Below are 55,734 nucleotides of genomic sequence, written 5' to 3' on the forward strand. Positions count from 1 at the left end.
GGCGACCCCGGCTCGCGGTCCGGGGCCGGGCGACGGGCCGGCGCCCGCCGCGGGGGGGGCGCCGCCCGTTTCGGGTGTCCGGGGGTCAGCAGCCCGGGTCGGCGGAGAGGACGGCCTGGGTCTTGGGACCGTAGAAGCCGTTCTCGCCCTTGATCCGGTTCTCGCGCTGGTAGCTGCTGAGCACCGATTTGGTCCAGTCGTCGAAGGTGCCGGAGATGATCGACTTGTCGACGAATCCGCATTCGGCGACGTAGAGGCGCTGCTGCATGTCCCGGACGTCGGGCCCGACCATCCCGACCTGCAGCACCCGCGGGGTGGGCGTGGGGGTCGGGGTGGGGGTCGGCGTCGGGGTGGGGGTCGGCGTGGGGGTCGGGGTGGGCGTCGGCGTCGGGGTGGGGGTCGGCGTCGGAGTGGCCGTCTTCGTCGGCGTCGGCTTGCGGCTGGGCGTCGCCGACGGGCTCGGCGCCTCACTGGTCGGCGCCGGCGTGGTCGCGGTGGGGACCGCCGAGGGAGCCGGGTCCACCGGCGCGGGCGCCAGGGTGGTGGTCGGCAGCGGCTTCGCCTGCTTGGCGTCCGGCTCGGAGGAGGGCGTCACGGCGTACGCGACGCCGATGGTGAGCGCCACCAGCGTGGCGCCGACGCCGACGAGCAGCCCCTTGCGCTCGGTCAGCGGGTTCCGGGCGGCCTGGTCGGCCGCCCGGCGTGCGGCCCGTCCGCCGGTGTCCGGCGCGTCGGGCCCGGCGGGGGCGTTGTCGAAGGGGAACAGGCCGATCTCTTGCCCGGCCCCGTACTCGGCCTCGTGTCCGGCCCCGTACCCGTTGCCGCCGTACCCGTTTTCGTACCCGTTGCCGTGCCCGCCGGCGTGCTGTCCGGGGGCCTGCGGCGGCCCGGCCGCGTACGCGCCCGGCCCGGGGGCCGGCACCGGGGGCAGCACCGTGGTCGCGTAGGCGTCGGCGTCCGGGCGGAGCGGGGGCTGCCCGGCGTGGACCGGCGGCAGCACCGTGGTCGCGTAGGCGTCCGCGTCCGGCCCGAGCGGCGCGGTGACCAGCCTGCCCGGAGCGAACGGCTGCCCCGGTGCGGTGGGCGGCAGCACGGTGGTCGCGAACGGGTCCACGGTCGGGGCGTGCGCCGGGGCCTCCTCGGCCACCTGGTCGGCGGTCTGCGGGACGTACGGGCGGACCAGCGGCGGGCCCTCGATGTGGGGGAGGACGGCGGTCTCGGTGAGGCTCGGGTCCGGGACACAGCCGCACCCGGCTGAGCGTGCGGTGCCGCACGTCGGGCAGTGCTGGTCCGGCATCGGCCGGTCCTCCTCGGTTTCGGGTCGTACTCGTGTGCGGTTCCGGTGGCGTCCGGGCGGGGCCCGGGCGCACGATCGCGCCTGATTATGCAGGACTGCCCGGAGGGTGGACAGGGGCGTCCGACCCGCCGCGGGGGTGTTGTGCCGGTTGGTGCCGGTTGGCCCCTCCGAGAACGTCCCGAGACCGCTCCGACACCGCCCCGAGACCGCCCCGGAGAGCGCCTCCGGGGAACGCCCCGGGCGCCGTGGACGTCCCCGGTGCTTACGTTCGGCTCAATCCGGAGGAGCAAAACGGGGCGAATCTGCCAGCATGGTGAGCTGGGAGTGATCATCCGCACGGGCTGCCAGCCGGGGCCCGCGACCCCACGGAGACGCCATGCCCACGGAGACGCCATGACGGATCCGCCCGCCGCGTCCGACCGGAGCCCGGTGGGCGAGCCCGGCCCGCCGACGGCCGCCGTCCCCAACCTCTGGGTGCCGATCGGCGCGCTGCTGCTGGCGATGCTCCTCGCCGCCCTCGACCAGACCATCGTCTCCACGGCGCTGCCCACCATCGTCAGCGACCTCGGCGGCCTCGACCACCTCTCCTGGGTGGTCACCGCCTACATGCTGGCCGCCACCGCCGCGACCCCGCTCTGGGGCAAGCTCGGCGACATGTACGGCCGGAAGCGCTTCTTCCAGGCCTCCATCGTGATCTTCCTGCTCGGTTCGGTCCTGTGCGGGATCGCGCAGGACATGGGCGAGCTGATCGCCTTCCGGGCGCTGCAGGGGCTGGGCGGCGGCGGGCTGATGGTGCTCTCCCAGGCGATCGTCGGCGACCTCGTCCCACCCCGGGACCGCGGCCGCTACCAGGGCCTGTTCGGTGCCGTGTTCGGCGTCACCAGCGTGCTCGGGCCGCTGCTCGGCGGACTGTTCGTCGACCACCTCAGCTGGCGCTGGGTCTTCTACGTCAATCTGCCGATCGGCGTCGTCGCCCTGGTGGTGATCGCCGCGGTGCTGCACGGGCGGGAGGTGCGGCGCGAGCACCGGATCGACTACCTCGGCACCGCCCTGATCGCCGCCGTCGCCACCTGCCTGGTGCTGATGACCTCGCTCGGCGGCACCACCTGGGCCTGGAGCTCCTGGCGGATCGTCGGCCTCGGCGTGCTCGGGCTGGTGCTGCTGGTCGCTTTCGTCGAGGTCGAGCGGACGGCGGTGGAACCGGTCCTGCCGCTGCGGCTGTTCCGCTCGTGGACCTTCAGCCTGGTCGCGGTGATCTCCTTCGTGGTCGGCTTCGCGATGTTCGGCGCGCTCACCTACCTGCCGACGTACCTGCAGGTGGTCATGCAGGTCTCGCCCACCATGTCCGGCATCCACATGCTGCCGATGGTCCTGGGCATGCTGGTCACCTCGATCGGCTCCGGCCAGGTCGTCGCCCGCACCGGCCACTACCGGGCGTTCCCGATCGCCGGAACTGCCGTCACGACCGTCGGGCTGCTGCTGCTCTCCCGGCTCGACGAGCACAGCAGCACCGCCGAGACGAGCTTCTACTTCCTGGTCTTCGGCCTCGGGCTGGGCCTGGTGATGCAGGTCCTGGTGCTGATCGTGCAGAACTCGGTCGGCTACGAGGACCTCGGCGTGGCCACCGCGGGCGCGACCTTCTTCCGCTCCATCGGGGCCTCCTTCGGCGTCTCCGTCTTCGGGACGGTCTTCGCCAGCGGGCTGCGGGACCGCCTCGCCGACGCCCTGGCGGGGGTGCCGCTGCCACCCGGCTTCCGGCCCGAGGCGGTCACCACCGACCCCAGGGTCATCCCCCGGCTGCCCGCCGACGCCCAGGCGGCGGTCTACCACGCGTACGCCGAGTCGATCACCCGCGTCTTCCTGTACGCGGTGCCCGTCGCGGCGGTCGCCTTCGTGCTGTCGCTCTTCCTGCGCGAGCAGAAGCTGCGGTCCACCGTCACCGCACCGGACCTGAGCGAGTCCATCGGGCTGAACCCGGTGGAGCGCAGCTCCCTGGACGAGATCGCCCGCGCGCTGTCCGTGCTGAGCACCCGCGAGGCCCGGCGCGACCTCTTCCGGCGGATCACCGCCACCGCCGGGCTGGACCTGCTGCCCGCCTCCAGCTGGCTGCTCCTGCAGATGCACCAGCACGGCTCGGTCGAGCCGGCCGAACTGGCCGAGCGGCGGATCGTGCCGATCGCCGTCGTCGAGGCGGCCGTCCGGGAGGTGGAGGGCCGGGGGCTGGCCGCGCGGTCCGGCGGACTGCCGCTGCGGCTCACCGAGTCGGGCGAGGAGGTCGCGCTGCGGCTGGTCGCCGCCCGGCGCACCCAACTCGCCGACCTGCTGGAGGACTGGGACGAACAGCAGTACGCCGACCTCGCCGAGCTGCTGACCAGGCTCAGCTCCGCCCTCTGTGCCGACCTGCGGGACCGGCCCGATCCGGTCGGGCCGCAGCCGCCGTACCAGGGCGAGGGGCGGTCGTTCTGACCGCGGCCGGGCGGGGGCGCGTCCCGGGCCCGCTGTCCAGGTGGACGGTGCGCATCCGGATCCGGCGCTTCCGCAGGCTCACGGCGAGCCGAACCAGCGCGGGGTGTCGAGGCGGAACGGGTCGCCGGGCGCGAGTCGGCGCAGGCCGTCCTCCAGGCGCCGGAGCTCCTCCTCGCCGAGGGTGGCGGACCACTCGGCGCGCAGCTCGTCGAAGATCCGGGCCGAGCGGGCGAGGCAGTCCACACCCCGGTCGGTGAGCCGGATCACCTTGCGGCGGGCGTCGGCCGGGTCGCTGCCGCGCTCGACGTAGCCGAGCTGTTCCAGGTTCTCGACGGTCTTGCCCGCCGCCTGCTTGGAGACGCCGAGGCGGCGGCCGAGTTCGACGGCGGTGGTGCCGTGTGGGCCGATCGCCTGGAAGACGAAGCCGTGCATCGGGCGGAGGTCCGGATGTCCCTCGCGGGCGATCCGCTCGTGCAGCTCGTCGATGATCGTCCGGAAGGCGAGGAGCAGGCGCAGCGGCAGCTCGAAGCCGGGCGGGGCGGGTTCACTTGACACGATAGACAACCTCATTGACCATATAGACAACTTCGTTGTCCATATTAGGGGGTTCCTTCGCCATGCCCGTCATCCGCCTCTCCGACGCCCGCCGCTCCGAGACCCCGAACGCCGTCATGACCACCTTCGCCTCGCCCACCCAGGGCTCGACGTCGCTGGCGCTGTGGCGGGTCGAGATGCGACCCGGCACCCAGGGTCCGCTGCACGCCATGGACGCCGAGCAGATCTGGACCTTCCTCTCCGGGGCCGCCACGGTGGAACTCGCGGGCGAAACCGGCGTGTTGGCCGCCGGTGACACCCTCGTCCTCCCCGCCGACGAGGCCCGCCGGATCACCACCGACGAGGGCTTCACCGCCGTCGTCGCCTCCACCTCGCCCTCCCGCGCCTACAACCCCGACGCCGTCACCCCCGACGGCGCCTGCGCCATGGCCCCGCGCGACGCCGAGCGCGTCCTCCCGGCATGGATCGCCTGAGCGGCGGGAGGCGGGCCCGCCCGGTGTGAGGTGTAGGAGACTGCTGGCAGTGACCGAGCCGGCGGCCGCACGCGGGGCCCCGGCGGACCAGTAAGGAGCGGCATGTCCGTCGTCAAGATCAACGTGCTGACGGTGCCGGCCGAGCAGCGCGAGGTGCTGGAGCAGCGCTTCGCCTCGCGGGCCGGCGCGGTGGAGAACTCGGACGGCTTCGAGTGGTTCGAGCTGCTCCGCCCGGTCGAGGGCACCGAGCAGTACCTGGTCTACACCCGCTGGCGCAGCGAGGAGGACTTCAAGGCGTGGATGGAGGGCCCGATGAAGTCGGCCCACCAGGGCGGCGGTGAGGGCGAGGCCCCGAAGCGGCCGGCCGCCTCCGGCTCCACGCTGTGGTCCTTCGAGGTCGTCCAGTCGGCCGGGCCCAAGGGGGCCTGAGTCGGTACCTGCCGGCGGTGGTCGGTAGTCGGTAGTTCGTCCTTCGGGCCCTTCCCCTGGTGGGGGAGGGCCCGAAGTGCTTTCCGACTGCCCGCGGTGGTGGCGGGGTGGGCGGTTGCCGGCTGCCGGGGCCCCGATTCGCCGTAGTGCGGGAAGGGTCGGGGCTGGGGTCACTTGATCTGGGTGGCGGCCCATTCGGCCCAGTCGCGGCGCATGGCGTTGAAGCGCAGGCCGTACTCCAGGGCGATCCGGCCGTGGACGGAGAGGCCGTCCTCGCCCCAGTCGATGGTGTCGGCCAGGGCGGCGAGGTCGGCGTGTTCGCGGGCGGAGAGGTCGGCCAGGCCGGTGAGGTAGTCGCGGGCCTGGCCGGGGGTGAGGACGCCGAGGAAGAAGACCCTGAGCAGGATGTCGCTGCGGGTGTTGCGCTGGGGCGTGGTCTCGGTGAGCCAGTGCCGCAGTTCGGCGAGGCCCTCCGGGGCGAGCGTGTACTCCTTCCGGCCGCGCGGGCCCTCCGCCGCGACGCTGATGAGTCCGGCGTCGGCGAGCTTGGACAGCTCCGTGTAGATCTGGCTCTGGGTGGCGGGCCAGACGGTTGCCAGGGACGTGTCGAAGGTCTTGAGCAGGTCGTATCCACTGGCCTGGCGGTCGGACAGCAGGCCGAGGAGGGCGTGTCGGAGGCTCATGTCGACCATCCTACATTCCACTGTTGACATGTTGGGTGTGGAACTTCTACTTTTGACATGTCGAAACTGGAACGTCGAGGGGGACCTTCGCAATGTCGTACGTACGCTCGTTCCTTCCGTGGATCGTGTTCGCCGTCCTGCCGTCCGCGCAGTGGCAGTGGGCCGCACTGGCCGGCCTGGCGGTGGCGGTTGCGCTCATCGCCCAGCAGCGCAAGGGCGGGGCGGGCTTCGACGCGCTGATCATCGAACTCGGCTCGGCCGCCTACTTCGCCGCCCTGGCGGCGGTCGCCTTCGCGGACCACGACTCCGCCGTCCACGACTACTCCGCGGCGCTCTCCTCGGGCACCCTGGCGCTGATCGCCGCCGTCTCGCTGCTCATCGGCAAGCCCTTCACCCTGGGCATCGCCAAGCGGACCACGCCCCGTGAGGTGTGGGGCCTCAAGCCCTTCGTCCGCACCAACACCGTGATCGCCACCGTGTGGGCCGCGGCCTTCGTGGCCACCGCCGCCGTCCTCGCGGTCATGGCCCACGCCGGCCAGGGCCACTCGACGGCCGCCACGGTCGTCCAGGTCGCCGGGTTCGCCCTCCCGATGGTGTTCACCACCCGCTACGTCGCCGCGGTTCAGGCCAAGGCCGGTGCCCGGTGAGCACCGCGAGCCTCCCCGGGGCCACGAGCACCCCGCGCCACCTCGCGGGCAACTACGCGCCGGTCACCGAGGAACTGACGGCGTACGACCTGGACGTCACCGGGAGCGTCCCGCCCGAGCTGTCCGGCTGGTACCTGCGCAACGGCCCCAACCCGGCCGACGCCGCCTCCGGTCACTGGTTCTTCGGAGACGGCATGGTCCACGGCGTCCGCCTGGAGGACGGGCGGGCCGTCTCGTACCGCAACCGCTGGGTCCGCACCACCAGCCTCACCGAGGGCGCCCGCCCCTACGACGAGTCCGGCCGCCGCGACCTCACCGCCGGACCGGCCAACACCCACGTCGTCCGGCACGCCGGCCGCACCCTCGCCCTCGTCGAGACGGCCCTGCCCTACGAACTGACCGGGGGCCTGGACACCGTCGGCCCGTACGACTTCGGCGGACGGCTGCGCACCGCGATGACCGCCCACCCCAAGGCCTGCCCCGACACCGGCGAGCTGCACTTCTTCGGCTGCGCCGCCGTCGAGGAGCCCTACCTCACCTACCACCGGGCCGACGCCGACGGCGAGTTGGTGATCAGCCGGCCGATCGAGGTGCCCGGGCCGACGATGATGCACGACTTCGCCCTCACCACCGGGCACGTCGTCCTGCTGGACCTGCCGGTGGTCTTCGACCTCGGCCTGGTCGGCCGCACCATGCCCTACCGCTGGGACGACGGCTACGGCGCCCGGCTCGGCCTGCTGCGCCGGGACGACCCGTACGAGCCGGTGCGCTGGTTCGACCTCGACCCCTGCTACGTGTTCCACGTCCTCAACGCCCACGACGCGCCCGACGGGACGGTGGTGGTGCACGCCATGCGCTACCCCGAGCTGTGGCGGCGGACCGCGGACGGCGCGGTGGACGGCGCCCGGCAGGCCGTCCTGTGGAAGTGGACGGTCGACCCGCGCACCGGCACGGTCACCGAGGAGCAGTGCGACGACCGCCCCGGGGAGTTCCCCCGGATCGACGACCGGCTCGTCGGCCACCGCGCCGACTTCGGCCACGTGACCTGCGGCGACGCACTGGTCCGCTACGACCTGCGCACCGGCGCCTCGACCGCGCACGAGTTCGGCCCCGGCCGCACCCCGGGCGAGGCCGTGTTCGTCCCGGCGGGGACGGGAACGCCGGTCGGCCCGGGCGCCGGTTCAGCCGGTTCACCCGGATGGCTCATGACGTACGTTCATGACGCCCGCACCGACCGCAGTGACCTCGTCGTCCTGGACGCCGACGACCTCGCCGCCCCGCCGGTCGCCACCGTGCACCTCCCGGCCCGGGTGCCGTTCGGTTTCCACGGCAACTGGCTCGCCGACGCCCCGGCCTGAGGGAGGGGACGGCTCAGGCTGAGGGCGCGATCAGGGCGGGCAGGCTCATGACGCGGGCTCATGGCGACGCGGGCTCATGAGGCAGACTCATGGCGACGCGGGCCCATGACACAGGCTCATGGCGACGCGGGCTCATGACGCAGATTCATGGCGTTGCGCGCCCATGAGGCGGGCTCATGGCGCCGCGGGCTCATGCCGAGACTGCGTACAGGACCTCGCGCAGGCCGGGTACGGTCTCGCGGTCGGCCCGCCAGACGAGGCGCAGGTGCAGCGGCGGGGGATCGAGCGGGAGGCGCACCAGGGTGCCGGCGGCGAGCTGGTCGTGAACGGCGAACTCGGGCAGCAGCGCGATGCCGAGGCCCTGTTCGGCGCAGGCACGGGTGACGGCGACGCCGCCGGTGCGGACGCGGTCGAGGTCCTGGCCGAGCAGTCGCTCGCCGGCCAGGTGGAAGGAGCAGGCGGGGGTGTTGACCAGGAGGCGCCGGCCGCGCAGGCTCTCGCGGGTGAGGGCGGTGGCGTCGGCGAGCGGGTCGGTGGGGGCGGCGACCAGGGCCAGCGGGACGTCCTGCAGGTCGACGTGGTCGAGCGGTGCCGGCGGCAGGTAGAAGCCGAGTTCGCCGAGCGGCCCGGCGGTGTCCAGGATCAGTGCCGCCTCCAGCGCCCCGGCCGCGACCCCGCCGAGCAGGCCGTCCCGGGCGGTGTCGGTGTGCAGGGATATCTCCAGGTCGGGCCGGCGCTCGGCGAGCCGGGCCAGGACGGCGGGCACGTGGGTGGCCGCGATGGTCTCCAGCGCGCCGAGCCGCAGCCGGGCGCGAGCGGCGACCACCTCCCGCCGCGCCTGTTCGGCCTGGTCCAGCAGCCTCCGGGACCACGGCAGCAGCCGCTCCCCGGCCGACGTGAGGGTCATGCCGCGCGGTGCCCGTTCGAACAACTCGGTGTCCAGACTCCGCTCCAGCGTGCGGATCTGCTCCGAGACGGAGGACGGGGCGAGCCCGAGCGCGACGGCCGCGCCGGTGACGGTGCGGTGGGCGACGACGGCCTCGAAGACGCGCAACTGACGTAGTTCCACTGGTTTCCCCTGGACTCCCCGGCTTCCGGACGCCTTGCTCCCGGTGCTGCGGGACAGCGTACGGGTGGGTGTGCGGAGTTGTACCGCGGCGTGCGCGGAGTCGCACCGGGGCGTTCGGGAAATCCGAACGCCGCATGCGGTTCCGGCGGTCGAACGGACGGGGGTGGCGCGGCCAGGGTGGGGGCGCTTCCGCTCGTCGATCAGGAGAACCCCGATGACCTCCCCCGTCCCTCCCGTCGCCCCTGCGACACCGGCCGCGCTTGCGACACCGGCCGTGCCCGCGACGCCGGCCACGGCGGCCCGCTCGCGCGCCCTGCTCGGCATCGCCCTCGGCTACTTCATGGTGCTGCTCGACACCACCGTGCTCTCCGTCGCAGAACCCGATCTGGCTGCCTCGCTGGGCAGTTCGACCGCCGGACTGCAGTGGGCCGTCACCGGCTACAGCGTCGCCTTCGGGGCGCTGCTGCTGTCGGCCGGGGCGGCCGCCGACCGCTACGGCGCCCACCGGGCCTTCCGCTTCGGCATCGCCGCCTTCGGTGCGGGCTCGCTGCTCAGCGCCTGCGCGCCGGACATCCCGACGCTGGTGCTGCTGCGCGCCCTGCTGGGCGTCGCGGCGGCGGCCTGCGTCCCGGCGAGCATGGCGCTGATCACCCGTCTCCACCCGGAGCCGGCGGAGCGGGCGCGCGCCGTCGCCGTGTGGGCGGCGGTCAGCGGCTGCGCGATGGCCTTCGGGCCGATGGTCGGCGGTGCGCTGGTCGACCTCGCCGGGTGGCGGGCGGTGTTCCTGGTGAACGTCCCGCTGGCGGTGCTGGTGCTGGCCCTGGTGGCCGGACGGGCCGTGCACTGCCCGCGCGGCGAACGGCGCATCGACTGGCCGGCCCAGCTGGCCGCCTGCGCGACGCTCGCGCTGTTCACGGACGCGCTGATCGCGCTCGGCGACTCCGGGTGGTCGCACGCGGCGTGGTCCGGGGCGGCTGCGGCAGTGGCCCTGGTGGCCTTCGTACGGCGCGAGCGGCGCAGCCCGGCGCCCGTCCTCCCGACGGACGTGCTGCGGGCCCAAGGCACGGGGGCGGTGCTGCTGGCGGGCGGCGTGGTCAACTTCGCCCTGCTGGGCGTGCTGTTCGTACTGCCGCTGCTGCTGCAGCAGGAGCTGCGGCTGTCCCCGACGCTGGCCGGGGTGGCGTTCCTGCCGATGACGCTGCCCCCGGGCTTCAACCCGCTGCTCACCGGGCGGATCGTCGCCAGGGTCGGCCCGTGGCGGCCGGTGCTGGGCGGGCTGGCACTGCTGACGGCGGGCTGCGCGGTCCTCGCGTTGGCGGTGTCGCTCGGCACGCCGTACCCGCTGCTGGCCGTGGGGCTGCTGCTGGCGGGCTTCGGGGTCTCCTTCGCGCTGCCCGCGCTGGTCACCGCCGTCGTCACGACCGCGCCGGAGGGCCGTGCGGGTGCGGCGGGCGGCCTGCTCAACGCCGTCCGGCAGGTCGGTGCGACGCTGGGCGTGGCGGTGACGGGCGCGTTCGTCGGCGGGGGCGCCGCCGTCGGCGGGGGTGGCGCGGTCGCGGTGGCGATGCTGCTTCCGGCGCTGGCGTGCGGGGCGGCGGCGCTCGCGGTGCTGCGCAGCCGCGCCCGGTGAGTCGGTGGCCCGGGGGCCCGCAGGGCCGGAGTCCCCGAGCCCCCGAGAATCAGAGGCTCACCGCCGTTTCCCGTTCCATGTGCGTCAGCTTCTCCGGGTTCCGCACCGCGTAGATGCCGGTGATCCGCCCCTCGTCGAGCCGCATGGCCACCACCAGGTCGATCTCCCCGTCGACCCGCAGGATCAGCGCCGGGTGCCCGTTGACCTGGGTCGACTCGGCCGTCGCCACCGGGCCCCACAGCGCCACGCCCCTGGCGAGCAGCCGGGCCACCTGCTCGGCCCCGACGGTGGGCCGCGGCATGGCCGTCTTGATGCCGCCGCCGTCGCTCATGTGGACGACGTCCGGTGCGAGGAGGTCGAGGAGGTTCTGGAGGTCGCCCGTCTCGACCGCCCGCTGGAAGGCCGCGATCGCGGCCCGTGCCTGGTCCGCCGAGACGTTGCCGCGCGGACGGCGTGCTGCCACGTGCGCCCGCGCCCGGTGGGCGATCTGGCGGACCGTGGCCGGCGTCTTTCCGACGGCCTCCGAGATCTCGTCGTAGCCGAGGGCGAACACCTCGCGCAGCACGAACACCGCCCGCTCGGTCGGTGTCAGCGTCTCCAGGACCATCATCATCGCCATCGAGATGCTGTCGGCCAGTTCGACCTGGTCGGCCACGTCGGGCGAGGTGAGCAGCGGCTCGGGCAGCCACGGGCCGACGTACGACTCCTTGCGCCGGCCGAGCGTGCGCAGCCGTCCGAGCGCCTGCCGGGTGGTGATCCGGACCAGGTACGCGCGGTGGTCGCGGACGGTGTCGAGGTCGACGCCCGCCCAGCGCAGCCAGGTCTCCTGCAGGACGTCCTCCGCGTCCACCGCCGAGCCGAGCATCTCGTAGGCGACGGTGAACAGCAGGTTGCGGTGGGCGACGAACGCCTCGGTGGCCGGATCGGGACGGCGGCCGTCCTCGCTGTTCATGGTCTCTCCCTCTGGTGCCTCGGTGCCGCGGGTGCCTCTGGTTCGGCTGCGCCTCCCACAGGACGCCGGACCCCGCCGGTCCGTGACACGGCACGCCGTGTGACCTGCGCCACGCCGGCCAGGTGTCACGGCTCCCGGCCCGTCGGCATCTCCATGCCGACGAGCACACGGCAGGAGGCCGAGATGAGGACGATTCCCGAGATGAAGGTCGTCGTGGTGGGCGCCGGGTACGCGGGGATGCTCGCGGCCAACCGGGTCGCCAGGAAGGTGAAAGAAGCCGCCGAGGTGACGGTGGTCAACCCCCGCCCCGACTTCGTGGAACGCGTACGGCTGCACCAGCAGGTCGCCGGGACGGCCGTCGCCGCGACGCCCATCGCGTCGATGCTGCGCAACGGGGCCGTGCTGAAGGTCGGCGCCGTCGACCGGATCGGCGACGGCTGCGTCGTCCTCGACGGCGGCACGCGCCTCGACTTCGACTGGGCGTTCCTCGCCGTCGGCAGCACGGTGCGGCCGCTGCCGGGCACCGTCCCGGTGGGTACCTGGGAGGGCGCGGAGCGGGCCCGTGTCGCGCTCGCCGCGCTGGCGGCCGGCCGCACGGTGACGGTGGTCGGCGGTGGTGCCACGGGGATCGAGACGGCCGCCGAGGTGGCCTGGGCGAGGCCGGACCTGAAGGTGCGGATCGTCGGGCCGGCGGTCGGCGACACCTTCACCGACCGGGCGAACGAGAAGGTCCGGGCCGGGCTGGAGCGGCTGCGGGTCGAGATCGTGGACGACAGTGCGACGGAGGTCGGCGACGGTGCCGTGCACCTGCGGTCGGGCCTGTCGCTGCTCTCCGACCTCACCCTGTGGGCGATCGTGTCCGGCGTCCCCGACCTCGCGACCCGCAGCGGCCTCACCGTCGACGGGGACGGGCGCGCGGTCGTGGAGGCGTCGCTGCGCAGTGTCGACGACGAACGGATCTTCGCCGTCGGCGACTGCGCCGCCGTCCCCGGCGCCCGCTTCGCCTGCGCCCTCGCCGGCCCGCAGGCCGCCCACGCCGTCGACAACGTGGCGCGCCTGATCGCCGGCCGCGCCCCCGTGCCGTACACCCCGCGCTACATCGCCCGCGCCGTCACCCTCGGCCGCGACAACGCCGTCGGCCAGTTCACCCGTCGCGACGACACCCTCCGGCGGGCGCACGTCAGCGGCCGCACCGGGGTCGTGATCAAGGAGCTCGCCTCCCGCGGCGGCAAGTACGGCGCCCGCACGGGGACGGGTGGCTGACTCCTTGCCCCGCCGGCTCAGGCCGACGGCGTGAGGAGGATCCACACGTGCCCGAACGGGTCGCGGAGCATCGACTGCCGGGCGCCGTACGGCATGTCGGCCGGCGGGGAGAGGAGTTCGGCGCCCGCGGCCACCGCCTGCTCCGTCAGCGCGTCCACGTCGGGGACGTACACGTGCAGGATGACGGACGGCACGCCGGTGCCGGGCGGCGCGAACGGCGCCTCGGCGTCCCCGAGCATGAGCGTCGCGCCGTGCACCTGGATCTCGGCGTGCACGATCCGGCCGCCCTCGCCGTCGAGCCGGAACAGCTCGGAGGCGTCGAACGCGGCACCGTAGAAGTCGATGGCGGCGGCGGCGCCGTCGACGACGATGTGCGGGATGACGGCCTGCCTGTGGTGCTCGGGAATCTCCATGCCGAGCACGGTAGGCCGGTGACGGTCGGTCGGGCATCGGGCGCAGGGCCCTCCGGTCCTGCGCTTCGAGGCGGAGGACCGGAGGACCGGAGGGCCTGAGACCTGAAGGCCTGCGGGTTCTACAGGCGTCGGGAGCCGTACAGGGCGGACGGCGCTCCCGTGGCCAGTGCCCAGTAGCGGTCCCCGTACGACCAGTGCCACCACTCGGTGGGGTAGTTGACCAGCCCGGCGCCGGTCAGGACCGCGCTGAGCAGGCGCCGGTTGGCCCGGGCCTGCGGGTCGATGCCGTCGGCGTCGGTGTAGCAGGCCCCGGCGCTCTCCTCCGGGCTGGCGTTGACCCTGGTGCCGAGGTCGAGTTCGTGGCCGTCGGCGTCGACGAGGGTGAGGTCGACGGCGGCGCCCGCGCTGTGCGGTGCTATCTCCGGCGGCGACACGTAGCGGCTGGCCGCCGACCTGACCCGGGCGTCCGGCCAGCCGGGGTTCGCGGCCCGCAACTCGGTGGCGTACTCGTCGAAGTAGCGGCTCTGGAGCTCCGGCGGCCGGTAGCCCTCCACGAACAGCAGCCGCAGTCCGTCCGGCAACCGCGACTGGGCGTCGAGCAGCCGGTCGAGGACGGCGGCCCGCAGGTGCGTGAACGCGCCGGTGCCGTCCTGCTTGCGCTCGTCGACGAGCAGGCCGCTGCCGCCCCGCACGTCCAGGAGTCGTTCGCCGCACTCCCGGACCGCGACGGCGGACACCTTCGGGTCGGACATGAGGACGATCTCGCTCAACTGTGCCTCCCTGACTGACGATCGGGGTGATTCCCGCCGTTCGGCCGGACCTCCCGTGGATCACTACCAATAACATGATCATTCGACACCATTGGAGATTCACATGCCCGTTGTCATCGCCACGATCAGGACCAAGCCCGGACGACGCGACGAAGTCCTCGCCGCGTTCGAGAAGCACACCCCCGCCGTCCACGCCGAGGACGGCTGCGAGCTCTACGCCGTCCACGCCGGCCCCGACCGCGTCACCGTGGTCGAGAAGTGGGCCGACCAGGCCGCCCTGGACGCCCACAGCGCGGGCGACACCCTGGTCGCCATCGCCGCCGCCATCACCGACGCGCTCGCCGAGCCCCTCGACGTCGCGGTCATGGACCCCTACCCCGCCGGCGACGAGGCCAAGGGCCGGCTCTGACCCTCGCAACGTCCTGTTGCCGGTCGATGATGGCCTTCGCGCAGTTGCCCCCGCCCGGGGAGGGAATGACCGGGTGCAAGCGGGTCGGGTGTGGTTGGACCGGCCGGACCGCGTGGTCGGCTGACGGGGTACTCCGGGAGCGCGCCCCGGGCTCGCAGGCCCGGGGCGCGCTGAAGGGCGTGCTCTTGTGCCACCCGAATCGGTGACTTCGGACATTCGGAAACGCGGCATTCAGTGGGTTATGAAGGAGTCGTTCCGCAGACGTAATACGGTGCGGCACTCGGGTACCACGCCGAGGCGCCCGCAGCGTTGTACGCGCGAACCCGGAAGCACTTGTACGTAGCCGGAGTCACGTGCCAGTTGTCCGCTGTCGCGTTTGCGCCGGCAAGGCGGAACGAGATTCCGTCGGTGATCTCGAATCCGGTTTCGTTATTCGAATTGTCCTGCCATGTGAGGAGAAACGTGTTGTTTGCCGTCGGAGTAACCCTGAGGTTCGACGGCGCCGCCGGGACTGACTGTGCCGATGCCGATCCGGCGGAGATCGTGGCAGTCGCAATCGTCACTGCTGCTGCCAGCATGAGATAGATTCTTCCACTGTTCTTCGGACGCATGGCCCTAATCCCTCAGGTGTCTGCCCATGCTGTCGGCTCCATCACGCACAGTGCGTAACGCTCGCCCGGTTCAAGGATTCTGACTCCATGGAGTCACCATGGCTGTGCGTCGGAACTGTTTTGTGTCGAGCCAGGATCTCGGATCTTCCAGAGCCATATTCGACTACTTTCAGGACACCACAGAATTGCGGTTTTGGGCAGGGCCTTGCCCGGACGCCCCGCCGACTCTGAGGCGGCAGCCGCTCGGATGCCCCTTCAGGGCGCCCGGAGTCCTTCGGGGCCTCTCTGGAGCGAAGATGCCGTTCGGCGTGCTGCATGACGCCCCGCTGCCCGTCGAGGCTTCCGGAACTCAGTGTGCCGCAGCCACCTGGGCGTCGTGTTCGGAGGGTGAGCGGGGTGGTGCGCGCGGGGTGGGGTGAGCGTGCGCCCCCCGAATGGGTGATGGGAGTCAAGGTTTGACGTCGCGTCAGGCCGCTAGGGTGAACACTGCGCAATGAGAAAGCCCCGGCGGTGCGCCAACACCCCGGGGAATGGCACCAGGAGCCAGGAGCCTCCCTAATGCAGATTCATCGTATCCCCCGGCATGCCCCCGGGTACACGATCCTCGACAACGGCCACGTCATCCGCAAGCACTCGCTGAGTTGGGCGGCGCGCGGCCTCCTGGGCTACCTGCTCAGCCTGCCGGACGGCGCCCGCGAAGACGTCCGCACCCTCGCGGCGAAGAGTGTGGAGGGTCGGACGACGGTGGCGCGGGCGCTGCGCGAGTTGGAGGCGGCGGGGCACTACGTGCGGCGGACGCACCGCGATCCGGTGACGGGGCAGGTCCGGACGGTGGTGTCCGTTCATGAGGAGCCGGTGGTGGGGAAGGCGGTTCACACGATTCCGCCGCCGCTTCCCGCACCTCCGGCCGCCGGGGTGCCCGGAACCGGGGCGGTGGGCGGCGGGAAGGCGGGAAGCCCGTCCAAGGAAGCCAAGGTCAAGGAAGCAGAACGACCTTCCGTCCGTCCCCCCGAGAAGGTGACGGCCGGGATGTCGCTGCTGCTCGACCTCGGGCGCCGGGAGCCCCGGATGGCGCTGGCGGGGAAGCCGCTGTCCGATCAGGCCGCGCGGGTGGAGGGGTTGCTCGCGGGTGGCTGGACGCACGAGGCGTTGACCGGGATCCTGTCCGCCCCTTTGCCGGAACGGGTCACCCGCAGCGTGGGGGCGATCCTCGCGGCACGGATCGCGGCGGTGCCGACCGTTCCGGCAGCACGTGTCGCGGCGATGCCGACCGTTCCGGCGCCACGCGTGGCAGCCGACGGGCCGCGCCGGCACGAGTGCCCCGGGCGGGACGGGATGTGCGGGCGGCCGGTCGGGTTCGCGGGGCAGCGGTGCGGCCGGTGCTCACCAGGTGAGGAAGTCGGGCAACTCGTCGGTGGGTGGCAGCGGCGCGTCTGCGGGTAGCGGGCGGATCTGGACGTAGGCGTGCTCGAACTGCGAGTACGAGAAGCCGTCGAGCCCCGGCGCGACGACCAGGACGTTGCCTCCCCGGCGCCAGATCCGGTACCGCCAGCGGTGCCCCTCGTGCGTGACGTCGTGGTCGGGCGGGCCGAGCAGTTCCGTGAAGTGGCCGGCCACGGCGTCCAGTCGGGCGTCGAAGGCCCCGGCCGGCGGGTCGACGACGCTCCGCCAGCCGGGCTGCTCCGCCCAGAAGTCCTCCGTCCACGCCCCGTCGGGGTGGATCCAGTACTCGTACGCGAACGGCATGGCGAGGCGGTCGTCCCCGTACACCAGGTGCCCGGCGGGCGTGTACGCCTTCTCGTTGAGGTCGCCGAGGTAGTCGCCGGTGGAGCGCCAGCCGGCGTCCACCATGGCCTTCTCGGTGATCTCCGGGTCCTCCCAGTCGAGCTCCGCCATCCCGGCGATCCGGGCGGCCAGTTCGGGCGTGACCGGGCACGCCGCGACGATCCAGGGCGACTCGTCCTCGTGCTCGCCCTCGTCCTCGTGCTCGTCGGACACTCGGGGACTCCGTTCTGCTGCGGTGTACGGGGACGTTCACCCTACAAACGGACGGCCTCAGAGCGTGTCGCGGACCTCGATGAAGCCGCGGTCCACCACGAACCGCTGGTTGGGGTTGGTGGCGCCGCAGCCGTAGAGGAACACGGTGTCGCCGTTGGTGCGGTACGAGCCGACGTCCACGCACATCTCCTCGCCGCTGCCGGCGGTCCGCTGCAGGACGAGCGCGCCGCGGCGCAGCAGCCAGGTCTGGTTGGCGCGTGCGGCCTGGGAGTTCTCGCAGGCCCAGATGCGGACGACGTCGCCGTTGGTGCCGGTGTAGTCGGCGTCGAGGCACATCTCCTGCGCCGTGCCGACGGTGTCGGCGACCTTCACCCTCCCGTCGTCCAGGACGAAGCGCTGGTTGGTGTTCTCCAGGCAGTCCCAGACCCGGACGTTGTCGGCGTTGAAGCGGGTGCCGCCGACGTCCAGGCACTTGGCGGTCGACGTCCGGGGCGGGGTGGCGACGTTGAGGGTGCCGTCCGTGATGGTGTACTCGGTGCTGCTCCCCGGGTTGGTGTAGCGGAACGAGCCGTTGCCGCGCGGGAGGGTGGTGCCGGCCGGGGCGTACGGGTCGACGGTGACCTGCGGGGAGAAGCGGAAGTAGCCGTTGGCCGGCCAGCCGCTGTTGCCGCCGTTGCGGCCGTAGCCCTCGCAGGTGAGGGTCCGGTTGCCGTTGCCGAGGGCGCATCCCCGCAGGCCGACGTTGTTGGGGCCCCAGGTCGTGCCGTCGCTGCTGTACTCGGTCGGGACGGTGGACTGCGCGGGGAAGGTGGTGTTGCCCGGGGCGGTGAAGACGGCGGTCATGCCGGAGGGCGGGAGCAGGCCGGCGCCGCCGGTGTTCTGGTACGTCCACGGGACGGCGCCCGTGCGGCCGGGCGCGATGGTGGCGGTGGTGGGGACGTCGCGGCCGATGAAGGTGACGGCGGCGGCGGGGGAGGCGAGGGCCGTGGCGAGGGTGAGGGAGAGTGCGGCCACGGTCGCCGTGCGGGTGAGGGTTCGGATCACGGTGGTGATGATCGTGGACGAACCGGTGCGGCGGAGGTGTACGGCGCGCGCGGGGAAAGGCGGTTCACCCTTCCGGCGGCCGGAAGGCGACGGGTGCGTCGAAGGCGGCCCGGCGGGTGGCGCGGCGCATGGCGCGCAGCACGGGCGTGCCGAGGGTGAGGCACAGGACGACGGTCAGCGCGGCCCGCGGGAGGTCCCAACCCAGCGACGTGGTCAGGCAGTAGGCGGCGAAGCGGACCAGGTTGGCGCTCACCGGGTCGCCCGGGACGAAGGAGATGGAGCCCGCCAGCCCGCCGATGTACGGCCAGCCCTGCAGGTTCATGACGGTGCCGTACGCCACGGCCGACACCGCGCCGTACCCCGCCAGCAGCAGGAGTTCGCGGCGCCCGCGCAACCGGGAGGCCCCCGGCAGCAGCCCGGCGCCGAGGCAGACCCAGCCCATCGCCAGCATCTGGAACGGCAGCCAGGGGCCGACCCCGCCGGTGAGCAGGGCGGAGGCGAACATCGACAACGAGCCGAGGACGAAGCCGAATCCGGGCCCGAGCACCCGTCCGGACAGCACCATCAGGAAGAACATCGGTTCCAGGCCCGCCGTGCCCGCGCCGAGCGGGCGCAGCGCCGCGCCCGTCGCGGCGAGGACGCCCAGCAGTGCCACGGACTTGGCGTCCAGCCCGGGGGCGCCGCCGCCCGCCGACCGGCCTTCGGAGATCTGTGCGACGACGACGGCGAGCAGGAGCGGGAGGAGGAGGGCGAACAGCCAGGGCGCGTCGGTGGAGTGGCCGACCAGCGCGGACTTGGTGGAGGCGAGCAGCGGCCAGCCGAAGGCGGCGACGCCGACCAGCGAGGTCAGGGCGAGGACCGCGACCGACCGGCGACCGAGGGGGACGGGACGGTTCATGCGCCGAGCGCCTCCGCGACCTGCCGCACGGTGAGCCACGGCCCCGGCGCGAGCACCTTGGCGACCTGCGGGGCGAAGGCGGGGGAGGAGACCACGACCTCCGCCGTCGGCCCGTCCGCGACGATCTCGCCCTCGGCGAGGATCACCGTGCGGTGCGCGAGTTCGGCGGCCAGCTCGACGTCGTGCGTGGCCAGCAGCACGGCGTGCCCCTCGGTGGCGAGGTCGCGCAGGATCTCCACCAGCCGGGCCTTGGCGGCGTAGTCCAGGCCGCGGGTCGGCTCGTCGAGCAGCAGCAGCGGGGGCCGGGCGGTGAGCACGACGGCGAGTGCGAGGGTGAGCCGCTGGCCTTCGGAGAGGTCGCGCGGGTGGGCGGTGTCGGCGATGCCGGGCAGGAGGCGCTCCACCAGGGCGCGGCAGGTGCCCGTGGCGGCGCCGGCGTCGGTGTCCGCCGCCGCGCACTCGGCGGCGACCGACTCGCCGTACAGCAGGTCGCGCGGGTCCTGCGGGACGAGGCCGACCTTGCGGATCAGTTCGGCGGGGCGGGTGCGGTGCGGGGCGCGGCCGCCGACCTCGACCTTGCCGGAGGCGGGGGCGTGCAGGCCGACCAGGCTGCCCAGCAGGGTGGACTTGCCGGCGCCGTTGCGGCCCATCAGGGCGGTGATCTCGCCGGGCCGCAGGGCCAGGTCGACCCCGCGCAGCGCCTGGACGGGGCCGCGCCGGACGGCGAGGCGGTCGGCGACGGCGACGGGCCCGGCGACGGCGACGGGCTCACCGGCGGGGGTGGGCAGGCCGACGGCGACGGGCTCGCCGGCGGGGCCCGGCACGCCGGCGGGTGCGCGGCCGTCCAGCTCGGCGCGCAGCGCCGCCGCCTTGCGCCGCGCGTCGCGCACCGACAGCGGCAGCGGCCGCCAGCCCGCGAGCCGGCCGAGGCCGACGACGGGCGGGTGCACCGGCGAGTGCGCCATCACCTCGGCCGGTTCGCCCAGCACCGGGGGCGCGCCCGGGGTCAGCAGCAGCACCTGGTCGGCGTACTGGACGACCCGCTCCAGCCGGTGCTCGGCCATCAGCACGGTGGTGCCGAGGTCGTGCACCAGCCGCTGCAGGACGGCCAGCACCTCCTCGGCCGCGCCGGGGTCGAGCGCCGAGGTCGGCTCGTCCAGGACCAGCACCCGGGGGTGCACGGTGAGCACCGAGCCGATCGCGACGCGCTGCTGCTGGCCGCCGGAGAGGGAGCCGAGCGCGCGGTCGCGCAGGTCGGCGAGGCCGAGCAGGTCGAGGGTCTCCTCGACCCGGCGGCGCATCACGTCGGCGGGCAGGCCCAGCGACTCCATGCCGTAGGCGAGTTCGTCCTCCACGGTGTCGGCGACGAAGTGCGCCGCAGGGTCCTGCCCCACCGTGCCGACGAGGTCGGCGAGTTCGCGCGGCCGGTGCTCGCGGGTGTCCCGGCCGCCGACGGTGACCCGGCCGTGCAGCACACCGCCGGTGAAGTGCGGGACCAGGCCGCTGACCGTCCCCAGCAGGGTCGACTTGCCGGAGCCCGACGGGCCCACCAGCAGGCAGAGTTCGCCCTCGGGGACGGTGAGGTCGACGCCTTCCAGGACGGCGGCGGCGGACTCCTCGTACCGGACGGAGACCTGCTCGAAGGTGATCACGATGCCCTCCGGGGCGGGGTCGGGGCGGCGAACGCCGGTACCAGGCCGAGCAGCACGGTCAGGACGGCGGCCAGCGGCAGCGCGGGGACGGTCGGCGGGACGACGGTGGGGGCGAAGGCGGCCGGGTCCCGGGTGGCCAGGTAGGCGGTGAGGGCCGCGACGGCGGCGCCGGAGCCGGCGGTCAGCCACTCGGGCAGCGCCCAGGGGTCGGGCCGGTAGCGGGTTCTGACGGACCGTCGGCTGCCGAGCAGCAGTCCGGCGAAGGCGGCGGCGGTGCCGAGCGCCAGCACGGGCAGCGCCCAGCCGGCGCCGCCGGCGGTCAGCAGCCCGTACGCGGCCAGGCAGACGCCGAGCAGTCCGGTCAGGGTGAGCGCCGCCGTCGCCCGGGCGAGCCGGCGCGGGACGTCGGCGGTGCGGCCGAAGCCCCGGGTGTCCATCGCGGCGGCCAGGGCGACGGACCGCTCCAACGCGCCCTCCAGCACGGGCAGTCCGACGCTGAGCACGGCGGCGACGCCCTTGTCCGTACGGCCGCGCAGCCGTCGTGCGGCGCGCAGCCGGCGGACGTCCGCGACCAGGTTCGGCGCGAAGGTCATCGCCACCACCACCGCCACGCCCGCCTCGTACAGCGCGCCGGGCAGGGTGCGCAGCAGCCGGGCCGGGCTGGCCAGGGAGTTGGCGGCGCCCACGCAGACCAGCAGGGTGGCCAGGCGCAGCCCGTCGTACAGCGCGGCGAGCAGGCCCTCGACGGTCACCCGGCCGCCGATCCGCACGCCCTGCGCCCAGACGGGCAGCGGCACTTCGGGCAGCGTGAACAGCACGTGGGTGCCGGGGATCGGCGAGCCCAGGAAGACGGCGAACACCAGCCGGATGCCGAGCACCAGCAGGCCCAGCCGCAGGAACGCCCCGTACGACCGTGACCAGGGCGCGTCGCCGCGCCGGGCCGCCACCACGTACCCGGCGACGGCGCAGAGCAGCAGCAGGATCGCCGGGTTGGTGGTGCGGGTGGCCGCCGCGCCCAGCCCGAGTGCCCACAACCACCAGGCGCCGGGGTGCAGTTGGCGGGGGCCGGTGGGCGGCCGGGTGCTGCGGGCGGTGCTGCTCACGGAGACGTTCCTGGATCGGGTGCGGCCTGGGCGGGGTTCACGGGTTGCGGCGGCGGCGGGCCTGCAGGACGGCGCCGCCGGCGAGGACGGCGACCAGTGCGCCACCGGCGATCAGCCCGATGTCCGGGCCGCCGCCGTGGGCGGGGGAGGTGCCGCCGGCGGCCGGTGCGGCCGCGCCCGCGGCGCCGACCTGGTCGGCGCAGCCCGCCGTCGGGTACCCGGCGATGGCGCACAGCAGCCCGTTGGTGTCGTACCGCAGCGGCGGCGCGACGGCGGCCAGCACCTCGGCCGAGGTGGCGCGCGGGGCGACGACGGCGCACGCCGTCCGCGGCTCGGGCACCGCCCCGGCGGCCGGTCCGGCGTCGTCGGCGGTCCCGAAGTCCAGGACGACGGCCACCCGCTTGCGGCCGTCCTGCGCGGGGGTCTGCGCACAGATGTCCGCGAAGCTCCCGGCCGTCCGCGGCCTGGCGGCGTCCTGCCCGCCGTCCGGACTCACCGCGAACCGCCACCCGTCCACGGCTCCGTCGGGCGGCACCGCGATCGCCGGGCCCTGCTGCTGGTAGGCCCACCCGCCGTCGGCGCCGCGCCAGAACGACCAGTACCGGTACCCGGCCGCCTCGGCGGGCGCCGCGCCGGCGAGCACCAGGAGCGCCCCGAGCAGCGGCAGGAGCAGCACGGCGAGGCGCCCGCGCGCCCGCCCGCGACGCGGGGTGGCGCCGCCGGTGGCGGCCGCTCCGGGCCGGGCGGGCCGGGGGTGGCGGGTCGGGGGCATCAGAGGTTCGGGTTGCGCTTGCGCTGGAGGCTGAGCAGGAGGCCGCCGCCGATGCCGACGAGGAGGCCGATGCCGATGAGCCAGTACTGGCCGATGCCGTCGTTCTCCTTCTTCGCCGGGGTGGCCTCGTCCGTGGCGGGGGCGGTGGCCTTGGGGGCGGGGCCGAGCGCGGTCAGCTTGCCGGTGAGGTCGGCGGTGGGGCGGTGGTCGGCCTGGGCGACCAGCAGGAGGGTGGCGGTGGCGGCGGCGTCGGTGCCGTTCTTGGTCCAGGTGGCCTCCTGCGCGTCGAGCCAGTCGGCGGCGTCGGTGGCCTGGTCGGGGTGGCCGCTCTGGATGAGGGAGAGGGTGGCCCAGGCGGTGGCGGTGTAGTCGGGGCTCGGGGCGGCGCCCGGGGTGGTGAGGGTGAGGTGGTTGCCGCCGCTCGTGAGCTGGGCGGCGAGGTAGGCGCCGACGGCCTCGCCCGCTTCGGCGTGCGGGACGGTGGTGGGTGCGGAGCCGTCGGCGCAGGCGAGGGGCTTCGGCTCGGCGTCGGCGCGGACCGAGTTGGCGACCGGCAGGTGTCCGCCCGCGGCGGCGAGCGCGGCCTGGCCGCCGGCCAGGGCGTTGGGGGCGAGGGCGCCGGTGGCGGGGTCCGGCTGGTAGGCGAAGGCCCCGCGCTGGTCGGCGGGGGCGGAGCAGCCGAGCTGGAAGCGGGCGAGGCCGTCGAAGGCGTTCTTGCCGGCACCGCCGGGCCCGGCCTTGGCGACGCTCGCCGGGTCGGTCCGGGCGGCGAACAGCGCGTTGACGGCGAGCCCGGTGGAGTTGGCGTCGCCCGGGCTGCCCGGGTTGTAGGCCCAGCTGCCGTCGGCGTTCTGGTTGGCCTTGAGCCAGGCGACGCCCTTGTCGACGGCCGGCTGGTGCCCGCCGAGGGCGACCAGGGCCTGGATGGCGACGGCGGTGGCGTTGCTGTCCTCGGTCTTGGGGTCGCAGGCCGTGCCGGCCGCCCGGTAGGAGGGCCAGCCGCCGTCCTCGCACTGCTGGCCGGTGAGCCAGCCGACCGCCGAGTCGGCGGGGGTGACCTTGGCCGCGGAGAGCGCGGTGAGCGCCAGCGACTGCCGCCACACGCCGTCGTACGTCGGGTCGCTCTTCCCGTACAGGCCGTCGGGGGCGGCGGCCGGGGTCGGCGAGGGGCTGTCGGCCAGGGCCGGTCCGGCGGCGACGCCGGCGAGCAGCGCGGCGGACAGGGCGGCGGCGCCCAGGCGGGCGGCGGTCAGCATGGTGCGGTGGTGCCTTTCGGTGAGCGGTGGTGGCCCGGGCGGGCCGTTCCGTAGTCCTCGACGGTTCCGGGCGCGTGCGTCCGGACCGGCCGCTCGCCCCGCCCCGGGTGCTCCGACTCGTCCGGCAACCAGAAGGGCCGGGCTCACGGTTGCGGGGTCAGTGCCGGATTCCCACCGGCTTCCCCCGGGGGAGGAGCGGGATGGAGTTGTGGTGCCCGTCGACTCTAACCGCCGGAGCGGGCGGACCACCGCGCCGCAGCAGGAACAGGTTCCAGTGGGAGGGCTCTCCGGCGTCGCCGGGGCGACGGTCCGCGGTGCCCCGCCGCGGTCACGGCAGGGTGAGCAGCCGCGCCGCCGTGCGCAGGTCGGCCCGGACCTCGGCGATCGAGGCGCGCCCGGAGAGCCAGGCGACGAGCGCCGAGTGCCAGGTGTGCTCGATCACCCGCACCGCGGCGCGCTGGCTCTCGCTGGGCGGGCCGGACTGGCCGATCGCGTCCAGGATGAGCTGCCCGGTGGCCACGCTGACCTGGTCCACCTCGGCGCCGACCGAGCGGTCCGCGAAGGACAGCGCCCGGACCATCGCCTCGGCCAGCAGCGGCTCGCGCTGCAGCGCGTGGAAGGCCCGGGTGAGGGTGTCGGCGACCCGCAGGGCCGGTTCCGCGTCGGTCGGCGGGTGGCGCCGGATGTGTTCGTGCAGGCCCTGCAGCTGTTCCAGCATCACCGCGACCAGCAGGTGGACCTTGGACGGGAAGTACCGGTACAGCGTGCCGAGCGCGACCTGGGCGCTCTCCGCGACCTCCCGCATCTGCACCGCCTCGTACCCGCCCCGGGCGGCCAGCGCGGTGGCGGCCCGCAGGATCCGACGCCGGCGCTCGGCCTGCCGCGTGGTCAGCGGCGGCTCGCCGGGCCGGGGCGTGACGGGGGTCGGGGTCAGGGGCTCGGTCGACGGCGGCAAAGGTGCTCCCGGGCAGGCGAGAGTGGCGGTGTGCTCACATGGTCGGCAGGGTCGGCGTGGCGGGAATCACCAGCCCTGACACCTGAGGAAAAGCTACGGGCCGGTATCTTCGAGGTCTCTCATTGTTCACGTGGTCGATGACGAGTTCCACATCCACTGAAACCTGATCTACTTTAGCGACCGGCAGCACAGATAGCAGCTAGAGATGAGGGCCCAGGATGACCGCGCAGCCGCTGCGGATTGCCCTGCTGTCGTACCGCGGGGACCCCTTCTGCGGCGGTCAGGGCGTGTACGTACGGCACCTCTCCCGTGAGCTGGCCAGGCTCGGCCACCACGTGGACGTGATCGGCGCCCAGCCCTACCCGGTGCTGGACGAGGTCGAGGGCCCCGGTTCGGTGCGCCTGGTCGAGCTGCCCAGCCTGGACCTCTACCGGGCCGACGACCCCTTCCGCACCCCGGCCCGCGGCGAGTTCCGCGGCCCGGTGGACGCGCTGGAGTTCGCCACCATGCGCACCGGCGGCTTCCCCGAGCCGCTGACCTTCTCGCTGCGCGCCCGCCGCCACCTGGCCGCCCACAAGGGCCGCTACGACGTGGTGCACGACAACCAGACCCTCGGCTACGGCCTGCTGGGCCTGGCCCGGCACGGCTTCCCGCTGGTCACCACGATCCACCACCCGATCACCGTGGACCGGCAGTTGGAGCTGGACGCGGCCACCACCCGGCTCAAGCGCCTCTCGCTGCGCCGCTGGTACGCCTTCACCCGGATGCAGCGTCGGGTCGCCGCCCGCCTGGACCACGTGATCACCGTCTCCGGCACCTCGCAGCGCGAGATCGCCGAGCACCTGGGCGCCGCGCCCGGCGCGATCTCGGTGGTGCCGATCGGCGCCGACACCCGGCTCTGGTCGCCCTCGGACGCGGTCGAGCGGGTGCCCGGACGGATCGTCACCACCTCCAGCGCCGACGTCCCGCTGAAGGGCCTGGTCTTCCTGGTCGAGGCGCTGGCCAAGGTCCGTACCGAGCGGGACGCCCACCTGGTGGTGGTCGGCAAGCCGCAGAAGGAGGACGGGCCGGTGGCCGAGGCGGTGCGCCGCTTCGGGCTGGCCGGGCACATCGAGTTCCGCAGCGGCCTGACCGACCAGGAACTGGTCGACCTGTACCGCTCGGCCGAGGTGGCCTGCGTCCCGTCGCTGTACGAGGGCTTCTCGCTGCCGGCCGCCGAGGCGATGGCCACCGGCACCCCGCTGGTCGCCACCACCGGCGGGGCGATCCCCGAGGTCGCCGGACCGGACGGGGAGACCTGCCTGGCCGTGCCGCCGGGCGAGGCGGACGCGCTGGCCGCGGCGCTCGGCCGGCTGCTGGACGACCCGCAGCTGCGCGCCGCGCTCGGCGCGGCGGGCCGGGAGCGGGTGCTGGCCCGGTTCACCTGGGAGCGGGCCGCCGAGCTGACCGCCGAGGCCTACCGCGCGGCGATCGCCACCGGCGTCGGCGCCCGGGCCCGTTCCGGGCCGGGCTGGCGGTACGTGGCCTAGCCGCCGGGGTCGGGTCAGCAGCCCGGCCGGGTGTGCCGACGCGGAGCGCCGCCCCGGGGCGCGCGCCGCCCGACGAAGCGTGACGAAGCGTCAAGGACGCTTGGTAGCAATAGGAATGGGAGTCCTGCAGTGCTGACCGTCGATTTCTCGCGCTTCCCGCTCGCCCCCGGCGACCGGGTGCTCGACCTGGGCTGCGGCGGGGGCCGGCACGCGTTCGAGTGCTACCGCCGCGGCGCCAACGTGATCGCCCTCGACCAGAACACCGAGGAGATCGCCGAGGTCAAGAAGTGGTTCGCGGCGATGGAGCAGGCCGGTGAGGCCCCCGAGGGCGCGTCGGCGGTCGCGATGGAGGGCAACGCGCTGGCCCTGCCGTTCGAGGACGAGTACTTCGACAAGATCATCATCTCCGAGGTGATGGAGCACATCCCCGACGACAAGGGCGTGCTCAACGAGATGTTCCGCGTCCTCAAGCCGGGCGGCCTGCTCGCCGTCACCGTGCCGCGCTGGCTGCCCGAGAAGATCTGCTGGGCGCTGTCCGACGAGTACCACGAGGTCGAGGGCGGCCACATCCGGATCTACCGGGGCGACGAGCTGCTCGACAAGCTCAAGGACGCCGGCCTGGAACCGTACGGCACCCACCACGCGCACGCGCTGCACTCGCCGTACTGGTGGATCAAGTGCGCGGTCGGCGTGAACAACGACAAGGCGCTACCGGTCAAGGCCTACCACCAGCTGCTGGTCTGGGACATCGTCGGCACCCCGGTGATCAGCACCCTCACCAAGGCCGCCGAGCGGGCGCTCAACCCGGTCATCGGCAAGAGCTTCGTCGCGTACGCCTCCAAGCCGAACCGCGCCCCGGGCGGCGCGGCGTGACCGCCGCGGTCCCCGAGGTGCTGCTCCTCGACGGCGTGCTCGACGCCGAGCAGGCCGCCGACACCGTGCGGAGCATCCTCGCCGAGCAGCGCCCCGACGGCGCCATACCCTGGTTCGCCGGCCACCACCTGGACCCCTGGGACCACACCGAGGCCGCGATGGCCCTCGACACCGCCGGCGAGCACGCCGCCGCCGAGGCCGCCTACCGCTGGCTCGCGGCCAACCAGAACCCGGACGGCTCCTGGTACGCCGCCTACACCGACGGCGTCGTCACCGACCGGGCCAAGGAGAGCAACTTCTGCGCCTACGTGGCGGTCGGGGTCTGGCACCACCACCTCAGCACCGGCGACGACGCCTTCCTGGAGTGGATCTGGCCCGTCGTCCGGCGCGCCCTGGACTTCATCGTCTCGCTGCGGCTGCCCGGCGGCCCGATCGCCTGGCGGGTCGCCGAGGACGGCGCCGCCACCGAGGAGGCGCTGCTCACCGGCTCGTCCAGCATCCTGCACGCGCTGCGCTGCGGCCTGGCCGTCGCCGACTACCTGGAGGAGCCGCAGCCCGACTGGGAGCTCGCGGCCGGCCGGCTGCGGCACGCCATCGCCCACCACCCCGAGCGGTTCCTGGACAAGGACCGCTACTCGATGGACTGGTACTACCCGGTGCTCGGCACCGGCCTGCGCGGCGACGCGGCGGTGGCCCGGATCGAGCGGGACTGGGAGCGCTTCGTCGTCCCCGGCCTCGGCGTGCGCTGCGTCAGCGACCGCCCGTGGGTGACCGGCGGCGAGAGCGCCGAGCTGGCCCTGGCGCTCTGGGCGATCGGACAGTCCGACCGCGCGGTGGACATCCTGCGCTGGATCCAGAAGCACCTGCGGCACGAGGACGGCTCGTACTGGACCGGGTACGTGTTCGAGGACGACGCGATCTGGCCCGAGGAGCGCACCACCTGGACGGCCGGAGCGCTGCTGCTCGCGGTCGCCGCCCTCGGCGGGGACCCGGCGACGGTCGCGGTCTTCGGCGGGGACCAGCTGCCCGCCGGGCTGGTGGTCCAGGACTGCTGCTGAGCGCCCGCCCGTCCGGATGGGCGCCCGCCCGTCCGGAACGGGTGCGGCCCGGGCGCGGGAACCGGGAAGCGCGGGTACGAGGAAGCGCGGATACGAGGAAGCGCGGATACGAGGAAGCGCGGATACGAGGAAGGGGCGGGACCGGAGAACCGGTCCCGCCCCTTCGCCGTGTGTCCGGGACGTCAGCCGCGCTGGATGCCCGTGGTGTCGGTCAGCACGCCCTGGGTGCCGTCCGCCAGCTGCGCGACCAGCGCGGTGCCGCGCTGCTCGACGGCCAGGTACCAGGTGCCGGGCACGACCTCGCCGATCGGGGCGCCGGCCGGGTTGTCCTTCGGGGCCAGCTGGCGCGGGGCCGGGACGGCGAACCAGTACGGCTGGAAGTCCGCAGCAGCCGGGGCGGCCTGCTGCGCGACCGGGGACGGCTGCGGGGCCGGGACGCCGGCGTCCTGCGGCTGGCCGGGCTGCGGCTGGCCGGCGGCCGGGAAGCCGTAGCCGCCCTGGGTGCCGAACGCCGGGTCGTGGCCCTGGGCCGGGTAGCCGTACTGCTGGCCGGGCTGGCCGGGCGCACCCGGGTGGCCGGGCTGACCGGGGACCGGGTAGCCGCCCTGGTAGGGGACGGCCGGGCGGTCGGAGGTCAGCGGGGCCTTCAGCGCGGGCACCAGCGGGCCGGCCGCGGCCGCACCGGCGAGCACGATCAGCGAGATGAAGCCGAGCCAGGCGCCGAAGCCGTGGCTGACGCCGTTGCCCGACACGCCGCCGCCCAGCGCCCAGATCGAGGTCCACAGCGCGGCGACGGAGAAGGCGATGCCCCACTGGTCCAGGCGCAGACCGAGCACCTGGCGGTTGGCTGCGTTCTGACCCTGGAACCGCTGCGCCAGGATCAGCCCCGCGGCAGCGATGCCCAGCAGGTAGATCGAGGGCAGGATGGGGAACAGCTGGGTGCTCCACGCGTTCTGCGAGGCGTCGGGCGGGCAGTACCGGCCGCTGCAGTCCAGGGTCCAGTAGGGCAGGAAGGAGGCGATGAAGAGCAGGACGGCCGCGCCCGCGACGGCGGCGTCTCCCCTGGTGAGAGCGCGCAGATTCACTAACGTTCCCCTCGTTGACGTGTCGTGGACGGTGCTTCGTGCGGTCGGGCTGACCGGCCGAAACTCCCGAACGGACCAGAAGCCTAGGCCCAACCGTCCTGTCGGCGCACGGCGGGACCGGGAATGGGGCGAAGTCGTTGCAAACCGCGCGGGCCGAACGGAACCCCGTCCACCGCGCTGCGCGGCTCAACTTCCGCCACTGGGCCTTCGGATCTTCTATTGAGTCGTCAGGAACGCGGTGAGCGCGTCGGCGATCCCCTGGGCCGCCTGCTGGCGCCACTGAGGGTCCGTCATCCGCTTCGCGTCCGTCGAGTTGCGCATGTTACCGCACTCGATGAACACCTTGGGGACACCGGACAGGTTGAGCCCGCCCAGGTCGGACCGGGTGTCCAGGCCCTGGTTCGCGATGTAGTCCGCGTACGGCTCGCCGGTCGCGGCGTGGAAGTGGTCGCGCAGCAGCAGGCCGAGCCGGTGCGAGGGTTCGACGATCGCGGAGTTGTCCGCCTTCCCGGCCACCACCTTCGCGGGCATGATCACGTGGAACCCGCTGCCGCTCGCCGGGCCGCCGTCCCCGTGCACCGAGACCGCGACGTCGGCGTGCGCGTCGGCGCCGGCCCGGGCGCGCTCGTCGATGCACGGGCCCCAGGGGCGGTCGCCGTCCTGCACCAGCACCACCGTGGCGCCCCGGGCGGCCAGGAGGGCGCGGGCCCGGCGGGAGACGTCCAGGGTGTACTCGGCCTCGGTGTAACCGGCGTTGGTCTCGGTCCCGGTGGTGTCGCACTCCTTGCGGGCGTTGCCGATGTCCACCTGACGGTTGATCTCGGCGGAGTGCGCGCCGTTGCCGGGGTTGTGACCGGGGTCGAGGAGGACGGTCCTCCCGGCGAGGCCGCCGGCCGTAGCGGCGGCGCTCTGCGCCGGTGCGGTCGGGGCCGGTGCGGCCGGGGTCGGCAGCTGGCTCGGGGCCGCGGTGGGCGCCTCGGCCGCCGGGGCACCGGAGGTCGGCGCCGGTGCGACGGGCGGGGTGAGCGGCGCCGTGCCGTCGGCGGCGTCCGACGGCGCGCCTGCGGCCTGCGCCGTGTCCGGGGCGGCGGGAGCGGAGGCGGCGGACGTGGCGCCCGCGGGGCCGGAGTGGTCGAGGGCCTGCCAGCCGAACCACCCCGCCGTGCAGAGCGGAACGGCCGCGGCCACCACCGTGGTGACGCGCAGCAGGGTGGAACGGCGGGGCGGTCGGGGGGCTGTGCCGGTCACGGGTGGGTCAGATCCTGTCCTGGGTGAGCGGGGTCAGGCCGTAGCTCTTCGCGATCGGGTTCCACTTGTTCATGAAATCCGACTTCGCCTGCGTGGCCTGCGGGTTGAGCTCGTCCGCGTGCTTCTTGTCCTGGGTCGTCGGGGCCCGGCCGGAGCAGCCCTGGGCGGCGACGGTGCGCGCCCAGGCCGCGTACGCCTTGTCGATCTCGGCGGACAACTGCCACGCCGACTTCAGCGAGTTCAGCGCGTCCGCCCCGCCCGGCACGTCCGTGAGGCTCAGGTTGGCGAGCTTGGCCAGCAGCGCGGTGCGCTGGGCGGCGCCGTTGTCGAAGGTCTGGGCGGCGCTCGCGATGTCGGCCTTCGACGGGCAGCTGCTCACCTTGGCGACGGCGCTGCCGATCGGGGCCTTCGCGTTCTCGCCCTCGCTGAGCACGCCGTCCAGCGCCTGCGCCTGGGACTGGGCGTTGGGCCCGGCGCCGGTCGCGGTCGGGGACGGCGCGGCGGTGGGCGAGGCCGGGGCGCTCGCGCCGCCGCTCGGCGCGGCGTCCGTGCCGGCGGGCGCGGGGACGGGCTGCGGAGTGCCGCCGCCGGTCGCGGGGGCGGAGGCCGGGGCCGGCGACGCCTGGCCGGTCTTGTCGTCGTCCCTGGCGGCGAACAGCAGGCCGCCGCCGATCGCCAGCACCAGGAGCAGCGCGAAGCCGATCAGCAGCGGGGCCTTGCGGTTGGTCGGGCGGTCCCCCTGCTCGTCCTCGTACGAGTAGGCGGTCGGATAGTCGGGCGGAGGGCCGGCCGGGTGGCCGGGCTGGGCGCCGTACGGGGGCTGCGGCGGGGCGGCCGGGGGTCCGGGGTAGCCGTAGCCCGGCGGCGGCTGGTGCTGCGCGGTCGCGTGGGCGGGGAAGGGCGAGGCAGCCGGGGGAGCGGCGGGCGGCTGCGGGGCGGCGGCGCGGGGGATCGGGGCGGTCGGCGGGTCGAAGCCGGGCGCGGTCGCCAGGTACGGGCGGGCGCCCAGCGGCGGGCCGTGGTCCTCGTCCGAGCCGGGCCCGGCGGGCGGGACGACCCGGTCGAGGCGCGGGTCGACGGGGGCCTGCGGGGCGGCCGGGGACTGCGGGCCGACGGGGGCCTGCGGGGCTCCGGGAGCGGGTTCGGCACCGGCCGGGAGCTGCGGGCCGCGCACCCAGCCGCCGGCGCCGCCGCGCGCGGTCGGGTCCCAGACCGCCGGAGCGGTGTTCTGCTGGTCCGTCATGTCGCTGCTGGCCCCCACCGTCCGCCGATGCTCTGCCTGGTGCTGCGCGGCCACCGTACCGTTCGAACCCCCGCCCGACAGCCCCGGCACGACGTTAGAGCATCGGCGCGGGGCCGTGGGGCGGCTCGGGGGATCTGCGGCGGCGGGGGCCCTGCGGGGCGGCGGGGGAGGGCCCGCGGGGTCAGTGGGCGTAGCGGCGCAGGACGCGCAGCGAGCCGGTCACCGAGACCTCCTCGAAGCCCTCGGCGAGCGCCCGCAGGTACACCCGGTACGGGGCCTGGCCGCCGTCCGCGGGGTCCGGGAAGACGTCGTGCACCACCAGCAGGCCCTCCGGCGCCAGGTGCGGCACCCAGCCCTCGTAGTCGCCGGTCGCGTGCTCGTCGGTGTGCCCGCCGTCGATGAACACCAGGCCCAGCGGGCGCCCCCAGAGCGCCGCGATCCGCGGCGAGCGGCCGACCAGCGCCACCACGTGCTCCTCCAGCCCGGCGGCGTGCAGGGTGCGGCGGAACCGGGGCAGGGTGTCCATCAGGCCGACCTCCGGGTCGACCAGGGTCGGGTCGTGGTACTCCCAGCCGGGCTGCTGCTCCTCCGAGCCGCGGTGGTGGTCCACGGTCAGTGCGAGCGTCCCGGTCTCGCGGGCCGCGGCCGCCAGCAGGATCGCCGAGCGTCCGCAGTAGGTGCCGATCTCCAGCACGGGCAGGCCGGTGTCGCGGGCCGCGGCCACCGCCGCCGCGTACAGCGCGAGCCCCTCGTCCACCGGCATGAACCCGGTGGCCGCCTCGAACGCCGCCAGCACCTCGGGCGCCGGGCGGGCGCTCTGCAGCAGGTCGGACATGCGGTGCTCCTCGGGTCGGATCAGGGGACGGGCGTGCTGGGACCTTACTCGACGGTAGCGCCGGCGGCGTCGGCGGGCCGTCCGCTCCGGGGCCGGTCCGGGCCGCCTGCGAATTTCCACAGTTCTGCCGCACCGTTGTTGTGGAACCCGTCCTCCTGATGTTGCGGAGGTCATGCCACAATCGCCCCGTCCGAGGATCCACTCCGTGTCATCCGATGCATACAGGGAGCAGCACCATGCGCGCAGCCGTCCTGCACAAGACCGGCCAGGACACCCTCGACGTCCGCGAGGACGTGACCGCGGTCGGCTTCAGAAGAGGCAGTGTCCGGGTCCGGATGCGCGCCGCCAGCCTCTGCCACTCCGACCTCTCCGCGATGAGCGGGGTCCTGCCGCAGCCCGCGCCGTTCGTCCCCGGGCACGAGGGCGCGGGTGACGTCGTCGAGGTCGGCGAGGGCGTGACCGGGCTGCGCGTCGGCGACCGCGTGGTGCTCTGCTGGATGGCCCCCTGCGGCAGCTGCGACCACTGCGTGCGGGACCGCGGCCACCTCTGCGTCGCCAGCCTGCGCCGGCTCGGCGCCCCGGGCTTCCGCATCGAGGAGGGCGGCGTCATCGCCTCCGGCTTCTACGGCACGGGCGCCTTCGCCGACGAGGTCGTGGTCTCCGCCAACGCCCTCGTCAAGGTGCCCGCCGACCTCCCGTACGAGGCCGCCGCGCTGATCGGCTGCGGGGTGACCACGGGCATTGGCGCGGCGGTGAACACCGCCGAGGTCGAGCCCGGGGCGTCCGTCGCGGTCATCGGGGCGGGCGGCGTCGGCGTCGCCACCGTGCAGGGCGCCCGGGTCTGCGGCGCCGGCCGGATCACCGTCGTCGACCCGGTCGCCTCCCGCCGTGAGCGCGCCCTCGCCTTCGGCGCGACCGAGGCGATCGCCCCCGAGGACCTGAAGGCGGTGGCGAAGAAGCTGCCCGGCGGCGGCTTCGACTACGTCTTCGAAGCGGTCGGCCGCGCGGCCACCGTCCGGGCCGGCTACGACGCCGCCCGGCGCGGCGGCGCGGTGGTCGTCATCGGCGCGGGCGCCCAGGACGACCTGGCGCAGTTCACCATGGGCGAGCTGTTCTTCAACGAGAAGCGCCTGCTGCCCTCGCTGTACGGCGGCGCGACCGTCGGGCGCACCATCGCGCTGGTCGTGGACCTCTGGCGGGCCGGGCGGATCGACCTCGACGGCATGATCACCCACCGGGTCGGCCTGGCGGACGTCAACGACGCGATCGCGCAGATGCGCAGCGGCGAGGCCCTGCGGACCGTCGTGACGATGGACTGACGTCCCCGCGTTCCGATGTCCTGATGCGTCCTGGCGCGTCCTGACGCGCTGAGGGTCCGGCGCCTCGGCGCCCGCACGGACGAGGGCCCGCCAGGGGGAGCGCTGCTCCCCTCGGCGGGCCCTGTCGCGTGGTGCGGGTTGATCAGCCCTGTGCCGCCGCCGCGCGGTGGCGGCCGTGCGGGTCGGACTCCGGGGTGTCGTCTGCGGCGGAACGGCCGCGGTGGCGGCCGTGCGCGGCGGTGTCCTCGGCCGTCTTCTCGTCGGCGTCGGTCCCGTTGGCCGCGGGTCCGGTGGTGTCGGTGAGGGTGTCGGACATGAGAAATCGTCTTTTCCGTGCGGAGGGTGCAGGTCATCGGCGCCCGGCCGGCGCCGCTGGCGCACGGTCGGGGCCCCGATCGGGCGCTCGGTACGCGCCCGTAGCCGGTGATCGCGGCCCGTGCCCCGGCCACCATAACGGCCGGAACGGACGAGATCCTATCGAGATCATGACGCGAGCCCCGGGCTGGTCCGGGGCGCCGAACCGAGCCAGTGACCGACCAGCTCGCGGTAGAGCCGGGACAGCACCTGCAGATCGCCGTGCCGGGCCAGCAGGCCGCGCCCGCCGTCCAGCAGCAGCACCCGGTCCGCCCGCAACGCGGAACTGATGCGGTGTGCGACGACCACCAGCGTCCCCGGGCGGGCGGCGAAGGCCCGCTCGACCCGCTCCTCCGCGACCGGGTCCAGGTGGCAGGTCGCCTCGTCCAGCACGACGACCGGGGCGGGCGACAGGTACGCCCGCACCAGCGCCAGCAACTGGCGTTCACCTGCGGAGAGTTCACTCGGATCGAGTAGCGCGGCGCCCGGCCCGCCGAGGCGCGCCACCAGCCCCTCCGCGCCCAGCAGCGCCACGGCCGCGGCCAGCCGGTCGTCGGTGACGTCCGGAGCGAGCCAGGCCAGGTTCTCCCGCACCGAGCCCGGGAACACGTACGCCTCCTGCGGGACCAGCGCCACCGGCCCGCCCGGCTCCGGCCGCACCCCGCCGACCGCCACCCACCCGGCCGTCGGCACCGCCACCCCGGCCAGCAGCGCCGCCAGCGTCGACTTGCCCGCCCCGCTGGGCCCGACCACCGCCACGTGCTCGCCGGCCCGGACGGCGACGTCGATCCCGTCCAGCACCGGCACCGCGCCCTCGCCGTGCCCGAAGCGGACGCCGGCCAGCCGGATGTCGGGGGCACTGCCCGCGGGCCCGGGCCGGTGGGGACGCCCCGGGGTGGTGGCGTCATGCTCGGGCGCGGGCCTGTCCGGTGGTGGTTCGGGAGTCCGGGCCGCGGCTGGCCGGCTCGGCCCGGCTGCGTCCGCGGCTGCCGTGCGGCGGTGCGCTGCGGGTGCCGCGCCGCTCGGGGCCCGGTCGGAGGTGGCGGCGGTGCACCGGACGCCGGTGTACCGGACGTCGGTGTCATCCCGGGGGTTGGGCGAAAGGGGCTGCGCGGTGGCGCGGGCGGCGTCGTGGGGCCGGTCGGCGGTCGTCGTCGTGGCCAGGCGGTCGAGGACCACGGCCAGGTCGAGCAGCCAGCCGCCGACCGTACCGGCGAGGGTCCGGACGGCCGGGTCGAGTTGCTGGACCACGTAGGTGGCGACGCCGAGCAGTTCGCCCGGGGTGAGGGCCCGGTGCGCGAGCAGCCAGGGGGCCGCCGCGAGGACGGCGAGGACCGGCAGCCGCCCGCCGACCGCCACGACGAGCGCGCGCAGTGCCGATGCCCGGCCGAGTGCCCGGGAGGCGGCGGCGCTCGCGTCGGCCGCTCCGAGCAGTGCCCGGGCGACCTCGTTGCCGGTGCCGGTGGCCTGGACGTCGCGCAGCCCGTGCAGCGCGCGTCCGGCCTCGGCGGCGAGCCGTTCCTCGGCCAGCACCACCGCCCGCCTCCGCGCCACCATCGGGCGCAGCAGCCGGACGAAGAGCAGTCCGGAGACGGCCAGCGGCAGCAGGACCAGCGGCAGTACGGCGGGCGCGAGCAGCGTCAGGCCGATCAGTGCGGCGACCAGGGTGACCCCGACGCCGCGCAGGGTGCGGAGCAGGGTGGCGGTCAACTGCCGCGCGGATTCGACCTGTTCGGTGAGCCGGGCGATGTCGGCCGGATCCGCGGTCGGGCGCGCGAGCGCCCGGCGGACCACCCGCTCGACCAGGGCGTCCCGCAGCGGCTCCACCACGGCGGCGAGGTGCGGGAACCCGGCCCGCGTCGCGAACGCCCGGACGGCCATGGCGGCGCCGAACCCGCCCGACCAGGCGAGCCCGACGCCGGGGCGTCCGGCCAGGAACCCCTGGTCGACGGCGGCCGAGACGAACAGTCCGGACACCAGCGGCGGCAGGGCCTCCACCCCGGACCACGCGAGCATCCGCACCAGCGGCCCGCGGGTGGCCGCCAGTTGCCGGAACAGCAGCCCCCAACCGGGCGGGGCGTCGGGCGTGGAACGTCGGCCCCGCCGACTTCCGGCGCGGGCGCGGGCGGGCGCCTTCGGCGCCGGGCTGTCCGTGCGTCCGGACGGACGGCGGTGCGCACGGCGGTGCCGGTGCGGCGCGGTGGCGGGGCCCCGCGGCGTGGAAAGTCGATGTCGCCGACTTCCTGTGGAGGGGAGCGAGGTGGGCTGCATGGCTGGTCGGCTGAACCGGCTTTCTGTGAGAGGGACGGTCCGGCGGGCGCGAACGCGGAGCGGGAACGGCGATCCGACGTGGGAAGTCGGCCCCGCCGACTTCCCACGCGGGCCGTCACCCGGCGGCAGCGGCCCGCAGGGCGGTGTCGGCGAGGGTGGCGCGGTAGTCGGGGTGGGTGAGCAGGGTGGTGTGCGGGGCCAGGGCGCGGAGGCGGCCGGCGTCGAGCCAGGCGACGAGGTCGGCACGGGCGGCGACGGCGGCCCGATGGGCGACCACCAGCCGGGTGCGGCCGCGGGTGGCGCGGTCGAGGGCTTCGGTGACCTCGTACTCGGTGGCGAGGTCGAGGCCCGAGGTCGCGTCGTCCAGGACGATCACCCGGGCGGGCCGGGCCAGCAGCCGGGCGAGCCCGAGGCGCTGCAACTCGCCTCCGGAGAGCCGGAGTTCGTCGAGCGGGGTGTCCCAGCCGGACGGCAGTCGCCGCAGGAAGCCGTCCGCCCGGGCGGCCCCCGCCTCGGTCGGGCCGGCGCCGGCCAGCGCGTCGCGCACGGTGCGGCCGACCAGCGCGGGCCGGGCGAAGGCGTAGCCGACCGCGTGCCGCAGTTCGGTCGGCGCGAGGGTGCCGACCGGGACGCCGTCGATCAGGACGGTGCCCTCGTCGGGGTCGCGCAGTCGTCCGGGGAGCGCGGCCAGCAGCGACTTGCCGGAGCCGGAGCGCCCGACCAGGGCAACCGTGCGGCCGCCGGGGACGGTGAGGTCGAGCGGCCCGAGCAGCACCCGGTCGCCGTCGCGCACCACCACGCCCCGCAGTTCGACCTGCCCGGGGCCGCCCGCCGGGAGCGCGCCCGCACCGCAGGGGGCGGCCGCGAGTGCCAGCAACTCGTCGACCCGGGCCTGCCCGGCGCGCGCGTGGGCGACCCCGACCAGCGCCTCGACCTGCTCGAACAGTCCCGCGCCGAGTGCCGCCCAGCCGGCCGCCGCGGCGAGCGCGCCGGGGGCGAGGGCGCCGTCGGCGAGCAGGGTGCCGGCGGTGGTGAGCACCGAGACCTCGACCAGGGCGATCAGCAGGGTCGCCTGCCAGGCGGTGCGTCGCTGGGCCGCCCAGAGCGCGTGCCCGGCCGCCGAGAGCTCCGGAAGCGGCGCCAACACCCGTGTGGCCTCGCGCTGTTGGGCTCCGGCGGCGTGGATGCTGCGCAACCCGCCGAGGGCGTCGCTCAGTCGGGCGGCGAGGACGGCCTGGGCCTCCTGGTAGCGGGCGAACGCCGGCCCGGCCTGCCGCAGGAAGAGCCGGATCAGCACCACGCCGGGCACCACGCCCGCGAAGAAGGCGAGCGCCAGCCACGGTGACAGCACCCCGAGTCCGACGATCGCGCCGACCGAGGTGAGCAGCGCGGTGGCGGCGCCGAGGACGGCGGGCAGGCGTCCGCCCGCGGCGCCGGCCGAGCCCAGCAGGCGGGCGGCGAGGTCGCCGGGCGGTGGTCCGCCGTGCAGCCGGCCGCCGGGGCCGAGGGCGAGTAGGTGGCGGACGAGGCGGCCGCGCAGGGCGGCGGTGACCTCGGCGGAGCAGGCCGGTCCGGCCGCCGCGGCGGTCGCGTCGGCGGCGGCGGCCGTGCCCAGGACGAGGGCGAGCAGCAGGAGGGCACCGGGTACGGAGCGGCGGCCGAGGGCGGCGTCGACGGCGCCGGCGAGTACGGCGGGGAGCGCGAGCGTGCCGGCGGCCCCGGTCGGCAGGGCGAGGCCGAGGGCGAGGGTCCAACCGGTGGGGCGGCGGGGCAACCGGGGGCTCCCGTCGGAGAGTCGGAGAGTCGGAGACGGCGTGTCGGAAACGGAGCGGCGGAGACGGCATGTCGGAACGGCGTGTCGGAACGGCGGCAAGCCCGCCGGAGGCAGGCGCGAGGCCGGCCGGAAGAGGGCGGGTGCCGCCCCCGCCTGTCCGGACAGGCAGGAGCGGCACCCGGTGACTACCGCCCGATCAGGGTCGGCCGAGCCGCCGGGTCAGCTGACCGTGAACAGCAGACAGGTCAGGATGAGACAGGTGTACTGGCAGCCGTTGCCGTGGCCGGTCAGCTCGACGGACTCGGTCTCCGGCAGGTCCTGCAGAGCCGCGAGGTCGGTCTCGAAGTCCACCGTGTTCTCCATGTTCGTTTCCTCCCCTTGAGGTCACGCCCGCCGCGATCTGCACGCGGGCGTCGGGTATCGCCCCCGGACGGCCTCCATCCACCGTGCCGGGGGTGTGCCCCGGGCCTCGACGGGCCCGGGAGTCTGTGGGGTGCGGGGGTGCGAGGTGCGGGGCGGCTCAGCCCGGCCGGCCGGTCCGCAGGAACGCGGCCAGCAGCTCGTGCAGCACGGCGGCGCCCTCCTCGGCGAGCACCTCGTGCCCGGAGCCGGCCGCCTCGACGTACCGGAAGTCCTCGCCCTCGATCCGGCCGATCCGCAGCAACTCGTGCCGCAGCGAACGGGATTGGCTGACCGGGACGACCTCGTCCCGGTTGCCGTGCACCACCAGCAGCGGTGCGCTCAGCCGGTGTGCGAGCTGCAGCACGTCGCGCGGGCCGCGGGCGTCGGCGATCGGTTCGCCGCCGCCCAGCCGGGTGGTCAACGCCCGTACGGGGGGCGCCGCTTCGGCCAGCAGTCGGGCGCCGGACAGGAACGGGGCGACCACCGCGCAGCGGGCGACCTGGTCCGCCGGTGCGTGCGCGGCCGCCAGCAGCGCCAGGAACGCGCCGTAGCTGACCCCGAACAGGGCGGGCGGCTCCAGGCCGAGTGCCGCCCGCTGGCCGGCGATGCCGTCCAGCAGGTACAGCACGTCGTCCAGGTCGGGCCCGCCCCAGGCGCCCCGGATGGCCAGCGCGTGCGCCACGCCGTAGCCCGTGGAGCCGCGCTGGTTGGGGGCGACCACCGCCAGGCCCTCGGCGGCCATCCGCTGCAGCGCCGGGTCGAACTCCAGCCGCCAGGCGTCGGCCGGGCCGCCGTGCAGCGCCAGCACCAGGTGCGGGCTGCTCAGCCAGGCGTCGCCGCCGTACACCACGGCCTCCAACGGGCCGGCCGGGCCCGCCAGTTCGAGGCTCTGCGCGGGCTGCCAGCGGCCGCCCTCGCCGGGCGGGGTGCTGCCGTCCAGTCGCCAGCCGGGCGGCGGGGTCCGGACGGGGCGCACCTCGCCGGGCTGCCAGGGCAGTACGGTGTCCCGCCACGGACCGGGCAATCCCGAGGCCAGCGGCGCGAGTTGCAGCGGCAGCGGCATCGGGCCGGTGCCGTTCGGCACCGGGCCGTGCGCCAGCAGCGCGTCCACGTCCAGGGTGGCCAGAGCCGTCGGGTGGTCGGGCGAGGAGTACGGCAGCCGCAACCCCGCCGCGTCCCAGTGCCCGACCGCGCCGAGCCGCCCGGGCGGCACCGGCACCGGGTCCAGTCGCCCCGTGGCCGGCCGCCACAGGGCGAGCGCGGACCCGGCGCCGTGGTCGATCTGCACTGCGACCCGGGGGCCGTCCGCTGCCTGGTGAAGGGCGACCGGCCGCAGGACCATGCCGGCGACGTGCAGGCACTCGGGGAACCGCAGCGGCTCGCCGCCGCCGAGGACGCCCCAGCCGAGCCGGTCGGTGCCTGGGGCGTCGCTGCGCACCATCGCGAACCGGCTGTCCGGGTCGAACAGCACCAGGCGGTCGTTGCTGCGCTCGCCGATCTCCAGCAGCGGGGTGGTGGTGCCGCTGCGCAGGTCGAGGACCACGCTGCGGACCAGGCCCGCGTTCACCCGGTCCAGGGCGAGCAGCGCACCGGTGCGGTCCAGCCAGGTGCCGCCGCCGTGCAACCCCGGGATCTGGGCCACCGGTTCGGGCGCGCTGCCGTCCGCGCGCACCAGCCAGGCGGTGGTCGCCGGGCGGGTGTCGGTGCCGAGGGCGACCGCCACCGGGGTCCGGGGGCCGAGGCCCTCGGGTGGCACGGGGAGTGGCAGCAGGCGCAGTCCGGCCATCCGGAGGGAGGCCAACGGCTGTTCCACGGTGGTGGTTTCGCCGTAGTGGAGGCGGACCAGGTCGTGTCGGTCGCCGTCGTGCCGGCAGACCAGCACCGAGCCGTCCGGCAGGGCGACCAGCTGGGAGCGCAGGCTCTCCGAGCGGTTGCCGGACAGCGGCAGCGGTAGCGGCGCGGCTGGGGTGCCGTCCTGTGGCAGCCGCCAGCTCTCCACGTACCAACCGCTGTCGGCGGACGCGGCCAGGCAGGCGGCGTGGCTGCCGTCGGCGGCGAAGGCGTAGCTCAGCCGGCGCAGCGCCTGGGTCACGGTCCGGGTGGCCACGTTCATGCTCCGCTCACCCCGCTTCCACCGGGCGGGAGTCCGGGCGGGAGTCCCGGCGGGGCCGGGTCCAGCCAGAGCCGGGGGCCGCCGTGCCGCAGTCGCAGCAGGAAGGCCAACGGGCCTGCCGTGCCGGTTCCGTAGGCGGGGGCGCAGCCGGTGCCGGTCTCGTCCGGGAGGACCAGGAGGCCGTCGCGCAGGGCTGCCCGGGTGGCCAGGAGGGTGGCCACCTGCTCGGCACCGGTGCGGAACTCGGGATCTCCGGTGGCCTCGGCGAGGTCCAGCAGGTACTCGCCGTCGCCGGCCAGCCCGTGGCAGGCGCTCGCCCCGCCGTGCCAGCGGGCGGCGAGTACGGCGCGGCCGGCGGCGCGGGCCAGGTCGAGCGCCTCGGTGTCGCCGGTGGCGCGCCAGAGCCGCAGCAGGAAGCTGCCCGCGCCGGAGGAGCCGCTGCACCAGTGGGCGAGCCGGATGTGCGCCGGGTCGCCGGCGCTCTGCGGCCACCAGGCGGTCCCGCGGTCGGCAGCAGCCCGTCCGCCGCTCCGCCCGTCCTCGCCGTCCGGGCCCGCTCCCCAGCGGGCGGTGGCGGCGAGCGTGCGCCCGGCCTCGGCGGCGCCGGCGAGCAGGGCGCCGTCGCCGGTGGCCCCGGCGGTGGCCAGGAGGAAGGCGCCCACGCCCGCCACGCCGTGGGCGAAGCCGAGGTGGGTGATCCCGGCGAGCGCCGAGTCGAAGTCCGCCGGTACCGGCCAGACCGTCCCGTGCGGTTCGCGGCGGGCGGCGGCGAGCAGTGCGTGGGCGCCGCGGGCGGCCCGGTCGAGGAAGCCGGCGGTGTCCGGGTCGGGGGCGTGGGTGCCGGGCGCATCGACGGCGGCAGCGCCGAAGTCGTCCGCGGCGAAGCGCAGTCGGGTGAATCCGGCGCCGGCCGCACCGTGGCAGACGTCGGGGTTGGGCCATTCGACCGCGATCCGGTGGGCGAGCCCGGCGGCGCGGTCGGCGAGTGCGGCATCGCCCAGCACCCGGGCGGCGTCCAGCAGCGCCCAGGCCGTCCCGGAGCGCCCGAAGTGCAGCCCGGGCAGCACCACCGGCTCGGCGGCGACGCGCCGTTCGATCCAGTCGGCCGCGGTCCGGGCCGTCCGTGCGGCGTCCGTGCGGACGGCCTCCGGCAGCCCGTCGGCCGCGACCGCCCGTGCCAGGACGGCCAGCACCCCGGCGGCGCCGTGCTGGACGTTGCACGGATCGGTCCGCTCGCCGGCGGGCACCACCGGCCAGAGTCGGTCCCGTCGCTCCGGGGTGGCGGTCGCGGCGATGTGCCGCAGGCCGTCGCCGAGGAGGCGGTCACCCACGAGGCGGTCACCCGGCGGACCGTCGCCCAGGAGGTGGTCGCGGCGGGCGGCGTCGCCGCGTGCCGGGCCGGTGCCCGGTCGGGCGGGCGCGTGCCACAGGGGCGTGACCAGGGCGGGCCGGGCGGCGCGGCCGGCGTCGGAGTCTCGCGGCGCCGCGCCCTCGCGCAGTGCCTCCCGCACCCGGGCGATCGCCCACCGCTGCTCCGGATCGTCGGCCCGCAGCCCGAGGACGGCCGGTGCCAGGCGGCGCGCGGTGGTTCCCGTCCGCGCGGCGAGGACGAGCCAGCGGCCGAGGCGTTCGGTGACCGGGCGGGCCTGCGGGAGGTCCTCCGGCAGGAGGGGGTCGTGGCCGGTGGCCAGGAGGAAGAGCAGACCGCCGAGGGCGTACAGGTCGACGGCCGGGTCGGCGACGCACCTGCCGGCGGGGGCCAGGCGGCCGGGTCCGTGCTCGGGGGCGCGGTAGCCGGGGGTGCCGGCCGATCCGGCGGTCCGGCCGGCCTCGGCGGCGAGTTCGAGGTCGACCAGGCGCAGGGTGCCGTCCGGGCGGACCATGACGTTGCCGGGGGAGAGGTCGCGCAGCACCAGGCCCTGGGCGTGCACCCGCTCGACCAGGTCGAGGAGGGCGTGCGCGACCGGTCCGGCCTCGGCCCAGTCGACGTCGGGGCTGCCGTCGCGGCGCAGCCGGGCGGCGACCCAGCTGCTCAGCGGCTCTCCGGCGATTCGTTCCTGCACCAGGAAGACGGAGTCGTCCTGTTCGATCAGCTCGACGGCGCGCGGCGCCAGGCCCTGCCCGGTCAGGCGGTCGAGCAGCGCGGCCTCGTGCCGCAGCGCGTCGCGGGCGTCGGTGCCCGCGCGGTCGACCTCGATGTGCGCCCGGGCCTGCTTGACCACGACCTCGGCGCCGCTGGACGCCTCCCGCCCGAGGAACACCCCGCCCTTGGCGCCGTGCCGCACGGCGGCGGTCACCGCGTACCGCCCGGCCAGCAGCACGCCGCCCCTCCGCTTCCCGCGCCCGGCGGCTTCGGAGCGCGGCGCCGGCTCGGGCCGCGGAGTCGCTTCTGACCGCGCCGAAGCTTCGGAGTGCGCCGCCGCTTCGGACTGCGCCGCCGCTTGGGACTGCGCCGCCGCTTCGGACCGCGTCGCCGCCTCGCTGCGCAGTGGGTCCCGTACCCAGCCCGGCGCCCGGTACGACCCGCCGCGCACGTCCTCGGCCCGCTCCCCACCGGGCCCGCGCAGCACCGACCGGTACTCCCCGTCGTTGCCGAGCTCCGCCGGCAGCGCGAACGCGCCGTACCGGTAGTGCACCCGGCTCCCGGGCCGGTACGGCCGGTCGGAGAGCACCACCGGCCCCGGCAGCCCGGCGGTGGCCCGGTCGAGCTCGGCCGCCAGCCGCTGGAACTGCGCGTCGTCCGCCGGGTAGACGGTGATGAACTTGCCCGCCGAACCGCGGTCGCTGTTGCGGGAGTTGAGTTCGCTCAGCCGCTCCTGCGCGGCGGCGAACTTGAAGCTGCACGGGTCCGCGGCGAGTATCCGGACGACCGCCGTGAGCACCTCCTCGCCGGCCATCGACGCCGCGCTGACATGGAGCTTCCACCCCTGCTCGGGCAGGGGAGAGGACGCGGACGGCCTGGCCGTGCACCAGAAGCCGCCGACGGTGACGTCCCAGTCGCCGTCGCCTCCCCGGCCTCCGGCGCCGGCCAGCGCCGCCCGCGTCGTCTCGGGCCACGAACCGCCTGCATCCGGTTCGCGGCGCGCCGGTCCCCGGCCCCCAGCAGCACGCAGCGATGTGCCCGCGCTCATTCGCCACCACATCCCTTCGTCGGTTGCTGCCCCTCCAGGGGCGGTGAGGACGACGCCTCGGCGGGGCCAGGGGGCCCGCGCCGGCGGGGTGCCCGCCCCGCAGGCCCGCCGGGGCGACTGGGGCAACTCCCGTTCGCAGGACTGAAGTTAGTTTCGAGAAAACCGGCGGCTCAACGCACAGCCGGTCACTTCACTCGTAAGGGTGATCCAGGGGCGGTTTCGAATTCGTACGAGAGCCCTGGTGTGTGCAGCGAGCGCCGGGCGTGCGGGTGCGCACGGCCCGCGCGGGGCTGTCCGGGCGCCCCCCGTCGCAGGTTGACGCGCATCCGTGCGCCGACGGCACCCGCGTCCGAAGCCCTCCACAAGCCGTTCGAACACCGCGCCGATCCGACGCCGACACCCGCGCGGCCTCCCCACCGCGCCCGGCCGAGCCCCGCCGGCACCTGCACCGACGCCTGCACCGACACCCGCGTCCGCCGCCGGGGCACCCCGCGACCGCCCTGTCGCCGCCCCGGCACCCGAACGGCCGAGGCCCGATCGCCCCCGCGCGCACGGTAGTCTCGACAGGTGCCGAAACTGTCCGACGTCATCACCGCGCTCGAAGAGGTCTACCCGCCGCAGTGGGCGGAGTCCTGGGACGCCGTCGGCCTGGTCTGCGGAGACCCTCAGGCCGAGGTCAACCGCGTGCTGTTCGCCGTCGACCCCGTCCAGGCGGTCGTCGACGAGGCCGTGGAGTGGGGCGCCGACCTCGTGGTCACCCACCACCCCCTCTACCTGCGCGGCACCACCAGCGTCGCCGCCACCACCTTCAAGGGCCGGGTGGTGCACACGCTGATCACCAACGGCATCGCCCTGCACGTCGCGCACACCAACGCCGACCACGCGGACCCCGGCGTCTCGGACGCGCTCGCCGAGGCGGTGGGCCTGCGGGTGACCGGTCCGCTGGTGCCGGACCCGACCGACCCGCTGGGCCGCCGGGGCTCCGGCCGGATCGGCCTGCTGGAGCCGCCGCTGCCGCTGTCCGCGTTCGCCGCGCGGGTCGCCGAGGGCCTGCCCGCCACCGCCGCCGGCGTCCGCGTCGCGGGCGACCCGAACCGGCTGATCAGCCGGGTCGCGGTGTGCGGCGGCTCGGGCGACGGCTTCCTCGCCGAGGTGCGGGCGGCCGGCGTCGACGCCTACGTGACCGCCGACCTGCGCCACCACCCGGCCTCCGAGGCCGCCGAGGCGGCGCCCGTCGCGCTGGTCGACGCCGCCCACTGGGCCACCGAGTGGCCCTGGCTCGGCCTGGCCGAGCGCGCCCTGCAGTCCGCCGCCGACAAGCACGGCTGGACCGTGGAGACCAAGGTCTCCCACCGGGTCACCGACCCGTGGACCGCGCACGCCCCCATGTCCTTCACCGCCTGACCCGATTCACAGGAGCTCCCCGCTTGAACGCCGCGCCCGCCGACCAGATCCGCCTGCTCGACCTCCAGGCCATCGACTCGAAGCTCGACCAGCTGGCCCACCGGCGCCGGACGCTGCCCGAGCACGCCGAGATCGACAAGGCGACCGCCGACCACACCGCCCTCAAGGACCTCGTCGTCGCCGCCGAGGCCCAGAAGGGCGACACCGCCCGCGAGCTGACCAAGGCCGAGCAGGACGTCGAGCAGGTCCGCGCCCGTGCCGCCCGCAACCAGCAGCGCCTGGACTCCGGCGCGATCACCTCGCCGAGGGACCTGGAGAACCTCCAGCACGAGATCGGCTCGCTCGCCAAGCGCCAGGGCGACCTGGAGGACGTCGTGCTGGAGATCATGGAGCGCCAGGAGAGCGCCAAGAGCCGGGTCGAGGAGCTGTCCGCCCGCCTGGAGCACTCCACCGTCGTCCTCAACGAGGCCGAGGGCCGCCGCGACGCCGCCTTCGCCGAGATCGACGGCGAGGCCGACAAGGTCAAGCGGGACCGCGAGACGGTCGCCGCGGTCATCCCGGCCGACCTGCTGAAGGTCTACACCAAGCTGCGCGAGACCCAGGGCGGCGTCGGCGCGGCCCGGCTCTACCAGCGCCGCTGCGAGGGCTGCCGCACCGAGTTCTCGATCACCGAGGTGAACGCCATCAAGGCCGAGCCGGCCGACAAGGTGGTCCGCTGCGAGAACTGCTCGCGGATCCTGGTCCGCACCGCGGACTCGGGCGTCTGAGCCGGTGGCGGCGCGCTTCATCGTCGAGGCGGACGGCGGGTCCCGGGGCAACCCGGGGCCGGCCGGCTACGGCGCGGTGGTCCGGGACGGGGACACCGGGCAGATCGTCGCGGAGGCCGCCGAGTTCATCGGCCACGCCACCAACAACGTGGCCGAGTACCGGGGTCTGATCGCCGGCCTCAAGGCGGCCCGCGAGCTCGACCCGGACGCCTCGGTGGACGTCCGGATGGACTCCAAGCTCGTCGTCGAGCAGATGTCCGGGCGCTGGAAGATCAAGCACCCCGACATGCAGCCGCTCGCCGCCGAGGCCCGGACGGTCTTCCCGCGCGGCCGCGTCGCGTACACCTGGATCCCGCGCGAGCGGAACAAGGACGCCGACCGGCTGGCCAACGAGGCGATGGACGCGGGCAAGGCCGGGCGCCAGTGGGAGCCCAGGCCGAAGGCCCCGGCCGCCGACGAGCCGCCGCTGGAGACCGCCGCCCCGAAGGCCGGCTGGGCCGCCCCCGCCGACCTCGGCACCCCGACCACCTTCGTCCTGCTGCGCCACGGCGAGACCCCGCTCACCCCGGAGAAGCGGTTCTCGGGCAGCGGCGGCAGTGACCCGGAGCTCTCCGACAAGGGCCGCTGGCAGGCCGAGCGGGCCGCCGAGGCCCTCGCCGCGCGCGGCAGCATCCAGGCGGTGGTGGCCTCCCCGATGCGCCGCACCCGGCAGACCGCCGAGACCGTCGCCGCCCGGCTGGGCCTGGAGGTCCGGTACGAGGACGGGCTGCGCGAGGTCGACTTCGGCGACTGGGAGGGCCTGACGTTCGCCGAGGTGCAGCAGCGCCACCCGGAGGACCTGTCGGCCTGGTTGGGCTCCGCCAAGGCCAAGCCGACCGGCAGCGCCGAGAGCTTCACCACCCTCACCCACCGGGCCGGCGTCGCCCGGGACAAGATCATCGCCCGGTACGCGGGGAAGACCGTGCTGGTGGTCTCGCACGTCAGCCCGATCAAGACGCTGGTCCGGCTGGCACTCGGCGCCCCGCCGGACTCGATGTACCGGATGGAGCTGAGCGCCGCCTCGATCTGCGCCGTCCAGTACTACTCGGACGGCAACGCCTCGCTGCGGCTGCTCAACGACACCTCGCACCTGCGCTGACCCGCCTCCCGGGGCGGTCCCGCCTCCCGGGACGGTCCCGCCTCCCGGGGCGGTCCCGCGCCCCGGGGCGTCAGTGCACCTCGGTGACGACCACGTCCAGCTGCCACGGCTTGCGGGCGGTGCCCTCGGCCGCGAGCTCCACCCGGTGGCCCAGGTCCAGCAGCGCGTCCATCAGCTCGCCGGGCGTCTTCGGCTCGGCCCCGGCGACCAGGAGGTCCCGGACGAGCCGGCCCTTGGTGGCCTTGTTGAAGTGGCTGACCACGGTGCGCTTGCCGCCGCGCTCCTGCAGCACCCGGACGGTCGCGGTCCGGGCGGCCACCTCGCCGGCCGGCTTCCAGGCCGCCGCGTACGCGGAACTGCGCAGGTCCAGCACCAGCCCGTCCGCGACCTCCGGGAGGACGGCGGCCGTCGCGCCCCGCCAGTACGCCCCGAGCGCCCCCGGGCCGGGGAGCTTCACGCCCATCGAGCAGCGGTAGGACGGGATCCGGTCGGAGATCCGCACGGCGCCCCAGAGGCCGGAGAAGACCAGCAGCGAACGCTCGGCCCGGTCGTACGCGGCGGGGTCCAGGGTGGCCAGGCCGAGGTTGTCGAACAGCACCCCGGTGTAGACCTCGCCCGCCGGGCGGGCGCCGGCGGTCGGCAGCCCGGCGTTCTTGGCGATCTCGCCGCGCAGGCCGGGGGACAGGCCCAGCACCTCGGCGGCGGTGTCCTCGTCACCCCGGCAGAGGCCGACCAGCGCGTCCAGCACCGTCGCGCGCGCCGCCGTCAGTCCGGGCAGCGACAGCCGGTCCAGCGCCACCGGCCCGCCGTCCCCGGACCCGGCCTTGCCCTCCGAGGGCGGCAACAGCACCAGCACAGCGGACTCCTCAACAGTTTGTGGCGACGGACCCCGCCACCCTACTGCGACCGCTCCGGCTCCCGACGCCACGCGGAGGGGCGGGAGGTTACGGCGCTCCGGCCGCCGTCCGCACCCCTGCCCGCCGCAAACCGCACCGCGCTGCTCCCGCTTCGCACCGCTCCTCTCCCGCTTCGCACCGCTCCTCTCCCGCTTCGCACCGCGCTGCTCCCGCTTCGCACCGCTCCGCGCCGGCGGCCCGGGGCGGTGGCGAGAATCCGGTGGGAACATCCCCCACCCGCCGCTACCGTGAGCAGCGAGGAGAGTGATCGAGATGACCCTGCGACCCCTGGACCTGGTGCCCGACGACGGTGACGCCGTGGAGGAGTCCCTGTCCGTGCGACTGCCCGCCGGTCTGCCGGAGGAGACCCGGCAGGCGCTGGAGTTCGCGCTGCGGGCGACGGCGCAGGCGGTGATGGCCGGGCGGGTGCGGGTGACGGAGGCGCCCGGCGGGGCGGACACCGCCGAGCTGGCCTTCGAGGTCCGGCAGTCCGAGGTGCCCGAGGCGCTCACCGAGCAGGCCCGGCCGGACAGGGCCGAGCGCCGGGCGGCCATGGTGGCCCGGATCCGCGCCGCCAACGCGGAGACGCTGGAGAGGCTGAAGGACCTGTGACGACCCTCACCGAGTACCTGGACCCGGAGGACGTCACCTACCTCGCCGGCGGCCCGGAGAACATCCGCGACCTCGGTGGGCTGCTCTCGGCGATCGCCCGCCCGCAGGCGAGCGTGTTCGGCGACGACGCCTACCCGGACCTCTGGTCCAAGGCGGCCGCACTCGGGCAGAGCCTGGCCCGCAACCACCCCCTGGTCGACCGCAACAAGCGCACCGCCTTCGAGGCGATGCTGCTGTTCCTGGACTACAACGGCGAGCCGTACACCGACCCGCACCCGGACGACGCCGTGGCGTTCATGCTGCGGCTGGCCACCGGCGGGTACGACGACGCGGTCGCGCTCGCGGCGAAGGACCTGAAGTCCCTGCTGGGACGCTGAGCCTTCGTCCGGAATCACCTGATTCGCCCTACGCTGCCTCCATGCCTCGCCGAAAACTGCGCGTCAAGGCCGCCGACTCCGCCCGGATCAACACCGAGCTGACCGAACTCCGCTCCCGCCTGGAGATCCACACCGAGTGGCCGGAGCCGGTGCTCGCCGAGGCGGAGGAGGCGGCCGAGCGCCCCCGCCTGCCCGAGGACGACGCCACCGAGCTGCCGCTGTTCACCGTCGACCCGCCCGGCTCCCGCGACCTCGACCAGGCCATGCACCTCACCCACCGCGCCGGCGGCGGCTACCGGGTGTACTACGCGATCGCGGACGTGGCCGCCTTCGTCCGCCCGGGCGGCGCGATCGACGCCGAGGCCCGCCGCCGGGTCGAGACCCTCTACTTCCCGGACCACCGCGTCCCGCTGCACCCCACCCGGATCTCCGAGGACGCCGCCAGCCTGCTGCCGGGCGAGCCCCGGCCCGCCCTGCTCTGGCAGCTGGACCTGGACGCCGACGGCGCCGTCGTCCTCGCCGACCTGCGCCGCGCGCTGGTCCGCTCGCACCGCCGGCTGGACTACGCCGCCGTCGAACGCGCCGTGGAGCTCGGCGGCGCCGACGAACAGCTCGCCCTGCTCGCCACCGTCGGACGGCTGCGCGAGGAGCAGGAGCGCGCCCGGGGCGGGATCAGCCTGCCGGTGCCCGAGCAGGAGGTCGAGGAGACCCTGCACGGCTACGTCCTCGGCTACCGCGCGCCCGGACCGGCCGACGGCTGGAACGCCCAGATCTCGCTGCTCACCGGCATGGCCGCGGCCGAGCTGATGCTGGACGCGGGCGTCGGCCTGCTGCGCACCCTGCCCGCCGCGCCCGCCGCCGCGTACGAGCGGCTGCGCCGGATCGCCGCCGCACTGGACGTGGACTGGCCGCAGGCGCTCCCGTACCCGGAGCTGATCCGCTCGCTGGACCCGGACGTGCCGCTGAACGCCGCCTTCCTGAACGCCTGTACGGGCCTGCTGCGCGGCGCCGGCTATCACGCCTTCGACGAGTCCCGCGGCCTGCCCGCGCCCGCCGAGCCGGGCCACGCCGCGCTCGCCGCCCCGTACGCGCACTGCACCGCGCCGCTGCGCCGGCTCGGCGACCGCTTCGCACTGGAGGTCTGCGCGGCGGTGGCGGCGGGGGAGGACGTGCCGGACTGGGCGCGGGAGGCGCTGCCGTCCGTGCCGGAGCTGATGGCCGGCGGGGACCGCCGCGCGGCCGAGGTCGAACGCCTCTGCGTGGACCTGGTTGAGGCGGAGCTGCTGGCCGGCCGGGAGGGTGAGGACTTCTCCGCGGTGGTCGTCGACGTGGACGAGAAGAGGCCCGGCTCGGGCACCGTGCAGCTGCGCGATCCGGCCGTCCGGGCGCGCTGCGAGTCGCCGGGCGCCGGTGCGGCGGCGGGCGCGACCGGGGGTGCGGCCGGTCCGCTGCCGCTCGGTCGGGTGATCGACGTCCGGCTGACGAAGGCCGACCCGGCCACCCGGACCGTCCGCTTCGCGGCGGTGTGACCGGGGCCCGCCCCCCAGCCTGCTCCGCGCCGCCGCGCCCGCCTGCCCCGCGCCGCCGCGCCCGCCTGCCCCCCCGCCGCCGCGCCCGCCCCTGGCGCGCCGCCCGCCACCCGCACGCCGGCCGCCCGCCACCCGTACGGTCCGTCCCGCCGCCCCGCCCCCGGCCCGCGGTGGGAGGATCGGTCCGTGCTCGATGCCCAGCCCCCCGCCGTCGCCCCCGCGTCCGCCCCCGATCCCGGCCCCGGTCGGCGCCGCCGCCTGCTCGTCCTGGCGATCTGCTGCCTGAGCCTGTTCATCGTCGGCCTGGACAACACCGTGGTGAACATCGCGCTGCCCGCGATCCAGCGGGACCTGCGCGCCCCGGCCTCCGGGCTGCAGTGGATCATCGACGCCTACACCCTGGTGCTGGCCTCGCTGCTGATGCTGTTCGGCTCGGTGGCCGACCGGTTCGGCCGCCGCCGGGTCTTCCAGACCGGGCTGGTGTGCTTCGCGCTCGGCTCGCTGCTGTGCAGCCTGGCGCCGAGCCTGGGCTGGCTGGTGGCCTTCCGGGCGCTGCAGGCGGTGGGCGGCTCGATGCTCAACCCGGTGGCGATGTCGATCATCACCAACACCTTCACCGATCCCAGGGAGCGGGCCCGGGCGATCGGCGTCTGGGGCGGGGTGGTCGGCATCTCGATGGCGCTCGGCCCGCTGCTCGGCGGCTTCCTGGTGGACGGCGCGGGCTGGCCGTCGATCTTCCTGATCAACGTCCCGGTCGCGCTGCTCGCCATCGCGCTGACGGCCCGCTACGTCCCGGAGTCCCGCTCGCCCCGCCCGCGCCGGCTGGACCCGGTGGGGCAGCTGCTGATGATCGTGCTGCTCGGCTGCGGCACCGCCGTGATCATCGAGGGACCGGGCAACGGCTGGACCTCCCCGCTGATCCTGGGGCTCGGCGCGGCCGCGCTGGCCGCGCTGGTGGCGTTCCCGCTGTGGGAGCGGCGGGTGGCCGAGCCGCTGGTGGACCCCCGGTTCTTCGCCAGCGCGCCGTTCACCGGGGCGACCGTCACCGCGGTCTGCGCCTTCGCCGCCCTCGGCGGCTTCCTCTTCCTCAACACCCTCTACCTTCAGGTCGTCCGGCACTACGACCCGGTCGAGGCCGGGCTGTGGACGCTGCCGATGGCCGGGATGATGCTGGTCTGCGCGCCGCTGTCCGGACGGATCGTGGGCAGTCGGGGCCCGCGCCTGCCGCTGGTCGCGGCCGGGCTCGGCCTCGCGGCGAGCGGCCTGCTGCTCACCCGGCTCGCCGCCGACTCCCCGCCGGCGCTGCTGCTGGTCGCGTACGCGCTGTTCGGCTTCGGCTTCGGCATGGTGAACGCGCCGATCACCAACGCCGCGGTCTCCGGCATGCCGCGCGCCCAGGCGGGCGTGGCGGCGGCGGTCGCCTCGACCAGCCGTCAGATCGGCCAGTCGCTGGGCGTCGCGGTGATCGGTACGGTCGTCACCTCGGCGGTGGTCGGCCCGGTCGTGAGCGGTTTCGCCCCGGCCAGCCACACCGGCTGGTGGATCCTGGTGGGCCTCGGCGGCGCGATCCTCGTCCTGGGCCTGGTCACCACCGGCGCCTGGGCGAGCGCGACGGCCGCCCGGGTCGCCGCCCGCCTCGGCAGCGAGCCGCCGGCGGTGCGGTCCGGTGTACGGGAGGCGCCGCCCGAGCGGCTACGATGACCACTACGGCGGAAGAGCCGGCCGGGCGGTCGCGACGGGTCCCAGACCCGCCGAGGAACGTCCGGGCTCCACAGAGCAGGGTGGTGGGTAACGCCCACCCGGGGTGACCCGCGGGACAGTGCCACAGAAAACAGACCGCCCACCGCTTCCGGCGGTGGGTAAGGGTGAAACGGTGGTGTAAGAGACCACCAGCGACCGGGGTGACCCGGCCGGCTAGGTAAACCCCACCTGGAGCAAGGTCAAGATCGGTGCCCTCGGGCACCGTGCGCGGACGATTGAAGGCTGCTCGCCCGAGTCCGCGGGTGGACCGCACGAGGCTGTCGGCAACGGCAGCCCTAGATGGATGGCCGCCTCCCCGGGCCGCGCGAGCAACCCGGGAGACAGAACCCGGCGTACAGGCCGACTCTTCCGCCCCCTTCCCCGCCCCCGGGCGGGCGCGCGCCGCAGCCACGCGGGATGCGCCCCCCGCGACGACGCTGTTCCCCGCGACTACGCGGGATGCGCGCCGACGGCGTCGCGGATCTGCTCGCCGAGCCCGCCGTTGACCCGGGCGCAGTTGGCGCAGCAGAAGAACATCCCGGCCACTTCGACGCCGTGACCCACGATGCGGACGTTGCACTGCTCGCAGCGGGGCGCGAGCTTCTCCATCGCGCACTCGAAGCTGTCGAAGGTGTAGGTGTCGCCGGTGACCGTCTTGATCTCGAAGGCCAGCCAGTAGTCGTTGCCGCAGGTGACGCAGATGGCCATGGCGGCCGTCTCCTTCCGGTGGGGCCGCTCCCGGCGGGGCGGCTGTTCCCAGTGTCGAAGGCCCGGTCGGCGGCGGCCACCCGGCGGGACTGTCGGGGCGGACCCGGGGCTCAGTCCGAGGACGGGCCCTGGCGTTCGGAGAGCTCCTCCAGGGCGCGGACGGCGCGTTCGGCGTCGTCGGCGGCGACGAACAGGTGGTCGTGGTGGAAGCCGGCCACCACGTTGCAGCTGATCCCGTCCTCGGCGAGTCGCGTGGCGACGGCCGCGGTCAGGCCGACGGCCTCCAGCGCCGAGTGGATCTGCAGGGTGATCCAGGCCGCCACGTAGTCGTAGCGCAGCCCGAGGGCGTCCGCCTCCTCCTGGGCGACCACCACCGTGACCCCCTCGGGCTCGGCGACGGTCACCACCGGCCGCATGCCGGCGGGCACCTTCGCGGGGAGCGTGCAGTAGACGTACCGCCCCGGGTTGAGCAGCGGGCGCATTCCGCGCAGCAGCGTCGCAAGATCTCGTTCTCCGGCCATGCCCGCCACCGTAGCGGCTGGGTGGTGGCGGAGTCCGGGCCTGGCGGCCGTGTCGGGCGCGGCCGGGCGGGCCGCCGGGGGAACCATCGGTACGACTGCTGGACGACTGTCGGCGACATATCGGTGAACCGTTGACGAGCGACAGTCACCGATATATCGTCGAACTATCGAGACAGTGACTCGACTGTCTCGGAGAACCAGGAGGTGGGCGCCATGCGCTCAGGAATGCGATTTCGTGGAGAGGGTCCGCGCGGCGGTGGTCGCCGGCGCGGGCCGGGGCCGGACCTCCGGGGGATGCCCGGGGAGGCCTTCGAGGGCCGGGAGGCGTTCGGCGGGTTCGGTCCGCCGTTCGGCGGCGGTGGCCCCGGGCGGCCGATGGGCGGACCGTTCGGGCACGGCTTCGGTGGCCACGGCGGCCGGCGGGGCGGCCCGCACGGGCGGCGCGGCGGCCGGGCCCGGCGCGGTGACGTGCGGGCCTCGCTGCTGGCGCTGCTCAAGGAGCGGCCGATGCACGGCTACGAGATGATCGCCGAGATCACCGAACGGACCGGCGGGGCCTGGCGGCCCAGCCCGGGTTCGATCTACCCCAACCTCCAGCTGCTGGAGGAGGAGGGCCTGATCACCGCGGAGGAGGTCGGCGGCAAGCGGCTGGTCTCGCTCACCGAGGCGGGCCGGGCCGAGGCCGAGGCCGGACCGGCGGAGCCGTGGGCGGAGGCCGGCCGTGAGGTCGACTGGGAGGCCGTCCAGGAGGTCGGCCAGGCGCTCGCCGCGGTCGACCAGGCGATCCGGCAGGTCATGGCGACCGGGACGGAGACGCAGCGCGCCAAGGGCCTGGCCGTGCTGACCGAGGCCCGCAAGAAGCTGTACCTCATCCTCGCCGAGGATGACTGACCGGCGCGGGGGGAGACGCACCGGCGCGACGGGCGGTGCCGCTGCTCAGGGGTGGACCAGGAACAGGGCCACGCAGACCAGCAGCAGCACCGCCCAGCCGAACCAGAGCCAGCCGTTGGGCCCGATCGTCACCGTGTAGAGGCTCACCGCCAGCAGCAGCACCCCGGTGACCCCGGCGACCTGCCGGTTGTGGTGCGCGACCGCGCGCGAGCTGCTTCGCGGGTGCCGTACCGACCTGGCCATGCCGACCTCCCGGGGAAGGCGATGGGGGAGCGGGCGCCCGCCGGCCGGAGGCTCCGTCAGCCGGAGGCCTTGGCGGAGGCCGCCTCGTCGTACTCGTAGCGCCAGAACCAGCTCAGGCCCCGAACCTGCTTCGCCCGGACGTACACCAGTGTGCGCGCGGGGACGTCTCCGTGCGCGGGGACCGGGACGGTGTACTTCTTGGGCACGCCCAGCATCGGCCCCAGCGGGATCGGGAGGACCTTCCCGTCCAGGGGGCCGCCTACGAACGCGGTGTCCGTGCTCTTCATCCCTCCAGGGTCTCACCTCCGCGGAGATGCCCGGCCGGGCCCGTCGGGTGACCGGGGGCGCCCTGGTGGGAGGGCGAGCGGGAGGCTTCGTGAGGGCGGAGTGCCGGGAGTGTGCCCGGGGTGCGCGCGGGAGTGTGACCGGAGAGGCACCGCCCCCGGTCATCCGGAGGGTCCGAGCACCCCTATCCTTGCCTGTACGCCCTCGGGGTTCACCCGGGTCAGCGGGCCCCGTACGGGCCGGGCTCGGCGCGGATCCGCGCGCTCTCCGGTCGATCCGGCGCGGACAGCGTGCTGCCGTGACTGCGTACCGTGACCCGGGCGTCGGCCGTCCGGTGACCCCGGGCCGCGGTCGACAGGGCGCGGACGGCAGGGCCGAGCACCCCGGGAAGCATGCGGGGGCATCGTGCGTTGCGTCGGAGTGTACGTCGAACGCTGTGTCGCACCAGGCACGGCAGTTGCGCGGAAGGGGCCCGATGGAAGCCGGCGGCAGGTGGACGACCTGGTGGCAGAAGCGTGATCGTCAGCGGGCCAGGGCAGGGGGCGCGGACGGCCCGGCCGCCGGGCTGGATCAGCTGCTCGGCGCGGTGCGCGCCGGTTTCCCGCTCGCGCCCGCCGCCCATCCGACCGGCTACCGCTGTTCCTGCGACCGGGTGGCCTGTCCGGCCCCGGCCCAGCACCCGGTC

Annotated in this window: 52 protein-coding genes, 1 other RNA gene and 1 riboswitch (1 of these 54 running past the window's edge); of the genes, 23 read left to right on the forward strand and 30 right to left on the reverse strand. The window is 75.1% G+C overall.

Features of this window, described 5'->3' with window-relative positions; translation table 11 throughout:
• Positions 1-85: 85 nt before the first annotated feature.
• The gene (locus ABT048_RS22505) at positions 86-1,297 is read right to left on the reverse strand and encodes a peptidoglycan-binding domain-containing protein (RefSeq protein WP_350523234.1); all 1,212 of its coding nucleotides are present in this window, start codon (positions 1,295-1,297) and stop codon (positions 86-88) included.
• Between the two features lie 393 nt (positions 1,298-1,690).
• On the opposite strand from ABT048_RS22505, the gene ABT048_RS22510 reads away from it, so the two are divergent.
• Positions 1,691-3,763 (forward strand): MFS transporter, encoded by a 2,073-nt coding sequence (locus tag ABT048_RS22510; protein WP_350523235.1) that lies wholly within the window; start codon positions 1,691-1,693, stop codon positions 3,761-3,763.
• A 78-nt stretch (positions 3,764-3,841) separates the two neighbouring features.
• Here ABT048_RS22510 and ABT048_RS22515 read toward each other — a convergent pair whose 3' ends face one another.
• Entirely contained in the window at positions 3,842-4,318 is a 477-nt protein-coding gene (locus ABT048_RS22515) for a MarR family winged helix-turn-helix transcriptional regulator (RefSeq protein ID WP_350523236.1), read from the reverse strand.
• A gap of 62 nt (positions 4,319-4,380) precedes the next feature.
• On the opposite strand from ABT048_RS22515, the gene ABT048_RS22520 reads away from it, so the two are divergent.
• Positions 4,381-4,791: a cupin domain-containing protein gene (locus tag ABT048_RS22520; protein WP_350523237.1), complete on the forward strand. Its 411-nt coding sequence runs from the start codon at positions 4,381-4,383 to the stop codon at positions 4,789-4,791.
• A gap of 102 nt (positions 4,792-4,893) precedes the next feature.
• Positions 4,894-5,220, forward strand: a complete 327-nt coding sequence (locus ABT048_RS22525) for an antibiotic biosynthesis monooxygenase family protein (protein WP_350523238.1) — start codon at positions 4,894-4,896, stop codon at positions 5,218-5,220.
• 170 nt (positions 5,221-5,390) lie between these two features.
• On the opposite strand, the gene ABT048_RS22530 is transcribed toward ABT048_RS22525, so the two are convergent.
• Complete coding sequence (locus ABT048_RS22530) at positions 5,391-5,903, reverse strand: PadR family transcriptional regulator (protein WP_350523239.1); 513 nt, start codon at positions 5,901-5,903, stop codon at positions 5,391-5,393.
• Between the two features lie 92 nt (positions 5,904-5,995).
• Here ABT048_RS22530 and ABT048_RS22535 point away from each other — a divergent pair, with 92 nt between their 5' ends.
• Positions 5,996-6,550 (forward strand): hypothetical protein, encoded by a 555-nt coding sequence (locus ABT048_RS22535; protein WP_350523240.1) that lies wholly within the window; start codon positions 5,996-5,998, stop codon positions 6,548-6,550.
• Positions 6,547-7,908 (forward strand): carotenoid oxygenase family protein, encoded by a 1,362-nt coding sequence (locus ABT048_RS22540; protein WP_350523241.1) that lies wholly within the window; start codon positions 6,547-6,549, stop codon positions 7,906-7,908. The genes ABT048_RS22535 and ABT048_RS22540 overlap by 4 nt, the downstream gene beginning before the upstream one ends.
• A 190-nt stretch (positions 7,909-8,098) precedes the next feature.
• Here the strand turns inward: ABT048_RS22540 and ABT048_RS22545 are convergent, their stop codons facing one another.
• On the reverse strand, positions 8,099-8,977 hold the full coding sequence (locus ABT048_RS22545) for a LysR family transcriptional regulator (RefSeq protein ID WP_350523242.1): 879 nt from the start codon (positions 8,975-8,977) through the stop codon (positions 8,099-8,101).
• 214 nt (positions 8,978-9,191) lie between these two features.
• Here ABT048_RS22545 and ABT048_RS22550 point away from each other — a divergent pair, with 214 nt between their 5' ends.
• Entirely contained in the window at positions 9,192-10,607 is a 1,416-nt protein-coding gene (locus tag ABT048_RS22550; protein ID WP_350523243.1) for an MFS transporter, read from the forward strand.
• Between the two features lie 49 nt (positions 10,608-10,656).
• On the opposite strand, the gene ABT048_RS22555 is transcribed toward ABT048_RS22550, so the two are convergent.
• Positions 10,657-11,559, reverse strand: coding sequence for an RNA polymerase sigma-70 factor (locus tag ABT048_RS22555; RefSeq protein WP_350523244.1), 903 nt, complete (start codon positions 11,557-11,559; stop codon positions 10,657-10,659).
• A 183-nt stretch (positions 11,560-11,742) separates the two neighbouring features.
• Between ABT048_RS22555 and ABT048_RS22560 the strand changes: the two genes are divergently transcribed.
• Entirely contained in the window at positions 11,743-12,822 is a 1,080-nt protein-coding gene (locus ABT048_RS22560) for an NAD(P)/FAD-dependent oxidoreductase (protein WP_350523245.1), read from the forward strand.
• Positions 12,823-12,839: 17 nt separating this feature from the next.
• Here the strand turns inward: ABT048_RS22560 and ABT048_RS22565 are convergent, their stop codons facing one another.
• Complete coding sequence (locus ABT048_RS22565; protein WP_350523246.1) at positions 12,840-13,235, reverse strand: VOC family protein; 396 nt, start codon at positions 13,233-13,235, stop codon at positions 12,840-12,842.
• Positions 13,236-13,354: 119 nt separating this feature from the next.
• Positions 13,355-14,005 (reverse strand): M15 family metallopeptidase, encoded by a 651-nt coding sequence (locus ABT048_RS22570; RefSeq protein ID WP_350523247.1) that lies wholly within the window; start codon positions 14,003-14,005, stop codon positions 13,355-13,357.
• Between the two features lie 103 nt (positions 14,006-14,108).
• Between ABT048_RS22570 and ABT048_RS22575 the strand changes: the two genes are divergently transcribed.
• Both ABT048_RS22575 and ABT048_RS22580 read left to right on the forward strand, forming a co-directional pair.
• Positions 14,109-14,414 (forward strand): putative quinol monooxygenase, encoded by a 306-nt coding sequence (locus ABT048_RS22575; RefSeq protein WP_350523248.1) that lies wholly within the window; start codon positions 14,109-14,111, stop codon positions 14,412-14,414.
• 1,121 nt (positions 14,415-15,535) lie between these two features.
• On the forward strand, positions 15,536-16,468 hold the full coding sequence (locus ABT048_RS22580) for a helix-turn-helix domain-containing protein (protein WP_350523249.1): 933 nt from the start codon (positions 15,536-15,538) through the stop codon (positions 16,466-16,468).
• Here the strand turns inward: ABT048_RS22580 and ABT048_RS22585 are convergent.
• From ABT048_RS22585 to ABT048_RS22620, 8 genes are all read right to left on the reverse strand, one after another.
• Positions 16,409-17,023 (reverse strand): hypothetical protein, encoded by a 615-nt coding sequence (locus ABT048_RS22585; RefSeq protein WP_350523250.1) that lies wholly within the window; start codon positions 17,021-17,023, stop codon positions 16,409-16,411. The genes ABT048_RS22580 and ABT048_RS22585 overlap by 60 nt on opposite strands.
• A 57-nt stretch (positions 17,024-17,080) precedes the next feature.
• Positions 17,081-18,067, reverse strand: a complete 987-nt coding sequence (locus tag ABT048_RS22590; protein ID WP_350523251.1) for an RICIN domain-containing protein — start codon at positions 18,065-18,067, stop codon at positions 17,081-17,083.
• A 64-nt stretch (positions 18,068-18,131) separates the two neighbouring features.
• Entirely contained in the window at positions 18,132-18,965 is an 834-nt protein-coding gene (locus ABT048_RS22595; protein ID WP_350523252.1) for an ECF transporter S component, read from the reverse strand.
• On the reverse strand, positions 18,962-20,617 hold the full coding sequence (locus ABT048_RS22600; RefSeq protein ID WP_350523253.1) for an ABC transporter ATP-binding protein: 1,656 nt from the start codon (positions 20,615-20,617) through the stop codon (positions 18,962-18,964). The genes ABT048_RS22595 and ABT048_RS22600 overlap by 4 nt, the downstream gene beginning before the upstream one ends.
• Entirely contained in the window at positions 20,614-21,720 is a 1,107-nt protein-coding gene (locus ABT048_RS22605; RefSeq protein ID WP_350523254.1) for a CbiQ family ECF transporter T component, read from the reverse strand. The genes ABT048_RS22600 and ABT048_RS22605 overlap by 4 nt, the downstream gene beginning before the upstream one ends.
• Before the next feature lie 37 nt (positions 21,721-21,757).
• Positions 21,758-22,492: an SCO2322 family protein gene (locus ABT048_RS22610; RefSeq protein ID WP_350523255.1), complete on the reverse strand. Its 735-nt coding sequence runs from the start codon at positions 22,490-22,492 to the stop codon at positions 21,758-21,760.
• Entirely contained in the window at positions 22,492-23,748 is a 1,257-nt protein-coding gene (locus tag ABT048_RS22615; RefSeq protein WP_350523256.1) for an SCO2321 family membrane protein, read from the reverse strand. The genes ABT048_RS22610 and ABT048_RS22615 overlap by 1 nt, the downstream gene beginning before the upstream one ends.
• 105 nt (positions 23,749-23,853) lie before the next feature.
• Positions 23,854-23,933, reverse strand: a riboswitch (cobalamin riboswitch).
• 143 nt (positions 23,934-24,076) lie between these two features.
• Positions 24,077-24,703 carry a TetR family transcriptional regulator gene (locus tag ABT048_RS22620; protein ID WP_350523257.1) on the reverse strand — a complete coding sequence of 209 codons (627 nt, stop codon included), beginning with the start codon at positions 24,701-24,703 and terminating at the stop codon, positions 24,077-24,079.
• Positions 24,704-24,921: 218 nt separating this feature from the next.
• On the opposite strand from ABT048_RS22620, the gene ABT048_RS22625 reads away from it, so the two are divergent.
• The 3 genes from ABT048_RS22625 (at position 24,922) to ABT048_RS22635 (ending at position 28,163) form a co-directional block, all read left to right on the forward strand.
• Complete coding sequence (locus ABT048_RS22625; protein ID WP_350523258.1) at positions 24,922-26,232, forward strand: glycosyltransferase family 4 protein; 1,311 nt, start codon at positions 24,922-24,924, stop codon at positions 26,230-26,232.
• A 129-nt stretch (positions 26,233-26,361) separates the two neighbouring features.
• Complete coding sequence (locus tag ABT048_RS22630) at positions 26,362-27,105, forward strand: class I SAM-dependent methyltransferase (RefSeq protein ID WP_350523259.1); 744 nt, start codon at positions 26,362-26,364, stop codon at positions 27,103-27,105.
• Complete coding sequence (locus tag ABT048_RS22635; RefSeq protein WP_350523260.1) at positions 27,102-28,163, forward strand: prenyltransferase; 1,062 nt, start codon at positions 27,102-27,104, stop codon at positions 28,161-28,163. The genes ABT048_RS22630 and ABT048_RS22635 overlap by 4 nt, the downstream gene beginning before the upstream one ends.
• Before the next feature lie 182 nt (positions 28,164-28,345).
• Here the strand turns inward: ABT048_RS22635 and ABT048_RS22640 are convergent, their stop codons facing one another.
• The 4 genes from ABT048_RS22640 to ABT048_RS22655 all read right to left on the reverse strand — a co-directional run bounded on the left by ABT048_RS22640 (position 28,346) and on the right by ABT048_RS22655 (position 32,574).
• Positions 28,346-29,248: a hypothetical protein gene (locus ABT048_RS22640; RefSeq protein ID WP_350523261.1), complete on the reverse strand. Its 903-nt coding sequence runs from the start codon at positions 29,246-29,248 to the stop codon at positions 28,346-28,348.
• Between the two features lie 216 nt (positions 29,249-29,464).
• Positions 29,465-30,496, reverse strand: coding sequence for an N-acetylmuramoyl-L-alanine amidase (locus tag ABT048_RS22645; RefSeq protein ID WP_350523262.1), 1,032 nt, complete (start codon positions 30,494-30,496; stop codon positions 29,465-29,467).
• Between the two features lie 7 nt (positions 30,497-30,503).
• Positions 30,504-31,739 (reverse strand): hypothetical protein, encoded by a 1,236-nt coding sequence (locus ABT048_RS22650; RefSeq protein WP_350523263.1) that lies wholly within the window; start codon positions 31,737-31,739, stop codon positions 30,504-30,506.
• Between the two features lie 181 nt (positions 31,740-31,920).
• A complete protein-coding gene (locus tag ABT048_RS22655; protein WP_350523264.1) occupies positions 31,921-32,574 on the reverse strand; it encodes a class I SAM-dependent methyltransferase in 654 nt (217 codons plus the stop codon).
• 236 nt (positions 32,575-32,810) lie between these two features.
• On the opposite strand from ABT048_RS22655, the gene ABT048_RS22660 reads away from it, so the two are divergent.
• A complete protein-coding gene (locus ABT048_RS22660; RefSeq protein WP_350523265.1) occupies positions 32,811-33,893 on the forward strand; it encodes an alcohol dehydrogenase catalytic domain-containing protein in 1,083 nt (360 codons plus the stop codon).
• A 142-nt stretch (positions 33,894-34,035) separates the two neighbouring features.
• Here the strand turns inward: ABT048_RS22660 and ABT048_RS22665 are convergent, their stop codons facing one another.
• The 6 genes from ABT048_RS22665 to lanL form a co-directional block, all read right to left on the reverse strand.
• Positions 34,036-34,209 carry a hypothetical protein gene (locus tag ABT048_RS22665; RefSeq protein WP_350523266.1) on the reverse strand — a complete coding sequence of 58 codons (174 nt, stop codon included), beginning with the start codon at positions 34,207-34,209 and terminating at the stop codon, positions 34,036-34,038.
• A gap of 167 nt (positions 34,210-34,376) precedes the next feature.
• Complete coding sequence (locus ABT048_RS22670) at positions 34,377-36,263, reverse strand: ATP-binding cassette domain-containing protein (protein WP_350523267.1); 1,887 nt, start codon at positions 36,261-36,263, stop codon at positions 34,377-34,379.
• 370 nt (positions 36,264-36,633) lie between these two features.
• Positions 36,634-38,292 carry an ATP-binding cassette domain-containing protein gene (locus ABT048_RS22675; RefSeq protein ID WP_350523268.1) on the reverse strand — a complete coding sequence of 553 codons (1,659 nt, stop codon included), beginning with the start codon at positions 38,290-38,292 and terminating at the stop codon, positions 36,634-36,636.
• Positions 38,293-38,511: 219 nt separating this feature from the next.
• The gene (locus ABT048_RS22680; protein WP_158835523.1) at positions 38,512-38,655 is read right to left on the reverse strand and encodes a VenA family class IV lanthipeptide; all 144 of its coding nucleotides are present in this window, start codon (positions 38,653-38,655) and stop codon (positions 38,512-38,514) included.
• A gap of 157 nt (positions 38,656-38,812) precedes the next feature.
• A complete protein-coding gene (locus ABT048_RS22685; RefSeq protein WP_350523269.1) occupies positions 38,813-40,807 on the reverse strand; it encodes an alpha/beta hydrolase family protein in 1,995 nt (664 codons plus the stop codon).
• The gene (gene lanL, locus ABT048_RS22690; RefSeq protein ID WP_350523270.1) at positions 40,804-43,938 is read right to left on the reverse strand and encodes a class IV lanthionine synthetase LanL; all 3,135 of its coding nucleotides are present in this window, start codon (positions 43,936-43,938) and stop codon (positions 40,804-40,806) included. Before lanL ends, ABT048_RS22685 begins: the two co-directional genes overlap by 4 nt.
• A gap of 567 nt (positions 43,939-44,505) precedes the next feature.
• Here lanL and ABT048_RS22695 point away from each other — a divergent pair.
• From ABT048_RS22695 to ABT048_RS22705, 3 genes are read left to right on the forward strand one after another with little or no spacing between them, the layout of a single operon-like run.
• Positions 44,506-45,342 (forward strand): Nif3-like dinuclear metal center hexameric protein, encoded by an 837-nt coding sequence (locus ABT048_RS22695; protein ID WP_350523271.1) that lies wholly within the window; start codon positions 44,506-44,508, stop codon positions 45,340-45,342.
• Positions 45,343-45,365: 23 nt separating this feature from the next.
• Positions 45,366-46,109 (forward strand): zinc ribbon domain-containing protein, encoded by a 744-nt coding sequence (locus ABT048_RS22700; protein WP_350523272.1) that lies wholly within the window; start codon positions 45,366-45,368, stop codon positions 46,107-46,109.
• A 4-nt stretch (positions 46,110-46,113) separates the two neighbouring features.
• On the forward strand, positions 46,114-47,247 hold the full coding sequence (locus ABT048_RS22705) for a bifunctional RNase H/acid phosphatase (protein ID WP_350523273.1): 1,134 nt from the start codon (positions 46,114-46,116) through the stop codon (positions 47,245-47,247).
• A 70-nt stretch (positions 47,248-47,317) separates the two neighbouring features.
• Here ABT048_RS22705 and yaaA read toward each other — a convergent pair whose 3' ends face one another.
• Complete coding sequence (gene yaaA, locus ABT048_RS22710; protein WP_350523274.1) at positions 47,318-48,103, reverse strand: peroxide stress protein YaaA; 786 nt, start codon at positions 48,101-48,103, stop codon at positions 47,318-47,320.
• 313 nt (positions 48,104-48,416) lie between these two features.
• Between yaaA and ABT048_RS22715 the strand changes: the two genes are divergently transcribed.
• From ABT048_RS22715 to rnpB, 5 genes are all read left to right on the forward strand, one after another.
• Positions 48,417-48,755 (forward strand): hypothetical protein, encoded by a 339-nt coding sequence (locus tag ABT048_RS22715; RefSeq protein WP_350523275.1) that lies wholly within the window; start codon positions 48,417-48,419, stop codon positions 48,753-48,755.
• Complete coding sequence (locus tag ABT048_RS22720) at positions 48,752-49,132, forward strand: type II toxin-antitoxin system death-on-curing family toxin (protein ID WP_502894057.1); 381 nt, start codon at positions 48,752-48,754, stop codon at positions 49,130-49,132. The genes ABT048_RS22715 and ABT048_RS22720 overlap by 4 nt, the downstream gene beginning before the upstream one ends.
• Positions 49,133-49,173: 41 nt before the next feature.
• Positions 49,174-50,661 carry an RNB domain-containing ribonuclease gene (locus ABT048_RS22725; RefSeq protein ID WP_350523276.1) on the forward strand — a complete coding sequence of 496 codons (1,488 nt, stop codon included), beginning with the start codon at positions 49,174-49,176 and terminating at the stop codon, positions 50,659-50,661.
• A gap of 186 nt (positions 50,662-50,847) precedes the next feature.
• Complete coding sequence (locus ABT048_RS22730; RefSeq protein ID WP_502894058.1) at positions 50,848-52,362, forward strand: MFS transporter; 1,515 nt, start codon at positions 50,848-50,850, stop codon at positions 52,360-52,362.
• A gap of 13 nt (positions 52,363-52,375) precedes the next feature.
• Positions 52,376-52,773: RNase P RNA component class A (gene rnpB, locus ABT048_RS22735), an RNA gene on the forward strand.
• 78 nt (positions 52,774-52,851) lie between these two features.
• On the opposite strand, the gene ABT048_RS22740 is transcribed toward rnpB, so the two are convergent.
• Together ABT048_RS22740 and ABT048_RS22745 are read right to left on the reverse strand one after the other, a co-directional pair.
• Complete coding sequence (locus tag ABT048_RS22740; RefSeq protein ID WP_030056921.1) at positions 52,852-53,109, reverse strand: metallothionein; 258 nt, start codon at positions 53,107-53,109, stop codon at positions 52,852-52,854.
• A 110-nt stretch (positions 53,110-53,219) separates the two neighbouring features.
• Positions 53,220-53,630, reverse strand: coding sequence for an ACT domain-containing protein (locus ABT048_RS22745; RefSeq protein WP_350523277.1), 411 nt, complete (start codon positions 53,628-53,630; stop codon positions 53,220-53,222).
• A 213-nt stretch (positions 53,631-53,843) separates the two neighbouring features.
• Between ABT048_RS22745 and ABT048_RS22750 the strand changes: the two genes are divergently transcribed.
• On the forward strand, positions 53,844-54,521 hold the full coding sequence (locus ABT048_RS22750; RefSeq protein WP_402802294.1) for a PadR family transcriptional regulator: 678 nt from the start codon (positions 53,844-53,846) through the stop codon (positions 54,519-54,521).
• Between the two features lie 45 nt (positions 54,522-54,566).
• Here ABT048_RS22750 and ABT048_RS22755 read toward each other — a convergent pair whose 3' ends face one another.
• Both ABT048_RS22755 and ABT048_RS22760 read right to left on the reverse strand, forming a co-directional pair.
• Complete coding sequence (locus ABT048_RS22755; RefSeq protein WP_350523279.1) at positions 54,567-54,764, reverse strand: hypothetical protein; 198 nt, start codon at positions 54,762-54,764, stop codon at positions 54,567-54,569.
• A 56-nt stretch (positions 54,765-54,820) separates the two neighbouring features.
• Positions 54,821-55,051: a DUF8847 domain-containing protein gene (locus ABT048_RS22760; protein WP_350523280.1), complete on the reverse strand. Its 231-nt coding sequence runs from the start codon at positions 55,049-55,051 to the stop codon at positions 54,821-54,823.
• 473 nt (positions 55,052-55,524) lie between these two features.
• Between ABT048_RS22760 and ABT048_RS22765 the strand changes: the two genes are divergently transcribed.
• On the forward strand, positions 55,525-55,734 hold the beginning of the coding sequence (locus ABT048_RS22765) for a bifunctional DNA primase/polymerase (protein WP_350523281.1). The gene runs 492 nt beyond the window's last position; 210 of the gene's 702 nt are visible here — the first part of the coding sequence; it begins with the start codon at positions 55,525-55,527; its stop codon lies off the right edge, out of view.

Origin of the sequence: Kitasatospora sp. NPDC096140, from assembly GCF_040303045.1 — a bacterium.
In the GTDB taxonomy this organism is placed as follows: domain Bacteria; phylum Actinomycetota; class Actinomycetes; order Streptomycetales; family Streptomycetaceae; genus Kitasatospora.

Coding starts and splice junctions, on each gene's coding strand:
- ABT048_RS22650 (WP_350523263.1), bottom strand. CDS start 31,739: ATGACGGACCAGCAGAACACCGCTCCGGCGGTCTGGGACCCGACCGCG.
- ABT048_RS22750 (WP_402802294.1), top strand. CDS start 53,844: ATGCGCTCAGGAATGCGATTTCGTGGAGAGGGTCCGCGCGGCGGTGGT.
- ABT048_RS22670 (WP_350523267.1), bottom strand. CDS start 36,263: ATGCTCGCGTGGTCCGGGGTGGAGGCCCTGCCGCCGCTGGTGTCCGGA.
- lanL (WP_350523270.1), bottom strand. CDS start 43,938: ATGAGCGCGGGCACATCGCTGCGTGCTGCTGGGGGCCGGGGACCGGCG.
- ABT048_RS22560 (WP_350523245.1), top strand. CDS start 11,743: ATGAGGACGATTCCCGAGATGAAGGTCGTCGTGGTGGGCGCCGGGTAC.
- ABT048_RS22680 (WP_158835523.1), bottom strand. CDS start 38,655: ATGGAGAACACGGTGGACTTCGAGACCGACCTCGCGGCTCTGCAGGAC.
- ABT048_RS22505 (WP_350523234.1), bottom strand. CDS start 1,297: ATGCCGGACCAGCACTGCCCGACGTGCGGCACCGCACGCTCAGCCGGG.
- ABT048_RS22665 (WP_350523266.1), bottom strand. CDS start 34,209: ATGTCCGACACCCTCACCGACACCACCGGACCCGCGGCCAACGGGACC.
- ABT048_RS22525 (WP_350523238.1), top strand. CDS start 4,894: ATGTCCGTCGTCAAGATCAACGTGCTGACGGTGCCGGCCGAGCAGCGC.
- ABT048_RS22610 (WP_350523255.1), bottom strand. CDS start 22,492: ATGCCCCCGACCCGCCACCCCCGGCCCGCCCGGCCCGGAGCGGCCGCC.
- ABT048_RS22755 (WP_350523279.1), bottom strand. CDS start 54,764: ATGGCCAGGTCGGTACGGCACCCGCGAAGCAGCTCGCGCGCGGTCGCG.
- ABT048_RS22520 (WP_350523237.1), top strand. CDS start 4,381: ATGCCCGTCATCCGCCTCTCCGACGCCCGCCGCTCCGAGACCCCGAAC.
- ABT048_RS22550 (WP_350523243.1), top strand. CDS start 9,192: ATGACCTCCCCCGTCCCTCCCGTCGCCCCTGCGACACCGGCCGCGCTT.
- ABT048_RS22685 (WP_350523269.1), bottom strand. CDS start 40,807: ATGAACGTGGCCACCCGGACCGTGACCCAGGCGCTGCGCCGGCTGAGC.
- ABT048_RS22555 (WP_350523244.1), bottom strand. CDS start 11,559: ATGAACAGCGAGGACGGCCGCCGTCCCGATCCGGCCACCGAGGCGTTC.
- ABT048_RS22595 (WP_350523252.1), bottom strand. CDS start 18,965: ATGAACCGTCCCGTCCCCCTCGGTCGCCGGTCGGTCGCGGTCCTCGCC.
- ABT048_RS22530 (WP_350523239.1), bottom strand. CDS start 5,903: ATGAGCCTCCGACACGCCCTCCTCGGCCTGCTGTCCGACCGCCAGGCC.
- ABT048_RS22535 (WP_350523240.1), top strand. CDS start 5,996: ATGTCGTACGTACGCTCGTTCCTTCCGTGGATCGTGTTCGCCGTCCTG.
- ABT048_RS22740 (WP_030056921.1), bottom strand. CDS start 53,109: ATGGCCATCTGCGTCACCTGCGGCAACGACTACTGGCTGGCCTTCGAG.
- ABT048_RS22660 (WP_350523265.1), top strand. CDS start 32,811: ATGCGCGCAGCCGTCCTGCACAAGACCGGCCAGGACACCCTCGACGTC.
- ABT048_RS22615 (WP_350523256.1), bottom strand. CDS start 23,748: ATGCTGACCGCCGCCCGCCTGGGCGCCGCCGCCCTGTCCGCCGCGCTG.
- ABT048_RS22575 (WP_350523248.1), top strand. CDS start 14,109: ATGCCCGTTGTCATCGCCACGATCAGGACCAAGCCCGGACGACGCGAC.
- ABT048_RS22715 (WP_350523275.1), top strand. CDS start 48,417: ATGACCCTGCGACCCCTGGACCTGGTGCCCGACGACGGTGACGCCGTG.
- ABT048_RS22510 (WP_350523235.1), top strand. CDS start 1,691: ATGACGGATCCGCCCGCCGCGTCCGACCGGAGCCCGGTGGGCGAGCCC.
- ABT048_RS22655 (WP_350523264.1), bottom strand. CDS start 32,574: ATGTCCGACCTGCTGCAGAGCGCCCGCCCGGCGCCCGAGGTGCTGGCG.
- ABT048_RS22625 (WP_350523258.1), top strand. CDS start 24,922: ATGACCGCGCAGCCGCTGCGGATTGCCCTGCTGTCGTACCGCGGGGAC.
- ABT048_RS22760 (WP_350523280.1), bottom strand. CDS start 55,051: ATGAAGAGCACGGACACCGCGTTCGTAGGCGGCCCCCTGGACGGGAAG.
- ABT048_RS22725 (WP_350523276.1), top strand. CDS start 49,174: ATGCCTCGCCGAAAACTGCGCGTCAAGGCCGCCGACTCCGCCCGGATC.
- ABT048_RS22565 (WP_350523246.1), bottom strand. CDS start 13,235: ATGGAGATTCCCGAGCACCACAGGCAGGCCGTCATCCCGCACATCGTC.
- ABT048_RS22745 (WP_350523277.1), bottom strand. CDS start 53,630: ATGGCCGGAGAACGAGATCTTGCGACGCTGCTGCGCGGAATGCGCCCG.